Genomic DNA, 57,671 nt, shown 5'->3' on the forward strand with positions numbered 1-57,671 from the left:
GTACCTCCTTGTGATACTGGACATAGTGAAGAAGCTATAACAGTCATATTTATTGCAGGACCACGTAAATTACCATAACATTCATCTTTAGTATGCATCCAAACATTAGGTAAACCAGCTAAAATAGGATGCTCGTTACGAGTCTTAATTTGAAACTCATGTTTATTACCATGAGCTCCCCCTGGGCCTTTCGAAAAATCAGTGACTAAACCACCTTCTTCAGAGAAATAAACGTAAGGTCCACTTTTTTCATCACGACCTCCCCAGCCACCAAGGCCTGTCATTTCATTATATGCTTTCCAATTTGGGAAGCTATTATTCGCAGAATGAATTGAAACAAACCCTCCCCCATTTCGCATATATTCTTCAAATGAGCGCTGAACATTAATCGGCCAATCCGCTGCATTGTAACCAAAATTAGATATCACAACATCGTATTCGTTAAAAATGGGATTAAATGTAAAGTCCGTTTGTGGTTTAGGTAAGTGTTGATAATCATCAGGCGTATAAGGTGCTAAATAAGATTGTTCTTCTTCACCACGCCATAATAGTCTTGTGCGGTAAACATCAACAGAAAATAAATTAGAAGACTCTAAATATTGTTTTAACATCACCGTACTTTTAGGCCAAACAGTATGATGGTTTTGACCATCAACTATCAAAACTTTTATTGGTAAAGGTTGTTGAGAAGAGGAAACTATTTTATTTTTTATAGTATTTGGAGGATTAGAAACTGAGCATGCTGTTAAAAATATTATTAAGATAAAAAATAAATGAAATTTCATAAAAACCTACCAACTAAAACATTAATACAATAAAAAAAAATAGGCACATATAGTGCCTATTTTGATTGACTGAGCTTATTGCCATTTCGACATTTCAGATGCAGCTAGCAATACCGCACCAGTTCCATATAACTGAGAATCGGTCTTTTTAACCGGGTCTGGTGACTTACCAACATGTTGTACCCAATTAACTCGACCATCACCGCTAATGGCTTGTTGAATTGCCCGCCAACCATCCTCGACAATCTTTTTAGATTCAGTATCATCTAAAATTCCATTGTTTACACCCCAAGCTAAACCATAAGTAATAAAGCCAGTACCACTAATTTCAGGTGTTTTAACTTTATTAGGATCCATCAAGGAAGCTGGCCAATAGCCATCTGCTGTTTGTAATTTTAATAAAGCAGCAGCATTTTTCTTATATAATTCAATGTAACGTGGACGTGATGGATGATCATCTGGTAAATCATTAATAATTAAAGGCAGGGCAGCAAAAACCCATCCATTACCACGGCCCCAGAAAACAGGCTCACCATTGTCACTTTTCATATCAAAATAACGGCTATCACGAAAAAATAAGCCATACTTATCAGAGAATAAATAATCAGCTGCGGCCCAAAACTCTTTATCAGCATATTCAAAATATTTAGGATCGCCAGTCGCATTGGATAACTTCAACCAGGTTCTTGGTGCCATAAATAATGCATCTGCCCAACACCAGCGAAGTTGACAATTACCTTCATTATGCAATTTACCAGACCCACTTGCGGTACTATCAAGCATTTCCAACCCAACATTAGGCTGGTTAGCTAAAATCCAGTCAAAATGTTCTTGGGTCGGACCATATGCTGCTTTATTTCCGGTTTGCTCAGTTAACCAGAGATAAGTTTGGCCAATGGTATGGTCATCTGCGTGATAAGGGCGATCTGTTAATAAACCGTACTCTTCTTCTGCAGCCATTTTTTCAAGGTGAGCTAAGAATTCAGGATTTTTAGATATGCCCGTCCACTCAGTTAAACCGATATAAAAAGCCGCTTGGATCCAAAATTTGGCATTTTCAGATTTAGCACGATGTGACTCAGGTATATAATTTAAATTACCTAACTGTTCAATTTGCCAGGCTCCTGCACGCGTTGCAATATCATAAGCAGAATTCCGAATTTCTTCTGCAGATATCGCTTGACTGTAAGATTGCGTAGCTACTTCTTTTACATCAGCCACGGCTGATGTAGATTGTGTATTTACTTCATCGTTACCTGAACAACCAGTTAAGGCGATACTTAATGCCAATGCAGAAAGACTAAAGCCTCTTTTCTTTTTATACATGATACTTCCTCTGATAATTTTTAAATAAGCTATTTGATTTTAGACACGAACACAGAACTATCTTTTTCGAGCGTTGCATCTTGTAATAATCGTCCAAGCGGACCATTGTCACCCACAAGGTAAATTTTTCTATGTGGTGTTAACCTAGAACGTTCTGCTACGATTAAGCGGGCATCTGGATGAGAGTTTTCAATCAACGATGAAACTGCAAAGGTTGAACTAGGTCGTCTTAATAATTCATCTTTTTTAGAGAAGGATTTACCACCATTATCACTTACCCAACGTGTAATTGTAGCGTCCGTACCATCATTATCTGAAAGTATAAATTCAATATTTGAGGAAGAACTCACAGTAAAGTCCCCACGAGACTCCCCTGATATTTTTCCATTAACTGTTGTTGGTTGCGACCAATCACTGCCATTCCATCGTAGGTGGTGAGTTAATTTTGGCCCACCTGTTTTTTTACCAAGATCGACACCATAATTAGTAGCAATATGAGGATGACCCTCAGAATCTAGTTTAACAGACCCGTTAAATGTCCACATATCGCCAGTACTTGCAGCTAACGTTTTCTGCTCTGCCTCTTCTCGATTCAATGGCATATTTAATAAATCACCTTGAACGTTTGTCCACTCACCTGTTTGTGTATTAAATGACATAAAGTGCGCATCATGACGTTCTGTCGTATGACCTCGACCACTAGGTTCCGCTCTTCCATCCCAACATAAATGATAATCAAAACCAACAATTATATTATTACCCTCACCTTTCACAGCCCAGGCATACCAGCTATCAACAGCATCTAAATCCGTACGTCTTTTATGCTTTAAGAAAGAGACAGGGGCATCATAAGTTCTGCCATTATCGGTTGATTTTTGATAAACCCAGTCACTTCTATGCGCACCGTGACGATAGAATAGATAAATATCACCATTATCCATCTTAATAGCTTGATTATATGTACCGAATACTGAAATATTATCTACTTCATCCCATTCAGTAATATCTAATGGACGTTTAGATATTGAATTTTTATTAGCGCCATGATGAATGTTACCTAAAGTATTAGTCCCATGATGCTTATCACCACCATGACCACCGTAATAAACATGAATATAACCTTCGTCATCGATTAATAATGTTGGTTTACCATGATTATCAAATTTTGTTCTACCCTCACGACGACCCAACTCACTCGTGCCAGCACGGAAAGGTCCTAACCACTCACCCGTCTTATGGTTATAAGATGCAATATATGGGTCTTCAAATGGACCTTGATAAGATACATAGGTAATTCCTTTATGGTAAATACCAGCAGGATTTTGAACAATTGCTAATGAATTTCCTGTACCGTTATCAGCAAAATAATCAACGTTTGCAGTTTGAATACCTGTGCAAGCAGAAATAGTGTATAACAAAGTAAGTGAAGTAATTATTGTTATAATTTTTTTATTTGACTGACATAACTTTTTAATACCACTCATATTTAATAGAGTCCTATTGAGAATTAAATTAAGGAGCCCTTGGACATTGATAAGCATGACAAACCTAACAATGCCAAGGGTTAAACACACTCTTATTTTTATTTATATGTTTCAAACATATCTAAAAATTCTTTAGCTATTTTCTTTTCTTTCAATACCAAATTATTTGACTCATTTGGGTCATTAGAAATATTATAAAGCTCTAAATCAGCATCAAATCCATAACGAACAGCTTTCCAATCACCCCTGCGTGCTGCTTGAAAAGTATCACCTATAATACCTGAATTTGGATCACCAACCTGTTTCGAAAACTCCCAATACAATGTACGCTCAGGCATTTCAATAGGGCTATCATTTAAGATTGATTTAATTGATACACCATTAGTGCGAACACGTGGTACCAAATCTAAATTTACACCTGCAATGTCCGCAAGGGTTGGTAAGACATCTGCAAACGTCCAAGGAGTTTGATCGACACGACCTTGTTTAATTTGGTCAGGCCAATGCAGGATCATTGGTACGTGAATACCACCATCATATAAATCACGCTTTTGTCCTTTGTAAGGTGCTGCAGCATCAAAGAACTCAGGATCCGCACCGCCCTCGTCGTGAGGACCATTATCAGATGTGAAAATAATAATAGTATTGTCTAATTGACCCGTTTTTTTAAGAGTATCTATTAATTGACCAACATAATCGTCTAATGCCGTAACCATACCTGCAAGCACCGCATTAGGACGTTCAATTGGCTCTGGGTAATACCATGCGTACTTATCTGTTGGTTTCCCATTTTGCATACCTAAATAAGGGGTTTCAGGGAAATCATACATGTCGCTGTACTGTTTAGGGACCGCTAAATCAGCATGCGGAGATGTATAAGCTAGCATCACAAAGAATGGGTTTTCACGGTCCTGTTTAATGAAATCAATGGTTTCATTAGTAAAGATCTCAGACGCATATGCACCTTGTCGACCACCTTCATTAGCTTTAATACGTTCTTTAACACCATCACGCCATAAGATTTGTGGGTATTGACGATGACCTTCTAAGATAGAGTACATGCCGTACCAAGTGTCAAAACCCATGGCGAGTGGATCAGTCACACCCATTTTGGAACCAATAGAATACTTACCAAATAACGCCGTATCATAATCTGCGTGTTTTAAAACATGAGCCATTGTAATATCAATTTCTTCAAGCTGAACTGTGTTTGAATTATTTGACATATATCGGCCATCACGACCTGTAAATAGTGAAACGCGAGATGGTGAACACACAGTATTACCTGAATATGCTTGCTCAAAACGAACACCGTTCGCAGCCATCTCATCTAAATTAGGGGTTTTAATCTTAGTCGAGCTATAAGCGCCTACCTGATTAAAACCAAGATCATCAGTTAATATAAATAAAACATTAGGCTTATCTGCGGCCACTGATACATAAGACATTAAAGTTAATGCAACAGAACCAAGCATAATCGGTAGTGATCTAATACGTTGAATTTTCATTTGAAGGTTTACCTTATTTAACAGCATTATCATCAGATTAACGTTTAGTTTACAACAAACTTTGATGGACAAAAAGACTTAATTTGAATTAATTTGACTAAAAATGACTGCTTTAGTGAGGTATTAATTATACGTCAGTTCTCATGATGAGAACTGACGGACAAGGTTACCCAGTGTCTCTTTAGCATCACCAAAGATCATTCGGGTATTTTGTTTAAAAAATAATGGATTTTCAATACCAGCAAAGCCCGCAGCCATACCACGCTTAAGAACAAATACATTTTTGGCTAAATCGGCATTAATAACTGGCATACCATATATAGGACTACCTGGTAGTTCTCTTGCTGCTGGATTGACTACATCGTTTGCGCCAATGACGATGGCAACATCAAATGTATCGATGCGTGCATTGATTTCATCCATTTCGAATAATTGCTCATATGAAACATCCGCTTCTGCAAGCAAGACATTCATATGTCCAGGCATTCTGCCAGCTACTGGGTGTATAGCATAGGCCATTTCTGCACCGTTTTTCTCAAGTAACTCTTGCAGCTCTTTCATCACGTGTTGCGCTTGCGCTACTGCCATCCCATAACCAGGAATTACTAGCACAGATTGCGCAGCTTCTAGAACATAAAATGCATCCTCAGGTGTTAATGGTTTGATCTCACCTTCAATTTTGACATCGCTGGTTATTACCGCTTGGAAACCTGATGTTAATACATTAATCAGTGAACGATTCATTGCTTTACACATTATGTTAGTCAAAATGATACCGCTTGCCCCTACTAAAGAGCCCGCCACAATCAATAGATTATTTTCTAGCGCAAAACCTGCAGCACAGGCCGCCAAACCAGAGTAACTATTCAATAATGAAATCACTACTGGCATATCCGCGCCACCAATCGGTAACACAAACATCACGCCCATCAGCAATGCCAATGCAATCAGAACAATATGCCACGTCGCAACGCTTGGCTGTATAACGACAAGTACGCTAAGAGCAACAATAGCAACGATTAATGCGGCGTTAAACACTACTTGTCCTTTAAACACAATCGGACGTCCAATCATACGCTCGCTTAATTTGGCCCATGCGATAACACTGCCTGAGAAGGTAATCGCTCCGATTAATAAGGCCAACACACTGACGGTTAAGATAAACACATTAATTTGTTCAGCAGACACAATCGTTGCATAGGCAACCGCCAAGCTAGCAAGTCCACCGATGCCGTTGAAAAGTGATACTAGTTCCGGCATAGCCGTCATTTCTATCTTTTTAGCAGTAAACACACCAATAGCTGAACCAACGACAATACCTGCTAAAATAAGCTCAAATGATAAAATGTTTTTATCCAATAGAGTCACAATCACTGCAACAAACATACCCAGTGCGGATAATAGGTTTCCTTTTCTAGCAGTCGCTGGATGGCTTAATAACTTCAAACCAAAAATAAATAAAACTGCCGAAACGACATAAACAAAATTAATTAATACATTATAGTCTTGCACAATATGCTCCTATCGCTTCTTAAACATAGCTAACATGCGATCAGTCACCAAATAACCACCGACCACGTTAATTGTTGCCAGAGCAACAGCAGCAAATCCAAGCCAAGTGGCGAATTGTGAGTGTTCACCGCCGGATAGACTTAATGCACCAATCAAAGTGATGCCAGAAATAGCATTAGAACCTGACATCAATGGAGTGTGTAAGGTAGAAGGCACTTTACGAATGAGTTCGAAGCCAACAACAATGGCCAATATCAAAATAAACAGTAAATAAATAGCAATCATTATGCTTCCTTAAGTGAGTTTTGCACCATCTGGTTGGTAACGGACCCGTTATGTGTAATCACAGCAAGAATTTGAATTTCATCTTCCAAATCGATACTGAAAGTCTGTTCGTCCGAATCAGTAAATTCAGAAACCAAATTTTGCAAGTTGTTCGCATACATTTGCGAAGCATTGTAAGCAACCATATTTGGCCAATTACCCGTACCCACAATTGTCACCTTGTGCTTTACAATGACCTCACCAGGAACAGTACCTTCAACATTGCCACCATCTAGTGCTGCCATATCAACGATAACTGCTCCAGGTTTCATCTGGGCTATAGTTTCATCTTTAATTAACACTGGGGGTTTTCTACCAAACAGTTGTGCGGTCGTAATGACAATATCCGAATCACAGATACACTTAGCTTGTTCGGCTTGTTGAATTGCTAATTGTTCGGTGCTGAGTGCTTGAGCATAACCTTGCTCGGTTTGCTTTGTCTCACCCAAATCAATCTCTAAAAACTTTGCACCTAGAGAGCGTACTTGGTCTGCCACAACTGTTCGTGTATCAAAAGCAGTCACAGTCGCACCTAATCTTTTGGCAGTTGCAATTGCTTGGAGACCAGCCACTCCAGCACCAATAACAAACACTTTAGCCGGTTTAATAGTGCCTGCAGCAGTCATCATCATTGGCATTATAGATCTGTAATTATTAAGTGCTTGGATAACCATTGCATACCCTGCCAAACTAGCCTGAGAACTCAGGGCATCCATTTTTTGACAACGTGTAGAACGTGGGATCATTTCCATGCTAAAACTGGTAATACGGTAAGTAGTTAGGGCATCAAGATAGGCATCTTCATTAAATGCGTCTAAAAAACTGATTAGAATTTTGCCTTGAACTTGTGATAATTCAGATTGTGGTATTTTTCGCACGCTCAAAATCAAATCCGCACGTTTAAATAAATCCTCTCTCGAGTCAGCAACAACAGCACCTGCATCATTATAGTCAGAATCCTCAATATTTAGCTGGAATCCCAAACCAGATTCTATTAATACTGAATAACCCATTAATGTGTACGATTTAATATTATTGGGCAATAGTGCACAACGTGCTTCTTGGGAATCCAATTCACACGGAAAAGCAATCACTTTCATAACATATCCTAATAGTTATAAATAAACTCAATACCTTTTTAATTAATGCGCAAAACATCGCACCTTAAAATGTAAGGTACGACATTACGGAAGAACTATACTATTCTAGGTATTATTCGTAGATGTTGGCTTAACGTGCCATCCATCCTCCATCGACTAACATTACATGTCCATTCATGTAGTTAGATGCGGAACTTGCTAGGAAAACAGTAGCACCAGCTAGGTCTTCAGGTTTTCCCCATTCACCACAAGGTATGCGGGCAGTGATACTTTCGTAACGGTCTTTATCGTTACGGATATTGGTAGTATTGTCTGTTTCAAAATATCCAGGTGCAATTGCATTCACTTGAATACCTGAGCTCGCCCACTCGTTAGCTAGTGCTTTGGTTATTTGGGCAACACCACCTTTACTCGCTGCATATGCAGGAACGGTAATCCCACCTGAAAAACTGAGTAAAGAAGCAATATTAATGATCTTTCCAGAACCTTGCTTGAGCATATGATTTCCAGCCTCACGGCAAAACTTAAAAACACCATTTAAATTCACATTAATAACTTCATTCCAGTCATCATCTGAAAATTCATGCGCAGGTGCACGCCTTATTGTGCCTGCATTATTAACAAGAATATCAATACGACCATACTTTGCTACAACAGCGTCAATGACAGCAATAATTTGTTCGCCTTTAGATTGATCACATGCCAACGCTAAAAAATCATTATTTTTAGCTTTCAATAATGAAGACGTTTGTTCTAAATTTTCAATACGAGAACCAACCACAACAACAGTTGCTCCCGCATCGCTCATAGCCAGTGCCATTGCTTGACCTAATCCTCTTGTAGCACCAGTTACTACTGCAATTTTATCTTTTAACCCAAATTGATTTTCTAAATATGAAGGCATAAATATTGTCCTAATTATTACGATAATAATGAGGTTAACAATAAATCAAGTGATTGTAAATGATTAGATTTAATCGATATTGATTGCTATCGCTTGCTTAATATCTATATTTTTATTTACTTATATAAATTTACACCTAATGTAAAGAAAATTATCCATTTACGTCATAACTTTTCTTTTACAATCACCTGTGACTGAAGTACTATATTATATTAGCTTCAATAACTTAAATGTAGTTTATGTATAATAAAAATAATGACAATTCAACTGAACATGGTGGTAACCCTATGTTAGAAAAACATAGACAACAACTAATAAAAGATATTTTAGACCAGCAACAGTTTGCAAGTGTAAGAAGTCTTACTGAAAAGCTAAATTCGTCTGAGGCCACTATTAGACGTGACATTACTAAAATGGCTAAACGCAATGAAATAAAAAAGATTCGAGGTGGTGCTGAATCTATTCATGGTGAACCAATTAAAAAACATATTGCAAGTAGTGTTTTTAGAGTAGATAAAGCGAAACGCTCTGAAACCAAAAAACGCATTGCAAAACGCGCCGTTGAGTTATGTTCAGATGGTGATTCAATCATTATCAATGGTGGAAGTTCAACCTTTATGATGGGCGAATTCCTACCACAGGTTTCTGTGAATGTTTTCACAAATTCATTTGTACTTGCAAATCATATAACTGAAAATAGCGATAACCAGGTAAGCCTTCCAGGTGGTGAGATATATCGAGAACAGGGCATTATTTTAAGCTCTTATGAAAACGATTGCACACCTTACTACCATGGAAAAATGATGTTTATGGGATCACCTGGTGTGAGTAGATTCGGTGTAATGGAATCAGATCCTTTACTTATTCGTTCTGAACAAAAGTTGAAAAAACAAGCTGAGAAACTAGTTATTCTTGCCGATAGCAGTAAGATTGGCAAAAAAAGCAGCCTAGTACTCTGCCCTCTTTCAGAGGTCGATATTATTATTACGGATTCAAAAGTTGATCCAAAAGAAGTGAAGTTTCTTGAAGAAAATGGGATTGAAGTTCTAATTGTTGAAGCTGTAGATGATTAATCTACAGCTTCATTAGATTTAGTAAGTTCTCTCCATTTTTGTTTAAATTCATCTAACCCTTCAAGTTGAATTACTGTTGCAGGACTAACAGTAAGAATGGGTTTCTCTGTATCCCACTGAGTAAGATATGCAGCACCTAATACAGTGCCAGTACTATCTTCAGACAACATGACTTCTTGATTTAATCTGAGTGAGTTAACAATAGAACATAACAAAGGGTTTTTAAGGAAAGCACCCTCGATATAAACATCGCCATGAGCACCTAACATATCAAGCTGGTAATCAATCATAAGTGCACAATACAACGTAGCAATAGCGATTCCACTAACTTCATTTACAGGGCCAATGAGTTTAGATTGGGCACCGCCAAATGGACCCGAGCCATCACTAAAATCAGGCAATGCAAATACTTCATTATTAATTACATTCTGAATATCATTTTGATTAAATTGTTCACCTAACCAAGAACCAGCCTGTTCACAAATAGCTTCAAATTCTCTTCCACCCATAAATCTTGCACATGCTATTGGTGAACCAAATGCATCGATATTAGCAAGCATATCTTTATCACTTTTAAGATTAGAAAGTGAAACCTGAGATGCCATTAATATGGTCCAAGTGCCAGTAGAAATAACTGTAAAAGGCTTATTTTCTTGAGCAATACGGTAACGTAAAAAACTTGCATTACTATCATGTAAACCACTGAAGAACTCACAACCTTTAGGTAAACCCAATTGATGGCATAAATCGTCTTTAATATCACCAACCTTGTGCCACGCTGGTTTGAGTTTAGGAAATAAATCGATACAATCTAATTGTTTGACAAGTTCAGAATATGTGTTGTCTTTAATTGACCACAAATCGGTGTGACAACCTAAAGAAGTAATTTCCGAAACACTCTCTCCGGTAAACCGCCACGCCCAATACTGAGGGTACATGAGAATATCCGTGGTATTAGCAAATGCCTCTGGGAATGACTCTTTCAGCCAATACAGCTGACGTCCTAGATTCAGCCCCCCAGGTAAGCTCGGAGAGAAAGTATCTACGAAATCAGGACGGTCCGTTTCATAACTAATAGAATCATCGAAAGGTTTAGTACATTCATAATCAAGAATCGGTAAAACTAAACCGTCAGGCGAAGCATTGTGTTTATCAATTAACGCAGCTGTCGCCCCATGTGTTGTAATCGTCATCTTAGTGATCGAGTATTTAGGTGTTATAGTTGTAATAGATGAACATAGCCACTTCCAAATGGCAGAAACATCTGCGCATGGGTAGATATCTGAAAGCACTGGCGTATTGCTCATTTGGGTTGAATGGACCGCTTCATAGCAACTATTCAACACCAACAACTTAACGTGTGTTTTACCAATATCAATAATTAATGTATGAGATAACTCTGCAACAGACATCATTAATCCCTAGTTCTTGTCTTGCTGCAACATGGCATAAGTTGCAGTAACAAAGTAAATTAACGTTGGTAATAGGAGCCAAGTTGTTGCAAGGTCAATATTTTCTGTTGCATACGACATAACACCTAAATAAGCGCAACTTATTAGGGCTAGGTAGGAAGCGTATTTTGCAACTAACACTTGCGTAGTGACTTTTTTCTTTGGATTTGCTTGTGTTTCAGCTAAATCATTCGCTAAATACGCACGCTCTGCTTCTTTTCGTTGGAATTCAGCAGCTTCATGTTCTGCGGCTTGTGAATAGGTTTCTTTAGCACCCATTACAGAAGCCAACCCAATGTAAAGCACTGTTGCAAAAATCCACAGTGGAATAAGGATGAAAAATAAGTGCAATAAACCAGTTTGTTCTACTGTAATACCTGCGACGACGGAAATAATCCAGGTAGCAAGCGCAGCTATGTTTGTAGTGTTACCCTTATATTTTGACCAGTAACGCGTCAAGCCTAACTTGGCAAATAACCAGTGCTCGGTAACGATGATTGCACCCACAGGGGCTAGTAACATGCCCATATAGCCAACAAAACCAAGTAACTTAGAAAATACAAACGGCGAACACGCAATAATCGTGGTAATAATACCGACCACAATGGTCACGCGTGTTCTACCCCACGCATGGTTTAGTGAACTAAACGCAAGACCCGCACGATAAATAGTTGGGTTAGATGTAGTCCACCCGGCGATAATAACGGCTAAGATACCAGATGCACCTAAAGCAGAGAACGCAACTGTACCTGGGTCGATAGCAGTAATGCTGGTATTAAGTAAGATAGCAGCTCCTGCGCCCATGATACCTGCACACACCCAAGCAATATAGTGACCAATGAACATACCTAAAGCTGAAAAGTATCCATATTTAGATTTCTTTGCAAAACGCAATAGAGTCATATCGCCTAAGCTACCGTGCATGGCTAAGTTCGCAATCCACGCAAAGGCAGCAACGTGCCAGATACCAATATCACTATCGTTATCTATCCAAATTGAATCATTTGCTACTTTAAGAAAATCACTAAAGCTGCTGATACCATCAACGCCTGCTGTTGCAAGAACTGTAGTTGGCAACATTACTAGTGCACCGACAATAAACATGAGTATCATCCAAGGTGCGCACACTTCAGCAAAAGCTGCTAATTTTTTAAAACCCTTAACCGCCATATAAACTACGACAGCACCAACACCAAGGACAACCAATACAAAGCGCATATCCGTTGGGAAATACCCTATTTGGTCATCTATACCAAATAAAATTCTTACAGCGGACGCAGAAACGGTGATCATGGCGCCTGCTAGCACACAGAACAAAACGCCGTTCACAACACTGTAAAATTTAATGGTACCAGGACCGGCAATTTTCTCTAAATACGCATACAAAGTAAGTCTGGTATCGGTAGCAATCGGTGCAGTAATCAATCCCCAGGTTAATACAGCTAGTAAATTACCAAACAGCAAACCGACTAAAATGTCACCAGCACCAACACCCCAAGACACAAATAATGCACCTATAACAAATTCAGTACCTGCCACATGCTCACCAGAGTAACTGGCGGCAAATGGTTTAGGGCCTTGTAATTTATCGGGCGAGACCGGTTGGGTTTCAAATTCTTCTGCACTTGACATAACTACTCCATGACAGCTTACTTTGCTGCATTTTTTTTATTATTAAGTTGCCATTAACAGGCATACATCATTTTATATTTAAACAATACCTGAGCCGTTGCCGCCACTATTAGGACGTACTTTAGCTACTGCACTTCTATAACCAGATGCACGGTATGTAGCAATCGGATCAATTGCTCCGCCCTTGCGTAAGCGTGCCATCTCTAAGATTGGAGATACGTCGGTTGTGAACGCTTTTTTCAAAGTGTTGCTTGCCATTAGTGCATCATTGTCAGCTTGATATTGAGTTAATGCATTGCGGTCAACCAATAAGGCTGCTATGTAAGAGCGCTGCACGCTAGCCGCTGAATTCATCAAGCTTTCAATTGGATCTGTCACATTGTGAGACTGATCGAGCATATAGTTTGGATTAAATTCTGCTTGGTTGCGATGTTCTGCATCAACTAACTCGTTAAAAATCAAGAACTGCTGATATGGATGTAGACTACCGCTATCCAAGTCGTCATCGCCATATTTAGAATCGTTAAAGTGGAAACCACCTAACTTCTTAAACTGAATCAAGCGTGACACGATCATTTCAATGTTTACGTTAGGTGCATGGTGTCCCAAATCAACTAACGATTTGGCTTGTGGACCTAGTTCCATTGCCGCGAGTATATTACTTCCCCAATCCTGAATAATTGTTGAATAAAAAGCAGGTTCGAACATTTTGTGCTCGATATGCATTTCCCAATCACTTGGTAGTCCAGCATAAATTTCTTTCATACTTTCTAAATAACGTTCGAACGCATGCTGAAAATGTTGTTGACCGGGATGATTAGAACCGTCTCCAACCCATACAGTCAATGTCTTAGAACCCAACATTTGACCCCACTCAATACACTCTAGATTATGAGCGATGGCTAAATCACGACTATCTTTACTTGTGTTACTCAAGCTACCGTATTTAAAGCTGTGTTCTTGTCCTGGCTGATCTTGGAACGTGTTTGAATTGATTGAATCCCATTTTAAATTTAGTGCGTCAGATGCGTCTTTTAACTCACTAAAATCATCTACTTTATCCCAAGGGAAGTGCGGAGAAACACGCTCTGTCGCTTGAGTTAAATCATTGATAACGGCACTATCTTCAAGTTTTTCAAAAATATTACGTGGCTCACCTTCACCCGGGAAGCGCGCGAAACGCGTACCACCAGTACCTGTACCCCAAGAAGGTACAGCAATTTGGAACTTTTCAGCGGCCGATGTAATTTCATCAATATTAATGTTGTCACGCGCTAGTTTGTTACCTAGCGCTTGATAATCTTCTTGCAAATTTGCTTCTAGTTTTGCGTTTTGTTCAGCTATAATTGCTTTATCGATACGTTGTTGCTGCATATATTTTCACCTATAAATTCGTTGTAGTTACATTGTTATACGTTGTTATTTAACGCAAAAATGCTTCATGTAATCCGCCATCAACACTGATGATTTGGCCCGTTGTTTTACTGAGTTGACCAGACACCATTAGGTATGCTGCTTCGGCTTGATCTGCGGGAGTAATTGGCTGTTTGGTTAATGTACGCTGGGCATAAAAAATCGCTAACTTATCACGTAATTCATCATCACTGTCATTTTCAGAATAATCAACATGATATTTACTTAAAGATGCTATAACCCGGTCACGTGGGAACATTGTGCTTCCTTTGACGACTGTAGCAGGAGCTAAACCATTTACGTTTACTAATGGAGAGAGTTCGACAGCTAGCTCACGGACCAAGTGGTTTGCTGCAGCTTTAGATGTGTCGTAAGCCAATGATCCTTTTTTCGATACCACTGCATTTACACTGGTGGTTAATACCATAGCGCCCGGTAAGTTTTGTGCTTGCCAAAGTTTATTGGCTTCAGTACCAACAATGTATCCACCTTTGACGTTTACAGCAAAACTTACATCAAACATTTCATCATTGCCCATACCTGCTTGACCTGGTGCTAAGAAAACACCAGCAGTTACGATAACTTTATCGATTCCGCCGTAAGCTAGTGTCACCTGCTTGAACATCTCTGATACAGACTGACGGTCAGTAATATTTACTGCTAAAGCAATTGCTGGACCGCAACCAGAAATACCAGTTCCTGCAACACCAATACCTTGACCATAAATAGCGGTTAGTTCATCTGCTGTTGCTTGTGCAGCATCTAAGCGCAGGTCAGCACATACCACGTGTGCACCCTCTTTAGCAACGCGGAAAGCTGTTTCTTTACCGATACCGTCGCCAGCTCCTATAACCACTACAATATCACGTGCTAATGTGGCTTCTTTTGGCATACGTTGAAGTTTTGCTTCTTCTAATGCCCAGTATTCTATATCGAATGCTTCTTGTTGCGGTAAAGCAGTATACTCACTTATAGCTTCAGCTCCACGCATGACTTCAATTGCACAATTATAGAATTCAGTTGTAACTCTTGACTCTGATTTATTTTTGCCCCACCCAATAATACCTACACCAGGAATTAATATAACGGTTGGACTTGGATCACGCATCGCTGGTGAATCATCACGCTTACAATTATTATAATATGCTTCGTAATCTTTGCGATATTGAACAATACCAGTGTTTAGTTTAGTTACTAAAGTATCAAAATCATCTACAGCAGGGTCAAAATCAACATATAGCGGCTGTATTTTAGTTCTTAAAAAGTGATCTGGGCATGATGTGCCTAACTTAGCTAAACGTGGCGCATCAACACTGTTAACAAATCTTAATGCTGTTTCATCTGATTGCACCGTGGCGACAAATTTAACTTTATTTGATAAAACACCTCGAGCTACAGGTAAAAATTTAGTAAGCAGCTCGGTCCGTTCATTATCAGACAAACTTTTAACTTTAGCACCACCAAAAGTCATTTCACCTTTATCATGTTTTTCAATATAACGGGCTGCTGTTTCAATAACCCACAATGAAGTTTCATAACAACTTTTACTTTCAGATTCCCAGTTCGTATGACCATGTTGGCCAAGTAATATACCTACACTATCTGGTTTTGCAGCATATGCATCTTCGCAGACTTTGGCAGCTTCCCAACCTGGGCGCATCCAAGGAACATATGCCATTTTCCCACCCCAAACAACTTCTGTGAGGGCTTCTTGGTCTTTACATGAGGCGATAGCAATAACCGCATTTGGGTGTAAATGATCTACATGTTTATCAGCAATCATAGAATGAAGAGGTGTATCTATTGACGATGCGCGAGGATTTAAACAAAAATTACAGTGCTTATACATGCCGATCATGGCATCTTCACCTGCGGATTTATAACCTTTATCGTCTCTAGCTTGATATGTATCATCAAGGCTGGTTAACTTACCTTGATAAAGTGATGAAAAGTTTTCTAATTTGGCAGTACGTAAATCGCCACCAGAACCTTTTACCCATAACACTTCTACGTCTTCACCAGTGAGAGGATCTTTTTCGATTAACTTTGCAGATGTATTTCCACCACCGGTATTAGTTATACGCTGATCTGCACCAAGTATATTAGAACGGTAAACTAAGCTTTCAACTTCACTTAGCCCTGCAGCATGTGCATCGTCCCAGCTATAATTTACATGTTTGAATTCTTCTTTTTTATTCGACATAGATAATGTCTCTCCCAGTGTTCTTTAATGGAAACTAAATTAACGATATCTTTACAATTCTACCCCTGATATAAACATAGTCAAGCAATTTTAATCAAATTCAATCACAATGGTTTTGTTTACGCATAATATGATTAAATTTGATTAGTACAAACGATATCTGTAAAAATAAGAATAGATAAAATATAACTATGAGTATAAATATGTCTGAAATAGTGATTGGGCAACTACTAGGTGGTTTCAGCTTTGCTCTTGCCATACTAGCTTATTATCAAACCAATGATCGCACTTTAAAAATGCTACTCACTCTTTTGTATGTCGTACATGGCTTACACTTTTACTTCTTAGATGCTCACGTTCCAGCTTTGATATGTGGATTAAGCCTTATCAGGACTGTCATATCGATATATAGTTCGTCTTTAATAGTAGCATGCATTTTTATATTGATAACGCTTATTATAGGCACAATAAATTACCAATCCGTAACGGACATTTTCGCAATTGTAGCCAGTATCATCGGAATATATTCGTTGTTTTGTTTATCCGGCACCAAAATGCGCATCGGTATCATTTTGGGCGCCTCGTGTTGGTTAATCAATAACCTTTACATTGGTACTATCGGTGGTGCTTTGATGGAGGTATTTGTGATATCAACTAACCTTATGACGATTTATCGTCTACAAAGCGATGGTAAATAAGCGCTGGATCATTCGTTTCGTTCATTTTTTCAATAATAACCTTGTCAAATGTTACCTTTATTTTTTGGATATCTGCTTCTGTACTATTAATAATATTGAACTTTTCTTCGGGATCATTTTTCAAATCATACATTTCATCACGCTGTGAATTATTAAAATCTTTTATCAATTTAAAACGCCCATCACTATAGCTGCGCATTTGGGTAACTGACTGGTGTAATGACGAGTAAGCAGCATAATAATCGCTGGACAATATTTGCTCAGGATCTAAAAACAACGGCAAATAACTCTGTCCACGTACAATGTTATCCTTACTCACTTTTCCTCGCGCTATAGCAACGAGCGTTGGAAACCAATCGAGATTTGACATAGTTGAATCGTTAATAGATGCCTTGGGTATTACTCCTGGCCAACGTACGATGGTTGGTACTTTTAAACTGTTGTCATACATATTGGGACGCTGGCCGCGCGGTACATTAGGAGTCCCCAGTGGAGGCTCATACAGTAACCAATAACCATTGCCTTTATGCCACATACCGTTATGAGCGATGTTGTATCCGTGATCCGATGTAAATATAACCACGGTATTTTGTGACAGTCCCAACTGCTCAAGTGTTTGCATCAATAAACCCACATTGCGATCGATACCTGTCACACTAGACATATATTCACGCATCAGTTTTCGTGCTCGCTCAGTATTTAATCCAGGATAATCTGGATGAGGCAAAGCAATCTCTACATCTTCATAAGGGGCGGCATCTTCTGGCGCAACAGGCAAAAAGCGATAATGTGGAGCCCGGTAGTGCAACGAGAGCGCAAATTTATCGTCCTTATGTCTGTTTAAAAACGCAATGGCGTGGTTGGTTAAGACTTCGACCGTTAGTCCAAGTTCATTTGTTTCAACACCGTTCACTTCCAAACGTGGATCCTCTGGCGTAGTGCCTCCAGCTAGGAAACCAATAAACTCATCGTATCCGTGCTGCGTTGGATGATGTTCCGGTTGATATCCCAAATGCCACTTACCAATCAGACCTGTTTTGTAGCCAACCTTTTGTAAAATTTCAGGCCACGTTTCATATGACTGCTCAATGCCTAACAAGGGTTGATGCGCGGTGAGAGTTTTGGCTTTTACGTTGATCCAATCATCTATTCCTAGCTCAAAACCGTATTGTGATGTAAGTAGACCAGCTCGAGCAGGACTGCATACCGGTGTGGTTGTATAGGAGTTCGGTAAATAAAGACCTTGTTCAGCTAAGTCATCCAAATTAGGGGTGTAAATCTGAGTATTTCCCGAATATCCAAGTGCCCAAGGCGCTTGGTCATCAGTGTAGATAAATAAAATATTAGGTGTCTGAGCTTCTTGTTTAACAGCGCATCCTAGTAAACTAGAAATAATGATTAAGAGCAGAAGATGTTTCATAATCGTTTAATAAATGAAATTATTTGATTTAATTTGCACCAAATAGACGGGCAATGCAAGTTAATGCTAACATTAATGATACAAATATCTGACTTGGTCTCGTGATGAAATTATTTTCTTTTGTTTTGGTATTGGCAACTATGTTCACAATTACTGCATGTACAAATACAACATCCAGTACTACTCCACTGCTATCAGTCCAACTTCACTCGTTACGCGATGCTGTTGCAGATGACTTTAAGGGCACGCTCACTGCCATCGCAGAGATGGGATTTGACGGTGTAGAGTTTGCTGGACGATACGGTGAGTTTGCCTCGGATCCAGAAGGACTAAAAACATTTTTAGCGGACTTGGGGCTAAAAGTCAGCGGTATGCATGTCAGTTTACCACAACTGACAGGAGAAGAAGGGGAACGTAACATTGCGTTCTTTAAAACACTTGGAGCAAGAATTATCATCATTCCTCATGATAAACGCATCAATAATCCTGCTGAAATAGATGAATTAATACAAGAGTTCAACATCCTAACAAAGCGCTTAGCAGAGCATAACTTGCAGCTTGGATTCCACAATCATGCAAAAGAATTTGAGTCGTACCAAGAGGGTACTTTTTGGGATTACTTAGCACAAAATACCGCACGTAACTTTGTCCTACAATTGGATGTTGGCTGGGCATTATTTGCAGGACAAGATCCTAATCAGCTTGTGAAACAATACGCGAATCGAACGATTACAACTCACATCAAACGTCGTACCTATCAAGGTAAACCAGGTACTGTACCCGCAGATTCGCAAGTGATTTTAGGTGGTGATGATTTTGATTGGGCTAACTATGTCTCTAATACCACTGCGTACGGTGGCACGCAGTGGTTAGTAATAGAGCAAGAAGAATACCCCGAAGGATTAAGCCCGCTGCAAGCGGTTGAGGCATCCTTTAAGGGACTCAAACAAGCGTTGAGTCGTTAATTTGATATTGCATTGTTACTGACGAAATCATACATTTGTGAGCCTGCTAATAAGAAAGCACCAACACCGTATAACTGTGAGTCGTCATAGGCCACCACATCAGGTTTATCGTTAACACCTTGAACCCAACCAAACTTACCATCAGGATGCACAGCATTATTCAGCACTGTCCAAGCGTTTAGAATTTGCGGCAAATATTCTTCTTCAGATAGTAAACCTTGATTAATGCCCCATAACAAACCATAGGTAAAGAAAGCAGTACCGCTTGACTCTGGATATTTATCTTTTTCACCAGCCAATAACGACATAGGCCAAGAACCATCTTTCTTTTGTAGTTTGATGATTGACTGAGTTAAATTCATGTACAGATTCTCATAATATGGACGGTACTGATGTCCTTCAGGTAAATGAGTAAGCGAATTCACTATCCCCGCGTATACCCAACCAACACCTCGTGCCCAAAAAATTTGCTCATCGAATTTGCCCTTGCGGTCAAAATAACGGGAATCACGGAACATCAATCCTGTTTTAGGATCTAGCAAAAAATCTACCGTAGCCTGAAATTCTTTATGCGCATATTCGATGTACTTTTGATCGCCAGTTGCATTTGATAACGCAATCAGCGTTGGAGGCGCCATAAACAAAGCATCAGCCCAACACCAACGCCACTGACAGTTATGCAATCGGTCTGCGTTACGACCGGCAATAAAAGTTAAATCGTTAGTAGGGTTTTGTTCTATCAGCCAATCAAAGACTTCTTTCACAGGTAGTAGTGCCGCTTGGTTATTATGTCGATTGTAATACCACAAGTTCATTTGGCCAATGACATGATCATCTGCAAAGTATTTCACCTTACCCATGCGCCAGTTATGAGCGGCACCAACATAACCTATCCATGTCTCGTAAAACGGGTTTGGCGAGCGTTCGGCTAAATGGGTTAAGCCTACATAAAAAGCTCCTTGAATCCAACGTCCATAAGATTCTGAGCCAAGTTGAGCACGCCCTACATGCGGCATATATTGGGTTCGCGCTACCTGCCAGTTTGCGACTTTTTCGATAGTCTGCATAACAGTCTCAGCATCCGGTAATGTCTGGGTTTTCTGCGTTACTGCTACAGGAGTACCCTGCGTTATCTCACATGCGGTTATAGTCACCAACAGCACACTGCCAAGCAGCAAACGAGATAAATATTTTAAATTCATCTTATAGTCTCCTTTTTTATTACTCTTTTGAGTTTATAATTTGCCAAAAGTATCCGTATTTCCATCATGTTTTACTTTAAGTCAAACACCTGCAAATACAAAGTACGAGTATCACCTGTCCCTGCAGCTTCTTTTAAAAAGTAGTAGACTTTACCGTTTGCAACATACGAAACTCCCTTATCAAAAATAGAACCATGTTGATGTTGATAGACAACCTCAAAATCACTTGTTCCACCTGGAGCTTTTGCAATAGTCACGCGGCCAGCTTTCAAACCAATGAGGTATATATTATTGTCGAAGGTGTAAAGCTGACCATTTAAGTTGTATGGTACCGTTTTAAATTCATCAGTACCCGCTTTGCGATAAGTATGTAAGTTTATTACCTCATTAAACTCCAAATCTTTTACCTGACTGATAAAATGCTCATCTCCTCTGTCAGTTACAATGAAGTCGAAGCCATGACTAATAGAAACTTGATCTTTTTTGATAGTTTTTGCCCAATCTCCAGGCTCAGCAATTTTAATCAATTCAGCATCGGTAAGAGGAAGTTCAAAAGCCTGATTATTGGCGCCTCGCCATTGCGAAATTCCCATCGGATCATTTGAAAAGGCGTAGTAAATACCGTCTTGATACAAAAACTTATCGTTAAGATTTTTTAAACGGCGTTGAAAGGCAATACGAAACTTATTTCCTACATATTTAAAGTCACCATAAAGTCCCCAATCATACTCACTTCCATGTTGTGAGGCCAAAACACGATTGAAGTCATAGTAACCGTGCCATTGCTGACCATCATAGCGTGTAAAAAGCATTTTTCCGTTACGTGAAAAACCATAGCGCATCTTCATAAAAAGTTCGCCATTTTCACCCGTAAAGAAGGCGGGATAAGTTAACAACTTTGTAGTTTCAATATCATCGATGCCATGAAATTGTAAATGTTTATAATGACCCGCTTCGGAATTAACAAACAATGCTAGGGTAAAGTCTTCATCACTCACACTAGCGGCACCTTCTAATGAATATGAATAACGTAAATAGTCGTGGGCGAAGTTCGGGTAGCGGCCATTGCGATGCATATCGTATAAAAGGTGTATCGTGTCGTTTTTTGGGCTTATACCTACAGCAATTGTGTTATGCGTTTCACCAAGCCACCATTTACCTCTAAAGCCGGTATGTCGGTGTGGGAATTGAATGGTTTTGGTTACCCCTGTTTTCGTATTGAACCGAGAAAGCATAACATGACGGTTTTCTTTGCCACCTTGATACCATGTCATAAACACGAAATGTTTGAAGACTTTAATACAATCTCCATGTGGCGACAGCGCATTACCAAAAATATAGTCATAACCGTCCGGGTTATTCCCAGTATGTTTATTATTTACTTTATCACCATTAAAAAACATCGCTTTATTTGTAATTTTCACTTCTGACATTAAAGCAGCGTTAGCTTTAAAAATAAAACCGAAAACTATAGCAATCCACAACAAACTATATTTTTTTAGTACACCTATTTTATGTCTATTCATAATGAACAAAACTAATCCTGTTTTAATATACTTGTTCTTATCGCTTCGCTAGACTTAAACCCGAGTCGATGGGCAATCGCTGAAAGCTGATAGCCTTGTTCAAGTTGAAATGGGCCTTGATATAATTGCCACTCGCTGTGATGTTCGGTCTTATACCCAATAATAGCGCCTTGTGTAGGTGTGCTGATAGATATTGTATCTCCAACAAGTTCAATCTCTGGCGGTTCAGTAACCGGTTGCGTCTCAGCACTATTCCAAAGCTGGTTAATCAAATCCGCTTCAGCCATTGATGGATCATCTCCAGTACGCTCAAGCCATTGGGCTAATTCAGCTCGAAAACGTTTAAGCTCCGGTGCATATTTAGGATTTAATGCTAAATTGTTAAGTTCATGCGGATCATTTAAAGTATCAAATAACTCTTCTTTCGGTTTGTCCTGCCGAAACCACTGAGCTTGATGTTCATTAAGCTTGTTTTGTTCATATAATGTTAGCAATGATTGCATTGTGGGAATTTTTTCACGGTAAGCAACGGGCAAATAATACCCCTGCTCTGGACGATAATTTCGAATATATTTAAAACGTTTATCTTTTACTGCCCTAATAGTATCGGTAAAACCATCAAAGCGATCAGCCGCAGCAAATACATATTCCCTTGCTTGCTTTTTAGTTAAGCCACTCCCGTCAGCAAAAGGTAAGCCATGCATATTATCAGGCACTGATTTTGAAGCCATCGCCAGGGTTGTCGGCGCAAAATCAACAAAACTAATCAAACGGTCATCACGCTTACCGGCATGTTTAGCGTTGGGGAAGCGGATAATTAAGGGTACTTTGAGCCCTGAATCATAAATTAAGCGTTTTTGTCTAGGCAACGGGCCGCCGTGGTCGGCATAAAATACAATGATGGTTTCATCATATAACCCGTCATCTTTTAGCTGTTGTAACACCGCACCAATCTGTTTATCCGTTTCTACTAGATTATTGTACATTTTCCATAAATCTCGTCTTATTTCTGTGGTATTAGGTAAGTATGGTGGGATCGGGAAGTCTATATCTTGGCCAATATGTACCGGAGTTTTATCAGCGGAAGTTTTGATAGAATGATGCTGAGGCAATACTTCAATTTTTTCACGGTCGCCGGCAAAATAATGACGAAATTCTATTTCACGGATACCGTAGGGCTCAAATAATCCCGATTCATGTGTGGTAGTGAAATTAAACACAGAGTAAAAAGGTCTATTAACTGGCCGATTGCGCCAATGAGCACTGACGCTGTTTTCATGCCAAATCGCTTGGGGTGGTTTAAACTGATAATCTGTTTTGTAGTTGTTGGTCGTGTAGTACCCAGCTTCTTGCATGTGATGACTCAGGATTTTGGCATCACTTGGAGGGATTGCTTCGTACTTAGGTAGACCTGTTTCTTTGGTATTGGAGCCAGTTCTCATATGGTTTGCACCAAATGATGTTGGGTACATTCCCATAGCGAGTGCCGCTCGACTCGGCGCACATACGCCTGAAGTAGAGTAAACGTTCGTGAATACGATACCTTCATTTGCCAATGAACTGATATTCGGTGTTGCTACTGTATTATCACCATAAGGTGCAATAATCGGCGACATATCCTCAACCACTAACCATAAAATATTTGGCGATTTTTGCTCGGCTTGTAACGGCATTAAACTAGTTACGAAGTAAAAACAAAATATTGCATAAAATTTCATGAGTAGTGGTTTCATCGAACGCCGCCTTCTTATATACACTTCAAAAAACGCTAGCTACTAAATAAGTGATTTAACGTAATCAGCGATGATTTCATTTTTGCAATGAGTGAAGAATGTTGACTGAAACTGCTGACTGCCAACCGCTTGTTTGACCAGCTCCTGATCAAGACTTTGGAACGATTGTAATAAACTATCTTTGGCAACTGCTGCTTTTACTTGCGTTAATATACCCGCATTACGCTGTTGAGGTTCGGCACGTTCAATAGGATAACCTTGACCACGCTCACCTGTAGTAAATGCTTTTTCAAACATGTAACGTATGTTTAATTCAGCGCCCCAGCCGAACCCTTTTGCAAATGCTAATGCTAGCGCGTTACCATTATTGACTTGGTTGAACAAAAACGCATCCGTTGGGTCAATACAATATCCACAAATTACGCCTGGATGAGCATTTAAAGACATCATCGCACCTTGTCCTGTTCCACAACCGGTAATGACAAAATCCACTGCCCCCGTGTTGAGCAGTAAACTCGCTTGAATACCTAAATGAATATATGTTAAGTGGTGATCGTTTTCGTCCACCATACCGACGTTATGCACTTCGTAACCAAGTGGATTAACAACCCCTTCTAATTCTTTTAACACAACTGCGTTTTTGCCAGCTTGGCTATTTTCTAAAGTGAGTGCTATTTTCATTGGCTTTTCTCCAGTAACGATTAATATTTATGAATAAATATGATTTAAATTGATTTTTTATGATTAAAACTGTAACAATATACAATAATTTAACAACTTCGGATAGTACCTATGTACATAAAGCTCGGTTTCTTTTCTTCTATTTTTATTGGTAATTTGCTATTTATCAGTGGCTGCACAACCCCAACTAATACTCCTCAAGATAAAGATTTGCAAAGTATGCTGAACATCGAAAGAAGTATATTTATTCAAAAATATGCCAAGGAAGATCCTGTATTGACAACGCTTGCAGGACAAGCAACCCCGAAAGATAAACAAAGTATAGATTATTGGAATTGGCGTAGCGACCAGTATCTATACGGACAATATCCAGAATACCAAGCGATTTATGATGCACAAACTACAAATAAAACATTCCACCAAATCTATGACATGCCGATAGAAGCTCTTGGACCAACACCGGCTCCAATCAACTCTCTAAGTGCACTTCCTGAAGGGTATTTCACTGAAAATTTACCTGGAAATCCACATACCGGATGGAGCATAGTATCGGGTGATACTTTATACATTACTTATCAAGGGAATCTAACTGACCCATATATCGCAACTTACAATCTGGCAACGCATCAGTGGAACGGTGCATATAAAGCTGGTGAAAGTACACTGTCAAAAGGGATGCGCAAAATCGATAGTCATGGTCGCCCTATTATTGAAAAAGACAGTAAGGGTCATTTACATCTCGTCTATGGTGGACATGGTGGTGAACGTGAAGATGGATTAAACCCTAATTCGATTGATACACCTCATGCAGGTGGTCGTATGCTACATGTCATGTCTAAACGTCCTAATGACATCAGTGAGTTTGTTTATGTAAATGATATTTCACCTTTTGCTTCATACACTAAAAGCTATACCATGGGGAATGGTGACATTTATCTATTCACACGATTAGGCACACATAAATCTCCTTGGGTGTATTATAAAATGCCTCATGGCAAACAAAACTTTGAAGATCCCGTCACGATTACACTACCCACAGTACAGAAAAACAACCCTTTAAATGTAGATACGTTTTATATTAATCCAATAAAAATTAGCGATACAGAAATTGCCATTAGCTACCTATGGCATGAATGTAATTTTTTGGAATATCATGATAAAACGCATTACAGCCGAATTAACGCTTATTATGTAAGTTTAGATACACGTAGCGATACTTTTTTCAATGTACAAGGTGAGCAGATTGCTTTACCGATTACACTTAACGTTGCAAATGAGAAGATGCTTGCATTTGATTCAACGAATCGAGAAGAAACACCTTTTAGCACTAGACCATTACTACTTGATAGTAATACCCCAGCTCTGGCATATCAGGCGTCAACGCCGAACTATCGAGAATGGCGAATGACTGCATTTAAAGATGGACAATGGACTCATAGCTTACCCATGCCAGGTACTGCAAAACGTACCTTAGTTGATCTAAATAATCAGAACATCGAAAACATTATTGCCCTTGAGGTCATTAAGATGTCTAAAGAAACTAAGCAAAATGCACTTGTGGTATACAAAGATTCTCTAGGCAAAAATGTTCTTGCACAAGCAGTTAGTGATAATGGTAACAACTGGCACGTAACACAAATCGAAATTGCAATGCGCAACACACGTATTCAAATCGAACCAATCAAAAATGAAACGCAAGATACCATCGCTATGGTTGTTGCACTGAAAAAAGGAAAAGCACAACGCCTTTACCTCTGGCATGCAGGACAATTTAGAGGTAACTCAAAGAACATACCAATCATTTCCGAGTCTTTTGAAAATGGCGGTTGGAACGCATCGCATCCACGTGGATTTACACCCGGTATAAATAGCAATTTAGCGGCCAATTTTTTGTTTAACCAACATCAGGGCGATCATGCTTTTGTACTAGAAAACAAGATTGTACGTGACGGTCAGTACTCTGCAAAATTAGTGTGGCACCACACTAATCCAGCTACATACAATGGCAATCCCAACAAAATAGATAATGTCGACCGCAAAGCCATGTTCCACGGACATAAAACTCCGACAGTTAAAGGGGCGCATGCATGGTATGGTTTTAGTGTGTATTTTCCCAAAGAAGGCACACAAGAGGAAGAGAACCCTTGGCTATTCTTCCAAATACATGGCAGTGCTGATAAACACCTCAAAGAGCATTCTCGGAATCCTCCGTTTAGTCTTACTTTAACTGAGAATGGTCTTACAGGAAGCTGGAAATGGGATAGTAATGAGTTAAGTCCTACCCGCACGGGTGAAGGCACTGAGAGATTTAATATTCCGGGAGATAAAGACCAATATTTGGACCGTTGGGTTGATTTTGTTGTACATGCCAAGGTTGACTATTCTGAAACTAAAACCGGCATTCTAGAACTATGGGTTGACGGCAATAAAGTGCTAAACGAACATAATATTCAGTTTGGGTACAATGACAAAAACGGCATTTATCCCTCTTGGGGGATGTATTTTAACGGTGATTTAAGTTTAATGCAGCACGATCACTATTTGTACCTTGATACTATCAAAACGAGTTCGGATAAGCGCGCCGTCTATACTGACGTCACGCCTTAGTCACCAATTAATCTCTACGAACCACGGGGCCGTTATCTCCGACTAAATACATACGGCGATAATCGGTCCCATCAGCTTTCTCAGCAATGATTATCCGCGCATCAGGATGCGCATTACGAATAAACGAACTTGATGCAGAGCCAGGGCTATCTAAGTTACTGAGAGATTTTGGACGCAAACTATCAGCATTAGAAGTTCTGTCATCCCAATCGTCTTTAAACTGTAATAGTTCATGTCCTTGAGTAAACGTTTCACCGGCATCATTACTCTCCCACCAACGCACCGAAGTTCGCTTGGTTTGTGAGTCTATGCCACTTAACAAAAAACTAACGTTATCACCTGAGGATAAAAAATCACCTCGACCGATGGGAAGACCATTATTTAAATTGCCATTCCAACGTGAACCATCCCAACGGAAATAACGTGCATTTTTGGGACCGCCAATTTGCCAACCGATATCCTCTCCTATATAAGCAGAAATATGCGGATTGCCTTTTGCATCGACCTTAGTCGTTCCATTAAACGTCCAATTTTTCCCAGTATCAAACGCTAAGGCTTTGGCATCTGCTTCTTCTTTGGTTAAAGGAATTGAAAGTAACTGTCCATCAACACTATGCCATTCATTAGTATCGGTATTAAACGTCATGTAATACAGATTTTTACGTTCAGTCGAGTGGCCGCCTCGATTATTACGTGGTGCGTTGCGGTTCCAACAAAAATGATAATCAAAACCAACTACGATCTGATTCCCTACTCCTTTTGAGACATAGGGATACCAACTATCAGTACCTAACCCATCTGCACGAGCTTTGTATTTTAGGAACGAGACTGGAGATTCAAAAGTTCGACCATTATCGGTAGATTTTTGATATACCCAATCACTACGGTGAGCCCCGTGGCGGTTGAATAAATATAAATCACCATTCTCCATTTTTATGGCTTGGTTATAAGTACCAAACGGTGAGACGTTATCTAAATCAACCCATTCACTGATATCATAAGGGCGAGCGGAAACTGCGTGTTTATTTTCGCCAGAATGATAGTCACCTAATGCATTCTTACCGTGTAAATCAAGAACCCCACCATGGCTGCCATAAAATATATGGATATACCCAGCATGATCAATAATCAACGTCGGTTTTCCGTGGCTGTCAATTTTACCACGCGGGTTTTTACCCAAAATGCTTACCCCTGCTTTATAGGGGCCTTTCCACTCACCTGTAGCATGATTGTATGCTGCGACATAAGGATCTTCTTTAGGGCCTTGATAGGCCAAATAGGTCACGCCATTTTTATATTCTCCAGCTGGGTGTTGCACTACAGCCACGCCTTCACCAAAACCATTCTCAGCAAAGTAATCTCGTTGAAGATTTGTATTTTTATGGATTTGTGGCAGATTTGCGCACCCAATGACAAGACACAAAGTCATAACAATGACTACGGAACTGAAAGCTTGTTTATTCATTATGACTTCCTTTAAGATTGTTCTGGGATACTGAGAAAACATTTACCGGTCCCAAAAGACCAGAACTTTGTAATTTGCGTCGATTAGAACGTTCAAAAAAGTTAAACCCCGTAAACGTGACTCTCTCGCTCTTCGGTGGCGGTTCGTTATTATTTAACCATGCTACGGTATCTCCCACCATGCTATAACCGCTCGTATCAGGTAAAGCTTCATCGCCAATTAGGCGATTCACCCATGTATTAGTCACTGCAACTGTCAATTGGTTTTCTCCAAGTTCAACTACATCAGTGATATCAAGAACAAAAGGAGGCTTCCACAAAGTTGGCATCGACTTGCCATTAATTTTGACTTCAGCTATTTGTTGCACCTCTCCTAAATCCAGGTATATACGATTTTTTTCTGAACGATTCAGTGTATTTAGCGAGAATGAATTTTCATACTTTGCTGTACCCGAAAAATACTTAACACGGTCGTCATTACTATCAATCCAATTAACTAACTGATCGAATTCCACCTGTTCAGGACCACCTAATGCGGTGTCAAACCTTACAGACCATGGGCCATTAAGGGTGTTGATGATGCGACCTTGGTCTTTATTAAGATAAGTGTCTTCTATCAACCGAGTGTATGTGCCTTCGTACTTTGGTGCGTCTTCATCACGTCTTATAAGTACAAAACGTCCACCATAAGGTTCTAAAGCAAGCTTAGTCTTTAGGCGATTTCCACTACGAGTATAGTTGAGAATGGGTTCTACAGAGCCATCATCGACATTCCAAATTTCGGGTTGACCATCCCCGTCCTTAAAGTCGATATTAATATGTTTAAACACCGGCTCATCATTATGAAAATAATATAAAGTATTCTTGCCAATTCGACGTTTTGCGAAATACTTTACTGGTTGTTCATCAATTATAAGATCGGCAGCTAAGCCCAGTTTACTGATGCTCTCTTCTAAGCTAAAACTCGAAACCGTACCTAATTTGAAGCGATTAAGCCCCTCTTTCGAGTCTCCCCATAACTTATCAACAATACTCGTAAATTCTGCTTGTTTAGGCAACTCACTAAAACCAATAACAGATTCGGGTTTCTTGCCTATCACTGTTGCTCCCTGCGCAACGAGTTCTTGAATTCTCTTAATAGTGTGAAAGTTTAAAAAATCGGTCCTATTAAGTACTATCGCTCGGTAGCGTGTTCCCTCAGGAAGCACAATAAGCCCATTTTCTACTTTTGCTCGGTTAATCAACACATCTGTATTCACATGATCAAATTTAAATCCTTCGGGAACTTGCAGGCGCTTTGTTACACGAAGCGGAGCTACATCACCAATATGCACTAAAAAATCAGCATCCGGGACTCCTTGTTGTAATAAGTAAGAACCACGGGCAAGGTATTCAAACCACTTAGACCCGCCGTTAAGCCACCATGTCTGAGTTCGGTCGATATGAGAACCGATTGAATCCATTGTCATTCCGGGTCGAATGTGGTTATTAGGTTGATGTGCAAAGCGATGAAACATAGTTTCATTGATACCACGTGCCCACATGTGATCACCATGATGTTTGTAATAATAAGGGTGGCCATACCAGTTAGTTTGTGTCGAAGTAAACGACTCTGCAGAGACTATATTACGCCCATAAGTATGTGCTGATGAAATGGCGGCCTCGACCCGGCTATGATAGCGTTGTTCTTCGCCATAAGGGGCTTTGACCCAAAACTCTCCCATCAATCTATCAGCTTTACCGCCGGCCGCGAGTTCATCAAATGGCCCCCAACCATAAGGTTCTATGTAAGATTCCATACCATACTCGTTGGCAATACGAGTAAATTCCCCAAAATAGTTATCGACCATCAAATTCGATAAGTGCTGACGATATTCTTGTAACACTGCGCCAGTGTGCCGAGGAGATTCAATCACGCGTCCGGTCATCGCTGGCAGCCAAGGTATAAAATCATAACCAAATTTAGCACTAAAACTTTTATCTATATTGCTGGTCCAGTTTTGCCCCCCCACTCCATAACTATCAATCTCAGTGGTTTTTAATGAGTTAATATTCTTAGCTTTGAGTTGCTTGGCAAATTTACCCACATACTGGTCAAAGTGAAAACGCAATGCTTGCGCATCGAACTTATCTACTTCTAAACCTTTGCCTTCAGTAGAAGATGGGACATTTTTAGCTCCTGTACTAGTGTAGCCAAATCGCAGCACGCGCCATTGTCCATCAGGTACATTGATACCCTGCTCAGGAATCTCTCCCCGATGTAAAACGACAACGTCATCTAAGGCTGTAATGGCATGACTAGAAATCTGAGGAGCTAAACTTAATCGACCTCGTTCCATGGAATTCATTGAGTACCAATCGTCAATGCGGGGTACCGACCATAAATCAAAACGAGTCAGTGTAATAGGTTTGTCAAATACGATCCGAAAATACTTAGCGGTATAACCATCTTGGTCTTTCGTAACTAATTGGGGGCTAAATGCCCACAAACGAGCCCCAGGGCGTGGACGTCTTAATTTTTTATCAACGGTAATAAATTTTTTGCCATCTTGAGAAATTTGCAAAGACGCATCACCATGACGATTAGGTGTCTCAATATGAAGACTTCGAAGAGTAGCAGGTTTGTCGAGTGTTACTTGTACCCAATAATCATCGTCATCATTTTTATTAAATGTGAATGTTGTATCCCAATCTTTGTCCTGTAACACATTTGTATTCAATGATAGGTCAGACGAGGAAAGCCTTGCATTAGCAAATTGATTGCTTTGATTGTATTTATTTTCTGGCAAGGCGATAATTGCAATATCACGATAAAGGCCTTCATAATAACCAGGCTGTGCGGGAGTCATTTTTTGAGGACCGGAAACATTTGTCTCTGACCACGTAATTCTTTTCATGGATTGTTCTGGAGATACCCATGGCCCTCCGCTAGAAGTCCACCCATCAGCATTGTGGATGCCAAATTCAATATCGTGTTTATCGGCTTGTGCTGCTGCATGAACCAAATGTTCAAAGAACTCATCTGTACCAAAGCGCACGGGACCTCTAGAAGAATATGGCCGATCTTTGCGATGCACATGAAAAAATATAGCTCCGCCAATACCCGCATCACTCAATGCTTGAAAATCGCCGGTAAACCCTGGCTTACTCAAATTGCCATTCATGGCGTGCATCCAAGTTTTTGGTAAATACTCAGCAGTGGGTTTCGCAAAGTACTCGGCATTGAGTTGTCCTGCAAACACATTAGGTGTTAAGAAAAAACTCAACACACCACTACACAATAATTTCTTCCACATTGACACTTCTCTCTTATTTTTATAACTATTAACGTTAAATATAAAATAAAACCCAACTGTGTTTTCACTCAGTTGGGTTTCTAAGGATTATAATCCTGCTAACAACGTCTTGTTAGAATGTATAGCTTACGCCTACGCGATACGTGCGACCTGCAAAGCGGATACGGTTTACTGCATCCTCGTTGCCGCCGATGTATTCATAGCCTTGGTCTTCGGTCAAGTTAAAGGCGCGCAAATCAAATCGTAACTTATCGCTGTAGCGATAAGATGCTGCCATATCAAGGCGACCACGATCTGTTTCGAAACGTGCATCTGTACCTAAGAAAGCTGAGTTGGTGCCATCTAAAATAATGTTTTGAGATAGCTGCTGCGCTTCACGCCAATTATAGGTTAAACGGATACTATATTTTTCGTTTTCCCAGTAACCAACGACATTATATGACTCAGGAGATACGCGTAATAGCGTTGTACCGTCGTCTGATTCGTCAGTATTGATCTTGGTATAGTTAAATACGCCACCAAAACCGTTCCACGGGTAAGGTAAAAAGTCGAGTTTCTGCTGAACGGCAAGCTCATAACCAGAGACTTTAATAGATCCTGGTGTATTAATAGCTTGGTTAACCGTAATGCGACGACCCAAATCATTGGTTGTACCGTCAGAACTAGTAAATGGCTCAAGTTCGCGGCACTCTAAACCACCAGTACCGCCACCCTCTACTAGCCCAGTAGGACCGAATAGTCCGTCACTGACATCTGTTGGAATATCATCTCCACAAGCTGGAGCGCTGCCAAATAGCCCGGTAATCTCTTTTTCAAAGAAACCAACTGAAATAGCACTACCCTCGCGGTTATACCATTCGAGCGAAATGTCAAAGTTATCTGCTGTATATGGTTCTACATCTGACGCTGGTAGGTCCACGCGAACGCTAGTGATATCACCATCGTCATTTTCGTTAGCTGTGACAATTGTTGTAGGGTTTTGACTACGTAAATTTGGTCGCACAATTCCTTCATAACTCGCCAAGCGTAAAATAACATCGTCAGTTAATTCAAATTTAACGTTAAACGAAGGCAGAGTATGCGTATAGCTGTTGCCAGTAGTACGTGTTTGCAAAACACCATCTGCGTCAAGGAATGCACCAGTGAATTCATTATCGGTTTCGATTCTTCTAAAACCTAAATTACCAGCATAAAAGACTGAACCAAGTTCACCACTAAAGTTACCCATAATGTATGCCGCAGTAATATCTTGAACGGTACTGAAATTACGTGCGTAAAATTGGTTGCGGCCACCCGCTAATCTAACTCCCCATCCTGTGGGGTCAGCGAGCGCAGAACCCTCAGGTAAACGGTCTAAAATCCCTTGTTGTAGCAATGGACGAATATTTACAGAATCGATTGTGCTCCAACCTGTTCCCGGACCAAATGCACCTGGGAAGTTTCCTTTGAAAAATGGCCCTTGAGTTTCGACAAACAATCGCGCATCACCAAAAATATTTTCAGTTGTTAGCGCCTCAGCATTCAGCCCGCCAGCACCGACCCGCAAATCATTATTTACTAATTCTTCAGTTTGATAACGATAACCGCCCTTTACTGACTCTAAACGAAAAGTATCACCAAAACCGAGGTCGGTATAACGAGAAACATTGAACTCGCCAGAGTCCAGTTCACGTATTGGATTATCTACACGGCCATTGACATAAAATTGAACTCGGCGACCGTCATTTACTGAGTCGGGCAACGTACTGTTAAATCCAGAAGCATTCGGTGTGCTCCAATCTCCGTCATAGATAAACGAACTCAACACTGAAGGATCTTGCACTTGGACGAAGGCCTGAGCTAAATTGCCGTTGCCTGTGTTAATTTCAACATCTATCCCAGTTGGCGCCCAACGTTGGCGACTGCCATCCACCTGATGACGTAAGTCTATGCCTTCGTTAATAAAGAAATTTTCTGATTCTGAACGTGAAAACTTGGCATCTACTACCCAATCATCTTTTGCATAATCAGCGTATACAAATAAGCCGTCAGCATCTTCAGTAAATTGAAATAATCGGTTGGCTGGCAACCAGTTTAAATTAGTCCAACTCGCATGTCCGACTGTGTAAGTCTGAGGTTCGCCAGGGCCTGCAAAACCCGAAGAAGAGGGTGCGCCAATTAATGTGACTTGTTGCTGTGAGTTATCGGCTTGACGACGTGCTAAAAATTGAGAGTCTTCTAAATTGCTACGGTCAAGAGTACGCTTGGTGTAAATATAATCTAAACCAAGTTTAAAATGTTCAGTCGCTTTAAATTCAAGATTGATCGCACCGGAATGGCGATCACCATTACTAACCTCGGCGGCCTGCCCTGCACGGGAGATAACACGGATTTGTGAATTATCAGGAAGGCCATGCAAAGCACGATATTCATCAATTGCCTCGGCACTTATAATCGGTCTAACACCCGTCTGCTCACCTGTCTCCTGGTTAAAATTGACAAGGTTAGTGTATTGCGTAAAGTTAACTGTGTCGCGACGGTAGTTTTGTTCTGAACCAGCAACTTTAAAAGCAACGCCAAGGCGACCATCCATAAAATGCTTAACACCTTGGAAGCGATATGTTGTATTAAATTCTTCTGATAAATCCTCATAGCGAGAACCTAAATCCACCTTCATCAGACCGTCACGCTTGCTTAATGCACGTTGAAATTTAAGATCAACGATACCAGCAACGCCACCGGCTTGAAGATCGGCCGTCGGACTTTTTACAACAGTAACACCATCAAATATACCAGCTTCGAATGCACCAAATGGATTAGAGGCACCTGCCGCGCCTGCACTTCGGCTTGGCGTAGCAATTGATTGTCCTCCGGCAGTGGTTCTAACAAATCCTCCCGGTAAACCACGCAAGCTGATTTCAGAATCACGTTGACCGCCATCGCGGTTCAACTGAATTCCAGGCAGTGCCTGTAAGGCTTCACCTAAATCAAGTGCTGGTAAATCATCAATGTCGTTTGCTGAGATTGCGTCAACAACAGAACTAGCGTCGCGCTTAACTAACAAAGCTGCCTCTAGCGCGTCGCGTACGCCAGTTACCTTGATAACTTCAACAGATTCCTCTTGTTTAGATAACGCCTCGTTAACTTCTTGTGCAATAACGGTTGGCGTGCTTACAGCAAGCAATAATGCTGCCGTGCCTGTTTTGAATGTGTGCTTAGTTGTTTTCATATGTCTTCCTAATATTAAGAGCAAAATCCATAAAAAAGAGTAAAGACTTAAATATTTATCATAAACTCAACATTAAATTAACATATACAAAAAATCAAATCAAATCATTAACAATCAAAAAAATAATAAAAAAATCATTTATAGTCATTGCATTTCAACTTGAATGTTTTTAAATACCGCCCTGCTTTATACTTCCCACTATATTGTGTATATGGTCCAGCTAAATCCAAAAGCGCCGAAGTATTACTTGGGACCGTAAAACGCCAAATAATAGTATCCACCTGACGTTCCCATTGGCTATCAATCGTGCTGTATCCTATTGAAATATTAAAGGCAGTATCGCCATAACCATAATCACTCAATGCAAGATATAAATAGGTCTGAGCTAGTGCACCAACTGAGGCATGTCCATTCCATGTACTGATAACATCGTTATTGATGGCTTGAGCTACCTTTGCTCGCACTTCTTTGGGTGCAATATCAACTGAATCCTTTTTATTACAAATCTGCTGTATGCAGCCACTTTATTTCATACTTTTGCACGCTAAACGATGGGATTACACGGTTTATCTTGATCTTTGATCCACTCTGTTTATTTGGCAAAGTCTCTGCGTCTACCCATTCACTCCATACGAGCTGGTTTTTACGCTCAAACCCAGAGCGAAACACATTAAATTGTTTTAACCCTTGCGAGTTTAGGCGTTTATTTAATGCCGCAGTAGGATGGGTATTGGGCAACAACCAGCCACCGGCACTAACCGGAATGGTGGCTTTTGGTGACTCCGCAGTGAATACTTGTTCAATATTAGATGCACGATCAAGTTGCGCAACGCGATACTGATAGCTGGTACCTACCGCTTGCTTTACATTGAGAGATAATGACAGTGATTCTGGAGACTGATACGTCAAGTTTTTGTTATTAAAATTGTATGCCAGCACATCAATCGCATGGTTGTCTGGGTGCTGAGTCACGATTGCATCAATATTATTATCCAAGATCAATGGGGAACCTGTCACCGTATTAGTATAAATACGACTGCCCAACATACCATGTAGAGCAAACTGCGTCATTGCTTCTCCATTGTAATACCCCCCATGAGCATTACCCCACTGAAATATCTGTCGAATATTTTTTTGTAACGCCATTTTCGAGAGCATGGCGAAAAATGCAGAATTATGTGATGTTCCGACACTTACAAAACCAGCACGCTCCATCTTGACAATGAATTTAAATTCATGAATCTCAAAACTGGCATTTTGATTATAGTCAGGGTGCTCCACAATTGGAGCTATTTGTTGAGTATAGACATTCTCCATATCCATCTCATGAGGATGCGTAATATGCGGATAATAGGATATAGCTAAAAAATCATAAGGGACATTATGTTTTTTGGCCCAATTTACAAAAGATGGCGCATAAGCATCTTCACTCTGACCAGTATAGTCTATGTATTTGCTTTTATGAGACGCCTCACGAAAATGTGCTCCAACGACGGCATCAGGTAACACGCTTTTAACTGCCTCGACAGTATTCTGATAATGGGCAAAAAACTCTTCACGCGTACCCGCCCAATGCTGTGGCCGCGTATCAATTTCCGAACCGATACGAAAGCGCCATTGCAATACAGTTTCTTTACTATATGTTGATACTAGATGTTGTATAAATGCTGCAATATACTGCGACCACGCTTTCGCATCATTTGGGGGGATTCCATTGCCATATACACCAACCCGATCTTTACTTAAGTAATTGTTACCATCAGGCTTATCCACAAAGTTAATCCCTCGCTGAAATGCCCATGGCGGATTATCAAGGACAATCTGAAAGATATCCCAATCATTTGCCAACCAGCGGTCGATACGCTGAGTTGCTACCTTAAAATTATAGACATATTGCTCGCCATCCCATTGATATGTATCACCGGAAATATCTTGATTATACCAACCACCTAACATACGCACAGTCGTCACTTTGGGTGTACGACCATAAGTTGCAGGTTTTGATTTTGGGTTACCACGCTCGGTTCTGACCGCGACATCGAAAAAATCAAACATTTCGCCTGCATGAGCATCTTGGTCTCGAAGATCGGCATTGATTGTTACCGTATTATTAATGACGTTACGCGGTGCATAAAATGAGGGCCCATCTAAAGGATACTGCTGTTGTAACATGTCCCGAAGACGCGTTTCTACTTCTGCATATTGTGGTTGTTTAGCCACATTTTCAGTTGCGACCTGACTGTCACGATGATCATACAACTCTTTAAATTTGATGGCATGCGAATTTGCGTCACGCCATTCGGTATAACGCCATAATCCATCGGTAACAGATACTCCCATTAGAGGCCCGCGATTAAATATACTAAACGCTGCCTGCTTGAGTTGAATTTGAGGCTGTTCGAGCAGAGGTTTTAAGCTAACGCCATCGAGAACAGGTAGTGGCAGACCTGCCGTTTCCGCAATCGTCGGGAAAATATCGACATATTCTACTAACGCATCGCTCGTAACACCTGATTTTCGCTTCGGCTCTTCAAGTGCCTGACTGATAATCAAAGGTACGCGTGTATCCAGCTCCATATTAGTATGCTTATTCCACGCGCCATACTCACCAAGTTTATATCCATGATCACTCATAAAAATAACCGTGGTATTTTCACGTAGTCCTAGTTCGTCCAGTGTGTTTAAGACTTTTCCTACCTGCGCATCCATATAGCTCACCGTCGCGTAATAGGCATGAATCAAGGTTTTAGTGAGTTCGTCGTCTGTATAACCCTCCTTTGGTATACCACCGTACATGCGTAACTCATTCCATTTAGTCAAAGCGAGCCTAAACATATTGTCTGGTGTCTTTCTACTTGGCACGGTGAATTGATCGCGTTGATACATATCCCAGTATTTTTTAGGTGCATTAAAGGGTAAATGTGGTTTGCTAAATCCAACAAACATTAAAAATGGATCGTTTTGGTGTTCACGTAATGCAATATCTGCATCACGAGCAACCTTCCCATCTTTATAAAAATCGTCCTCTACGTTTCCAGCTTCATAAGCATATCTAACCGCCTGCTTTTCTGGATCGACATAAAAATTAGGTAATTTTTTAATATGTGTCGACCAGTTCTCTTGATCATCTGTAGTGCTGTGGTAGACCTTGCCAATACTAATAGTTTTATAACCGTTCGCCTTAAATAACTGGGGTAGAGATACAACATTGGGTTGGTTTGGGCGCAATCGACCATCTCGACGAATAGTATACAACCCAGTAGTTTCCGGTCTTAGGCCAGTCATAATACTCACTCTTGATGGACCACAAATAGCTTGCTGAGCATAAGCTCGATTAAAACTCACACCTTGATTAGCTAGTTTATCAATATTAGGAGTAATTGCATGAGCATGTCCATAGCTACCCAAATCAGGACGCAAATCATCAATCATGAACACAAGAATATTGGGTTTAGAGTTTTTATCATCAGCATTTTTGTCCTGTTCAAGTGCATGACTTGAAAACATGATAAATATGAGGAAACAATACATAAACATACTGATATTTCTTGGATTATGAAGGCGATGGAATTGAACTTTATTCATTTAAAGGACCTTATTTTCCATTGACCTGGTGCGATTTTGAAGTTGATGAAATCTTTATCTTGACCAATAAATTCAATACCCAGCATTTGCTCTTGCATACGCCCTGCCTGCCAAATAGATTCATCATTAAATACAATAGAGGAAATATTGAAATAACGTTTAGGAATGCCTAAAATTGCAGTTGTATCTGATGGCGATACAAGTGTTATATCAATCTGCGTGTCGCTACGCTCAATCATAAAATCAATATCACCTTTCACGCTTGGAACGAGTTGATTTACACGTTTCATATGTGCCATATTCGGCTTAATTTCATATTCTTCCCATGCTACGGATGTGGGAGCAATACCAGCAATAAACTGACTTAACACAGTACTCGGTGCATTCCATGCGTGGTTTTCAGTTCCACCAGATGGAAGGTATTCTGCCAATGTCGATAAAGCAGGGTTATTAACTTGTTTTGCGTAACGAGTTTTCATCCGCACAAGCGCATCACGATGACGACCCGCTATTGCCATCGCGTTATATACCATCCACTCAAAATGCGGACTTGAATAGTGATTGGGGATGAGAACATTATCAACGATTTGTTGGTATTGTGAAGGCTCAGCAAGACCGAATAGAATTGCGATAGCATTGGCGCGATCATCTTTATATTTATCCGGCTGACTGCTAAAAAATCCATCTTGCCAGTATTGCTGTTGATAGGCGCGCTTGATTGAGGAAATACGAGAATCATAAAAGCTTAAGTGAGTTTCATCACCCAATGCTAATGCCATATTTTTAGCTGCTTTTAACGCACTGTAATACAAAGCATTCTGAATAACGTCATAGTCAATCGTGTCTTGCGGCCCCCAATCCGTCCATTTCCAAGCACCGCTTCTAAAAGTAGCTAGACCGTTTTCACGCAAACCCCATAGTGTTAAATATCGATGCACATAAGGATAAGCAAATTTAAGTGTTTCAATATCACCAGTATTAAAATAATAGTGCCAAATGCCTTGATCAATAAACTGTAAGCTTTGCGCGGGTAATTCTCGAAATCTACCTGGTGCAAGGCCTGCAAAAATACCCGTTTCAGTATCGCTGAAGGCCAAGGTAACTTTAATTGCCTTCTTTAATAAATCTCGACCAGGTTGATCCATTGAATAAAATAAATAACTCGCCTGATCTGCAACGTCACCAATCCACAACCCTCGCTCTCTATCAGGAGTATCCATAAAATTATCACGTGCACAAATATAAAGCGTATTTTCAGCCATTTGCCAGATTCTATTCAGCCATGGGTCATCTGAAGAAAAATGACCTGGTGTTTGACCAACTCCGGTCCATCGATATTTTAGCCCGTGGACGATCACTCCTTTTGGAATCTTAAAATTAATAATTCGACCATTTGACCAAGAGTATGATTCAAACTGCTGACGCCCTTGCCGAGTGGTATATGTAGTCTCAATAGTATTTAAACGCATATTGCTATTGATATGTATGACCTCATTCGCGTTAGCCTCAATATCAAAATAAGGCGTAAAATTTTTATTAAAATCTAGCTTACAACGTATCGTCTTACCATCACTAACGAATGGGAATTGGTCTTGTGTATAATTACTACAATTGCTCAAACCATAATCATGCAATATTGGAATTTCACTGGGAAATAGCTTATAAAAAGGTGCTCTGGGAGGAATAAGATGACCATGAGCAGATTGCCATGTTGAATCATCAAATACTTGTTGAACCCAGCCTTGCTCAGTCCAATCTCCCATTGCCAAACGTGCATCATAGTCGACATTCCATGCAGCAATGCGGTAAGGTGATTTTTTAGTAACCTTTTTGGCGAAGGCTGGATGAGTCTTAACTTTCCAAGTATTATTAGTTAATATTTTGATACCACCAACATCAGCTTGAAAAATAAAACCGCCTTTATTAGATGATATATGCGTTCCTTTTTGTCCATTATCTCCGTAATACCAAACCAGCGCAGCAATCGTATTTTTGCCTTCTTGCAAATAATCACTGATATCAACTTCATCGTAATATTTGTTAGAAGCAATAGGAAAATAGTCCACACGTGGGGAGGCTTTAACAGGGCTTGGTCCTCCCGTATAACTCCCTTCAAAGACGACTAACTCGCCGTTAATCCATAGCCAATATTTTGTATCTGCACTGATGTATGCTTTCGTATTAGCTGGCACGTGGTCTAGAGATACATTCTTTCGGAAGGCAACCCAAGTGTTAGGGTCGGTAAAACGGGTCTTCTCCCAGATCCAATTAGCCTCCCACTCTACAGCTTGAGAAGATAAAGAAGCCAGCATAATCATACAACCGAAAACTGAATTTTTTAAAAAAAGATGCATAGTACGTTCTCCACTTATAACCTAATTAATACTATAAAGCCTGACGTTCATTCATTCGATACTGATCATCTAACTCACGTGCTACACGCACAGCCAACCCATGCGTGACCATCCGACAATATTAGTACAATATAAATACCGACTACATAGCTCTTGCAATGGAGTGATTTCCAATCTCACCAATTGACTTAGCTCCTGTCAGCGTCATCGCTACGCGTATTTCATTTTGATAAAGACTCAACAAATGCTCTACGCCTTGTTGCCCTCTCGCGGCTAATGCATAAATATACGAGCGTCCTAACATAGTACAATCAGCACCAAGTGCCAGCATCCGTACTACATCTAATCCACTGCGAATACCCGAATCCACAAACAGCTTAATATCACCTTTCACCGCATCAGCAATCAGAGGCAATGCTTTTGCTGAGGACATAACCCCATCGAGTTGGCGTCCACCATGATTAGAAACAACAATTCCGTCTGCACCAAAGCGCACTGCATCTTTAGCATCTTCAACATCCAATATACCTTTGATAATTAATGGACCATCCCAAAACTCGCGGATCCATTCCAAATCCTGCCACGAAATCGACGTGTCAAAATTATCACCTAGCCATCCTATATAATCACCTAACTTGGTCGTTTTATTACGATATGCAGAAATATTGCCCAAATCATGAGGTTTGCCTAATAAACCAACATCCATCGCCCAAGAGGGATGAGCAACTGCTTGCATTACCCGACGAAATTCTGCGTATGGCCCACTCATACCTGAGTGCATGTCACGATAACGAGCACCAGGCGTTGGCATATCTACAGTAAAGACTAACGTTGTAACGCCTGCAGCCTTAGCGCGTTCCAGCACGTTTTTCATAAACTCACGGTCTTTTAACACGTACAGTTGAAACCACATTGGGCGTTTAATCGCTGGTGTGACTTCTTCAATAGGACACACAGAGACCGTCGACATAGTAAAAGGGATCCCCATCTTTTCAGCTGCTTTTGCCGCCTGAACCTCACCGCGGCGAGCATACATTCCAGTTAGCCCAACGGGAGAAAGTACCACTGGCATTGATAATTTTTCACCAAATACATCGTGCTCAAGGCTCAATTCTGACATATCATTTAAGACTTTTTGCTTCAAAGCGATGTCTTGTAAATCGCTAACATTATTTTTTAATGTCGTTTCAGTATAAGAACCACCATCAATATAATGAAATAAAAAAGGCGGTAGTTTAGCTTGCGCAGCTGCGCGGTAATCGGTTGTCGCGGATATAACCATGATTAAAATATTTCCCTTATAAAATTAGTATACTTACTGAGTGCTTGATGCATTCTCTGTCAATGCTTTAAAGTACGGGTTACCAGTATAATTTGACACTTGGGACCATGGAGCATTGTCTGTGGGCAAATGCCTAATTAATTCTTGTTGTATCTGATAGTAACGAGGATCACCAGCAACGTTATGCCATTCATTAACATCATATTCGTGATCATATAATTCTTCACTACCATCGGCATATTTTATATAACGATAACGCGACGTTTTTACCGCGTGATTGTTCGGACCATAGGTTGTGACTGCAGCGTGCTGCCATGGCAAATCAGGCTGGCGCATTAACGGACTAATATCTACCCCTTGGTTTTGTGTGTTTTCTGGTAAACCACAGATCTTAATAAGTGTTGGATACAAATCTAATAAGCTAACTGGTTGGTTGACAACATTATTCGCATCACCACTCACTTTATTTTTTGGCGGCGTTATGATTAACGGAGTACGCGTGGCACGCTCCCATAATGACATCTTCGCAAATTTACTTTTTTCACCAAGGGAGTAGCCGTGATCACCCCATAACACAACGGCTGTATTATCAGCGTATGGGCTATTTTCTAACGCATCCAAAACAATGCCCACACACGAATCAACAAATGAAACACTGGCTAAATATCCCTGTACAATATTTTTCCATTCATTGTTCTCAAGTGCCCATTCTGTCGTTGGCATCATTGGATGTGCACTGACGGCTTTGGCGATATCGGGCACGTCATCCAAATCATTAGGTAAGAAAGGGGGCAAAACAATGTCTTCCAAAGGATGTATATCAAACCATTTTTGCGGAACATACCACGGAGCATGAGGTCTCAAAAAACCACCAGCCATAAAAAACGGTTTGTTATGATTACGTCCAAGCTGTTTAGCTAACCATTGCGCAGCATCATAGTCAGGCATTTGCTCATCATCATCAGGAAACGCCCCCCAATCGGTATTGGTGCGCTTATCATGCCATTTAAAACGCTCATCAGGTGATGGTCCAAAACCCTTGTATCGACCACCAAACTCGTCAAAACTGTTGGGAGCAATACCTTGATGAAATACTTTGCCAACTGCGGCGGTATAGTAGCCGTGCTTACGAAAATATTCACTTAAGAATACGGATTCTGCGGCTTTGGGGTTTGCACGCTTAATATCAATATCTTTGACATGTCCGTATATACCGGTTGTGGCTGGAGCTAATCCAGTCATCACACTAGCTCGAGAGGGTCCACACAGCGGCGCCGGTGCATGAGCGTTCGAAAATACCGTTCCTTGCCTAGCCAAACGGTCAATATTGGGAGTTTTGGTATTCGGATGGCCACCAAGTGGACCAATCCAATCATTAAGATCATCGACGATCAGCATCAACACATTGGGGTATTGTTTCTTGAGTTGATTGAACACTTCAAACTGACAACCTGACAGTGCAACTGCACTGCCAATAGTACCCAATAAAAAATTCCGCCTATCCATATCATCCTCCTACTTAGCAATACCAAGATCAATGACTTGTAGATGCAATGGCATTGAATCGCCTGAAGTTTTTTCCATCAAATAATAATATACCTTCCCATCTTTAACATATACGACGCCGTGGTCAAAACGCACACCGCCACTTTGCTCATAAATCCGCTCAAAATTATTGGTACCGCCAACACCTTTTTCGATAAACGGCAGTCCATTGTTTAATCCAATAATAAAAATATCATCGCCTGAGGTATATAGCTTACTCGCACCAGGGAAATCGGTGGTGGTTATAAACTCCTCTGCACCGGCAGGCTTATATGTGTGCAAATGCACTTGTTCAAAATCAGGACGTTTAGTATTAGTTGAGCGCAACGAGCTAATAAAGTGCACGTCACCGCGCTCAGTAACAGTCCAATCAAACCCATGAACAATATGCACCGAGTTTGATTCACTATGCGAAATATAATCACCTGGTTCGACAATTTTGATCTCATCAGAATTCACTAACGGCCATGTCATTTCCTCGCCTTTGTGGTTTTTCCAATCACCAAAACCTTGCGGATGATCAGAGTATGCGTAGTAAATTCCGTTTTGATAGACGTACTTGTCATCTTTTATGTTAGCGCGTTGTTGAAAACCAACGCGTAATTTACCGTTGAGATACTTCATGTTGCCATAAAGTCCCCAATTATAATCATTACCTTTACTACGTTGGTTATTTTCATTAAATTTAGTAAAACGTGACCAATTTTGCGTGTCGGCATCATAGCGATTAAATACATAAGCACCGTTATTGTTTCCGCCCAAACGCATATAGAGCAGAATCGTACCGTCAGTAGTGGTGAAGAACTTTGGATAGGTTAGGCGAGAGAAATTGGATTTATCAGCAAGATCACCTGTCATTGTCAAGTGTTTGTAATCATCAGGCCCTTGAGACACCTCACTGGTGTCCTTAACAAAACGGTCTAAAGTAAACTCTTCATCAGGTACGTTAGCAGTATTAGGAATACTGTATGAATAGCGGAAAAAATCATCTTTAAATTTACCGCCAAAATTATCGTCCGAATAAGCATGTAGATCATAGACCATGTGTATAGTGCCATTAAGCGGACTGACGGCTATACCGATAGAATTGTGGGACTCACCAATATTAGGGTCCCCACGAAAACCGGTATGTCGATGCGGGAACTCAATCGTAGCAACTGTGCCAGTCTTTTTATTATAGCGCGATAACATTACGTGACGATCGGTTTTACCACCGCGATACCACGTCATAAACACATAATCGCCATACACTTTGATGGCATCACCATGCGCAGAAATATTACGACCAAAAAAGAAATCAAACTGGTCAAGCTGGGTGCTTGCAGTATTTAGGGTTTTATGGGAAACCTTTTTACCATTAAAATGCAAACCTTGTTCGGTGATTTTTACTTGGCTTTCTAATACAACATTAGATGATGGACTCGACGTTGCAGAACAACCATTTAAAAAAGCAAATAACAGCAAAGAAGAAGCAATAACGGATGGTGCTTTGCGTGATGGCGCAATCGAACTTAATGTCATGTGTAACCTCGAAGTCAATATAAAACAAACCTGACTGATTATGACACAATATGAATAGATATGACTACTTTATAATCCGTTTTTTTTTTACATTTAATTAACGAGGGAGTCGCTTTACTTTAAGGACATAAAATAACGATATTGCTGTCTATTTTGTTGTTTTTGAGCAAGATACAGTCCCAAATCCACCAGCTGTGGATTATTATTGTAACGTTTAAGACTGGTGCGTAAGTTGAGTAACGCTTGAGCTGTGCTATTTTTCTTATCAAGTGCTAAAAAATAAAGGTAGGCATATTGCGGGTTAGTTGGTGCCTGTTTGATTGCTAGTGATGCTTGTTCTATAGCATTATCTACATCATTTTGACGAATATAAAACAGTGCATAGCTATATAACAATAAATCAGCCTTAGGGTTGTGTTTCAGGCCCTTTGCAAACATTGCTTTTTCTGCAGCAGTGTCTCCTGTCATTTTATAAATATTACTTAGATTAACATAAGAAGGTACAAAATAAGGATCCACCTTAATGCTGTGTTTTAAACTTTCAATGCCTGGTGTTATTTCGTTTTGCTGTATGTGTATCATGCTTTTATTCAAACCACCCTCGCCGCGCCACATACCCTGTTCTCTGGCAGCCATTAGTTCTGCAAACGCTTGATTGAATACTTCGGGTTCAACAAATGACATTCCAACAAGATGCACTGCCGCCTCTACTCGTACTGAGCGCAGTTCGTCAGAGAGCAAGTTAACAAAGCCTTTTCGTTTATCAACGTCACTTAACATAGAGCCTATTTTTGCAGTAGCTAAACGGACCAAGGGATCATCAGAAACTAACCAATCTTTCACTGTGTTGTGTGTAACTGTCTGTGTACTATTAGGTAGTAATGCAATAGCACTGGCACGATATATCTCGTTCATATTTTTATCATTGGCTAATGCAAGTTGTTGACTAAGCGGTAAGCCCCCTTGATCTAATAAACGAATAAACAATTTCTCCGAATCTGTAAGCGGGCGATTATTAGGATAATTCATCTTTATTTGTTGAGCAGCCCAGTCCGACCCTTTATCTACATGACAACTATTACAGGCATTTGGGATATCAAATGCTGAAGTTAATTCAGGACGGGGGATCTTAAAACTATGATCACGACGAGCATCGACCCCCATATATGTTGTAGTTGGCATGTGACAACTCACACATTGTGCAGGTTCAGTTCCAGACTTATGCATTAAATGTTGAGAGTTTTCATATGCCTGTGGTTGATGACACTGTAAGCATAGACCGTTGGTTTGAGTTTTGACTTTCATAGTGTGCGGATTATGACAATCTACACAATTGACTCCAGCGCTATACATTTTACTCTGCAAAAAAGAACCATACACATACACTTCTTCTTTGATTTGCCCATCGGCGTGATACATCGTGTTATCAAGTAAAGCGACCGAGAACTGATCTAAAAACGGGGTATCTGCTGAAAACCCATCAGTGATAGGAGCACGCAATGAGTGACAAGCATAACAGGTTTCCATAAAACGATTATCACGCTTTTCTCCTTGCCAACTAGCAATATTGTTGTCTTCGGTAAAAGCCCATTTACTCACCTTTTTAGCGGTGTCTTTCAAGTATTCTAAACCTGTTTGGTCTAATGTATTCATCAAAGTAGACGCATGTCCAGACATATCAGTATGACATGACTTACAGCCCACATTAATGTTATCCCAATTAGTAGAAAAACTGTCAGTATGAGTATCATAATTACGCTTTAACCCATCAGAGTGACAGTCGGCACACATACCATTCCAGTTTTGTAAAGGCTGCTGCCAATGTAGTCTATCATTTCCCTGAATATCTTCTTCAGGATACATAACATACCAACGTTGCCCGCCTTCAACTTTAGGTCGACTATCCCAAGCAAACGGAAAGACCTGTAAGCGCCCATTATCGGCTTTAATGAGATACTGCTGTAATGGATCATGACCAAAAGTATACTCAACACGATATTCCGTGGTTGTATCACCCTCAGTAAATGACATCCAATAAGCATCATCTTTGCTATAAAAGGTTACTTTTTGGGAAAAGTGTGAAACCACAACCCCAGAAAAATCACCCAACACATATTTCGCAGTCGGCGGGTTCATCGCTTTGAAGTGGTCGGATTGTTGCCACAAGCTTACTTGTTCACTATGACAGTCGATGCAATTTTTATAGCCTGTTGCGGCATCACTAGGACTGGCTAATACAGCACAAGAGATACAGCAAAATAAAGCTATGAAAAATCGCATCATAAGAGTGTGTTATCTATTTAAAGTTATCTAGATCAATCGGATCCATATCATCAAAAGCTTGGTTTTCACCCGCCATTGCCCAAATAAAACCATAGTTACTTGTACCTGCACCACTGTGAATAGACCAGCTAGGCGATAACACGGCTTGATGATTTTTCACCATCAGGTGACGTGTTTCTTCTGGCTCACCCATCAGGTGCATGACTCGTGCATCATCGGCTAAATCAAAGTAAAAGTAAACTTCCATGCGGCGGTCATGTGTATGTGCTGGAAACGTGTTCCACACACTTCCGGTTTCTAGGATCGTCAAGCCCATCACCAATTGTGAGCTGCGTACGCCTTTTTCATGGATGTATTGATAGATAGTGCGCTTGTTACTAGTAGAAAGATCACCAAGGTGAATTGGATTCGCATCAGATTGCATACTTTTTACCGTCGGGTATTCTGCATGCGCAGGCGTAGATACTAAATAAAATAACGCAGGGTTATTAGCATCATCGCTAGAAAACACTGGATCAGGTTGTCCGCGACCGACGTACAAGCACTCCAGTCTACCTAAACTATATTCGGTATCTCCTACTGTTACTACACCGTCACCGCCGACATTAATTATGCCTAGTTCGCGACGTTGTAAGAACGATGTTGCGCGCAATGCATCGCCCGCTGCCAGTGTCAATGATGTGGTAACAGGTACTGCACCGCCTGTAATCACGCGATCAATCTGTGAATACACTAAGTTAAGTTGGTCTTGCTCCATTAACGATTCAATCAAATACTCGTCTCTTAAACGTTGAGTATCATAGTGTTTAGCATCTTTTGGGTTGGTTGAGTGTCTAATTTGCATGGTAAATTTCTCGTTCGCTTACGGTTGAGCGATACTGCAATAAAATGATTGATATTGCAATACGTAACCATTTTGTTAATTGTGTTTTGTTTCTACAAAAAAAAACGCCGCTGTTTAACCGGCGGCGTTTTTAGTCAGTTATGTGACTTATTCTAAATTTTCAATATCAACAGCTGTTGCCGTTGAGTTTCCACTCGTATTTGAACTTTGATAATCTAAACTAACATTAGTATCTTCGGTTTGATTATTAAAATTATCAGACAATATATTTGTCCAGCCATTCACATCAGAATAGACTTTGAAATCATCAATAATAAAGTTATTACCACCTTTAGTTTGGATTTCAAAAAACGCTGGACCAGTCGCTTGTAAACCTGTCGCAGCAGCTGTTGCTAAAGAGTCAAACGTACCGTTTTCATAAAATGTAATATCATCCGCAGAAATAAAGGTACCATTTATCTTAAGTGATAAAATTGCAAGGCGACCTGAAGATGCATCCCAAGTTAATTCAACTGGGACAGGTTGCCCCTTCACTACAGTATCATTAAGCGTGAAATATTTTCCATTGCCAGTACTGTTATTTAACCTTAATTCTCCATTTGCTCTAACGGTTAGTGCAAGTAAAGTTCTATGGAGTTCTGTTGGTTTATATTTACTTCCATGAAAAACAAGTTTCACATCTTTAGCAGAATCATTTGGGAAAAGCATTGTAAATGAAGCCTTACCTACAGTAGATGTAGTGTCTGGCATGTCGATAACCCATTTACCATCTTTACCATTGTTATCACCAACTTTTAAAGCTAAATTCGTTGGGAATACAACACCCGTACTCGTTGAATTACTACTCGTATTTGAACTCTGATAATCAAGCGATATCGAACTACTTTCAAAAATATCATCACCATCAAATTTCTCAATTAATAATTCATTATAGCCATCATTGAATTCATAAACCTTTAAATCGTCAATATCAAAGCTATTACCGCCTTTGGTTTGGATTTCAAAAAAGGCTGGACCAGCCGCTTGTAAACCTGTCGCAGCAGCTGTTGCCAATGAAACAAACGTACCGTCTTCCTCTACAGTGATATCATCTGAAGAAATAAAAGTATCATTTATTTTTAATGATAAATTAGCTAGACGCCCAGAAGAAGCATCCCATGTCAATTCAACAGGAACAGGTTGCCCCTTCACTACAGTATCATTAAGCGTGAAATATTTTCCATTGCCAGTACTGTTATTTAACCTTAATTCTCCATTTGCTCTAACGGTTAGTGCAAGTAAAGTTCTATGGAGTTCTGTTGGTTTATATTTACTTCCATGAAATACAAGTTTTACATCTTTAGCTGAATCTTCTGGGAAACGCATCGTAAATGTAGCCTTACCTACAGTAGATGTAGTGTCTGGCATGTCGATAACCCATTTACCATCTTTACCATTGCTATCACCAGCCCTTAAACCAAAATTTCCAGGTTCTAGCGCGACAATAGAAACACTTACCATCTGTGTTGTACCATCAAATGATGAGACTGAAATTTCTTCATTAAAAGGTAACGTTAAAGAGTTACTTTGAAGCGCAGCAATACTGCTATCGTTAAGCGTATATGTCCAATCCCCACCCTCTATAATCGTTAATGCACCATAAATACCATCTATCGTTTCAGGCATAAAGCTTGATTGTCCAAAATTAGTATCATCTATTAATAGCTTACCAGTTACAGATGCCACATTAGCATTTACCGCTGAAGATGAAACACCTTCATCATCTAATGTTGGGAAACCAGAAATTACTGCTGGCACTAACTCTGCACCCTGTAAGGTTACTGAAACAAAGGCTTGGGTGCCATCAACAGATGTTAGGGCAAATGAATCAGTCGCACTTGGCGGTGCATCATTTGCTCCAGCGTAGTATAAATCATTAATGCCATCTTTTGTGTAATCAATGCTGTAAGTCCAGATACCATTATCGTCAACCGTAACTGAACCATATGTTGTTGAAATAGCATTTTCAGCTTTCATCGCAGCTTCTTGATAATTAGGATCTTGAACTGCAATTGAGCTAGTAAAACTTTCCGCATCAACACTAAATACAGCAGAGAAATTAACATCATCAATAATTGTTAAATTAGAAAATGGTTCAAAAGAAGCAGGTATTGGCTCAGAACCTAAAACAAGCACAGTCACAACTTGCTCGGTTCCATCAAGAGATTTAATTGTAAATACATCTTCTAAAGATTCGTCTGGAGCAAGAGCGATAACGGCTTCATTTTCTTCATCTAAATCATAAGTCCATGCGCCAGTTGTAGAATCAAAGGTAGTTGCTCCATACAAGGTTACGATAGGCGCTTCAAGTTCAGCAAAAAAAGCTTCTTCTGGGTTTGCATCTGAAACAGTTATAGTGCCTTCAACAGACCCTTTACCTGTATCTCTTTGGACGATTCGGTTAGCGATGTCACCTTTAAAAGTTGCGGGTACATCAATACCTCTTACAGTCAAAGTAATAACTTGTTGGGTTGAATCAGCGGTAGTCACTGTAAAACTTTCTTTCAAATCAGGTAAACCTGCTTTAACTAAAGCAGTAATATCTGGATGCTCGGCAGAGCCAGTGTAAAGTGTGTACTCCCATTCACCAGCAGCATTAATTTCAAAACTGCCATAAGTCCCTTCAAATGATTCTGGGTAAACAAGTGATTCACCTGGGTTTAAATCAAAAACTTTCATAGTGCCTGCGGCGTTTGCTGCTTTTGTTGCTACACCCGATAAATCGCCAGAAATAGACGGTGCTTCGGCCGGATTTAAAATATTATCGTCACTACCACAAGCTGTTAAAGCAGTAATTATGGATAGAGTTAAAAGTTGTCTTTTCATTATAAGATTCCTTAATACATAGTTACTCCATAAAAATGACACTCATTTAATATGGAGTAATTTTTATTTTTTATTACAAAGTACGAACAACTTTGATGTTATCAGTAGTGGTATTTTGATAGCGCGGATTACCTGAGGCTTTTATAGGATCACCATCAGAATTATTTTTAAAACCTTCTTCAAAATCAGGTGTATCAAACTTAACATCGGCATTAATATCAGTATAAAACTTTATATCATCAATTAATAAAGCACCTTCACCACCATTATCGACATTTTTTCTTACCCAAAAACGTGCCTCATCTAGGCATTTGTAGAGTCTTGAACCTGCCACAGTTTGTGCAACTATTTTTTGTGTCGGATTTGTAGGAATAGCACCATGCGATGATGAAACAGGAGTATCATCAATAGATAACGTTATATATGTTAGGCTATTACCTGAATTGAATTCCCATGACATAACAAAATCAACCCACTCATCCGTAACAAACATTTGATCAAAAATTACTTTATCTGTTATGTATTGATTGTTTTCGTTTTTGGCAAATCAATTGCACCATTAGAGAAACTGCCTCCTGGTTTCAATTCAGCAGACCACATCTCAATAGTCCCTTCTGGTTGCATATAAAGTTGAGCGACACGGCGATTATCGCCACTCCATCATTATTTCCATTCCATTGATCACAAGTAAAACCAATATTGCCGGCAACTAAATTATCAGCTGACATCTTTGCTTTGAAGGCAATTTTTCCATCACTAACATCAGCTTGAGTAATACCTTCGTGTAAGAAATCTATAGCAAATACACTGGTTAAATCTGTTTCACTTGGAATTTGTGCAGCGAAATTAATCGGTGCACCCGTAATATTGACAGTAAATGTGACTTCACTTCCATCAGCAGAATAAATCGTAAATGATTCTTGAGTTGCATCTTCTGGGTTCACAATATTATCAAGACCAGGATTTCTTTTATCTAAATTATACTGCCACTTTCCGTCAGCTTCGATGGTGAAAACACCATATTGTGCTTGAACTTCATAACCTTCTTCATTCGCCAATTTAAACTCAGATTGATTAAAGTTTTCGTCATACACTTCGGCTCTACCAAAACCCAAAGTTTCGGACTTGGAGACATTTGCGACAAGCGCCCCACGAAACTGTGCTGGGCTGTCAGCTGGAGTGCCGTTAATAACAATACTAAGTACAGTAGTAGTACCATCCAATGAGGTAATTGTTAGAGTTTCAGTTAAAGATGCGCCAGGATTCCCTTGAAGTGTTAACACCTCAGAGTTGGTTTCATCTAAATCGTATGACCATGCACCATTACCGCTAGCATCCATCGTAAAGGTGCCATATTGAGCCTCAGGTATAAGATTGAAATCAGGATCCGCTTCACCATAATTCACATCCGTCACACCTATGAACCCATTTGCTGAACCATGACCAAAGGTCACAACCACTTCCATTCCTTCGCCAGAAGTGCCGTCAAAACCAAGTTCAGTAGTAAACTCATTATTAAAGTTAGCCGGTACTTTCTTTGCTTCGCTGTTATCAATGTCACAACCAGTAAGGCCAGCCATAATAGACAAAACTAATAGTGTTTTTTTCATTTTAATTGTCCTATAAATATTCTTTTCGTCTTTACTTAAAAATTATAAGTAATGCTTGCTGTATAAATACGGCCTGCATAACGTATTCTGCTGATCGCTTTTTCATTGCCACCAATATATTCGTATTCTTGACGATTATTAAGATTAAATGCTCTAAGATTAGCTCTCCATCCTTTCGCGAAACGATAAGATGCGGACATATCTAAACGGCCACCTGCAGTTTGTGTACGTGCATCGCTTCCTAGGAAATTTGTGACTCCACCTGCGCTTAATAACTTCTCATCTTGCCAGTTATAAGCAAAACGAATGTTAAAACCATCATTTTCATAATAGCCGATTAAGTTTCCTGAATACGGAGCTATTCTGGTCATTGGCGCACCTTCACCTTCATCAAGGTCAACCTTTGTAAAGTTGAATACACCACCAAACCCATTCCAAGGATAAGGTAAGAAATCTAGTTTTTGTTGAACCGCTAATTCATATCCTGTAACCGTAATCGGAATATCACTATTAAACGTTTCATTTATAATAACTCTTCGATTGGACACAACATCACCATCTGATGTTTCAAAGTCACCTATTTCTTGACACAAACCTAAAGAAGAACCATCGTCAATTAATTCTAATGGACCTACTTCCCAGCGAGCTTCATCGCCTACAGGGCAGATTCTATTGGTTTGGATCTTACCTTTTATGTCTTTTACAAACATACCAATAGACACTGCAGATCCTTCACGGTTGTACCATGCTAAAGCCAAGTCATAATTTTGCGACGTATAAGGAAGCACTTCCGCTTTTGCATTTTCAAGTCTTACGGTTGCTCGGCCATTATCATTTCTTGGACTGGGTGATTGAGAAAGTAGGTTTGGTCTTACCAGCGCCTTTGAATATGCAGTTCTTAATACAACATCGTCTGTTAATTCAAAAGCAGCATTAAATGATGGTAAAGTATTATCATAATCAGTTTCGACTAGTACTGCGATACCTTTACCTTCATCATCAAAACCTTGTCCGATTACATCATTGGTGGTTTCAACATAACGCACACCCGCATTACCAGTAAATGAGACATCACCAATTTCACCTTCAAATTTACCCATTAGATAAATAGCATTAATAGCTTGATCCGCAGAAAAATTGTTACGGTAAAATTGATTCAAACCAAAAGCAGGTGAAGATGTTGCATTTTCTAATTTCACAGGGAAACCAGTAGGATCAGCCATGTCATACTCTTCTACTGGGAGACCTGTAGCTGGGTCTAATGGATTCAGACCTTCTTGAATTACTGGTGCTAGATTTTTGGAATCTAAAACAGCCCATCCGGTACTAGAACCATAATGGCCTGGGTAATCACCATTAAAATAGACAGTTTGATCATCAGATGACAATCTATCCTTAAATATATTTTCTCGATTGAAGTTTGATAAATTCACACCTCCACCGCCAACACGTAAATCATCAACAGATAAAGTCTCTCGTGAATGACGACCACCGAATTTAACAGTAGTGAACCTTAATTTGTCATTACCTAATTCAATAAACCGTTGAAAGTTTAACTCTGCAGATTCATATTCTCGAATTGGGCGATTAACACGACCATTAACATAGAAATCAAGAGCTTTACCACCAAATCTAGAAAGTGCTTCAGCCCTAGCTGCTGCCTGTTCAGCACGTTCTGCAAGCTGCTCTGGAGATAAGGCTGCTAGTTCTGCTTCGGTAAGCATTTCAGGTGCTTCTGGGAGATAACCTACTGGAAAATCATTAACGTCAAGCGGGTTAATTTTGGGGTCAAGTCTACTACTGAAACTCGTCAAAGGAATACTTGACCAACCACTGTTGAAACGTTTCCAAGAGTTATCGCCTAAATCATAAAGAGGCTCTCCGGTATCAGGGTCCGTTTGACTTAAAACACCATTCACATCACTATAAAAATAATCGTCATAACCATTTATCGTAGCAAATGCCTTACTTAAATCACCATTTCCTGTGTTAATAACTCCGTTTATTCCAGTCGGCGCATAATTCAAACGCTCACCACTATCTAAATCGGTATAGTATTGGTTATTACGTTTAGCAGCATGACGCACATCTAAACCAGTTAAAATACCTTCACTGTCTGCCTTTGATTTACTTAACATACCATCAATTTGCCAGTCATCAGTGACATAATCTGCATATAAAAAGATGCCTTTTGCTTCTTCTTTACTTGATGATAAACGATTTGAAGGAGACCAACTAACGTTGCTGATCTCTGCGTGAGTAATAGCATAAACAGGTATAGTAGCTAAATCAGGGCTATGTATAGCTGAATTATACTCTGGATTAGCATTCGCACTTAATTGAATTGGCGCGCCCAATGGAGTTACTCTTTGAATGTCAAAGTTACTATCATTACTATTCATGAAAAACTGAACATCTTCCATGTTGCTTTCGCCTAAATCGCGTTTTGTAAATAGAAAGTTAGCACCGAGTTTCAATGCATCAGTTGCTTGATATTCAATATTACCAGTTGCAGATACACGATCACCACGAGAGTTTTCTGTGACTTGTCCAGCCTTACCGATTACTTTCATAATCGAGAGAGGCTCTGTTATTCCATATTGCGCTTTATAATCATTCAAATCTTCCGCACTAATAAAAGAAGTGTTTTTAATTGAATTATTATCAATGGTGTTAAGTGATGTATATTGAGTGAAATTAGCTGTATCACGACGGAAATTTTGTTCAGATGCAGCTACTTTAAAAGCGACTGCTAACTTATCTTTGATAAGATGCTTTGAACCAGAAGCACTAATAGAATTATCAATATTATCTGCAAGCTCTTCGTACCGATTCCCAAGGCTGATAGAGTATCTACCATCTTTTTTACCTAATGCACGTTGTAATTTTTTATCTACAATACCACCAATACCGCCTTCCTGAAGATCTGCAGTTGGTGCCTTTATTACTGTTACACCGTCAAACACACCACCTTCAAATGCACCAAATGGATTCGAATTACCTACCACACCACTACTTCGACTTGGCGTTGAAAAGGACTGACCTTCGGCTGTCACTTTCGCATAACCACCAGGTAAACCTCGTAAATTAATCTCAGCATTACGAGAACCATCTTCAGTATTTAGCTGGATACCTGGGATAGCTTGAAGAGCCTCACCAAGATTAAGAGCTGGTAAACTGTCAATATCTTTAGCAGAAATCGCATCAACGATTGAATCAGCATCTCGCTTTACATTCAATGCAGTTTCAAGTGAGCTTCGAATTCCCGTTACTTCTATTTGCTCAATATCATCGGCCTTGTTATCTGATTCAATAGCGGCTTGTACTTGAGCTGCTATTAGTGAAGGCGTGAACAACGTAAGTAAAATACCAGTTGAACATCCAAATATTTTTGATGCTTTCTTATAATTAGTATTACTTTTTCTCATATTTCCCATGAAGATCTCGCTTATGCTTATAAATGTAATGTAAATTATGATTTTGTTAATGATAAGTTAAACTATTAATCATTAGATTGCAACACCGCTCAACATCAATCATTAAAATATTAATAATATTTACAAAAAATATTAAATATATTGGATTATTTACATTTAATTCATAAATATCACACCGCAATGATTATCAATGATTGATATTGAGTGTTTTTTTTGGCAGGATAACTCGAAGTTAAATAATTATAAAACCAATGTTATTTATTCGTTGTATTGCGGATGTATTTACACTAATAAGGTATTGATAAATGAATATTCTAGTAAGCGATAGAAATTACTCCCAAAATTTACTATCTAAAAGGTGCTTTTTCTTTGGCTCAGTTCTATCTTTTGTGAGGCTATGCCCGAAAATAAAATTTATGGCGATGTTGTTTATATTTTCATTCACAAGTTACGTCAGTGCCGATATTTCTGCCCAATCACCACTTAAAATTGCAGACAACGGTCTCTACTTTGATGGTAAAGATTTAGATTATGGTACTGTTTCTCAAGCAGACACTGGTGATAAATATGATTTTTTCTTTGGTCGCAGTATATCTGCCCACGGAGATGCGGTTAAAACTTACAAGCATTTTGTATTTATGACATGGTATCGGGGTGGTAAAAATGACAGACATGTCATGTTAACTCGTCTAAACACCCTAACAGGTAAAACCGTAGACATAGAATTTCCACACCAACATACAGGTTTTAGAGGTAACCCACTGATAGGTGAATCACACAACACGATTGGAATCGCGGTAAGTCCGATTAATGGCACCATACATATGGTT

At 39.8% G+C, this 57,671-nt stretch carries 37 protein-coding genes (1 of these 37 running past the window's edge); 5 read left to right on the forward strand and 32 right to left on the reverse strand.

The features are described 5' to 3' along the window. The 8 genes from G2999_RS11570 to kduD all read right to left on the reverse strand — a co-directional run. Positions 1–785, reverse strand: a 785-nt coding sequence (locus G2999_RS11570) for a ThuA domain-containing protein (RefSeq protein ID WP_010178056.1), incomplete at its 3' end; no start/stop codon positions are given. Positions 786–860: 75 nt separating this feature from the next. Then, on the reverse strand, positions 861–2,111 hold the full coding sequence (locus G2999_RS01580) for a glycoside hydrolase family 105 protein (RefSeq protein WP_010178058.1): 1,251 nt from the start codon (positions 2,109–2,111) through the stop codon (positions 861–863). 29 nt (positions 2,112–2,140) lie between these two features. Further along, on the reverse strand, positions 2,141–3,595 hold the full coding sequence (locus G2999_RS01585; protein ID WP_010178060.1) for a BNR-4 repeat-containing protein: 1,455 nt from the start codon (positions 3,593–3,595) through the stop codon (positions 2,141–2,143). Positions 3,596–3,693: 98 nt separating this feature from the next. After that, positions 3,694–5,103, reverse strand: a complete 1,410-nt coding sequence (locus tag G2999_RS01590; RefSeq protein WP_010178062.1) for a sulfatase-like hydrolase/transferase — start codon at positions 5,101–5,103, stop codon at positions 3,694–3,696. A 141-nt stretch (positions 5,104–5,244) separates the two neighbouring features. After that, positions 5,245–6,618, reverse strand: coding sequence for an NAD(P)(+) transhydrogenase (Re/Si-specific) subunit beta (locus G2999_RS01595; RefSeq protein ID WP_029257321.1), 1,374 nt, complete (start codon positions 6,616–6,618; stop codon positions 5,245–5,247). 6 nt (positions 6,619–6,624) lie between these two features. Further along, positions 6,625–6,900, reverse strand: a complete 276-nt coding sequence (locus tag G2999_RS01600) for an NAD(P) transhydrogenase subunit alpha (protein WP_010178066.1) — start codon at positions 6,898–6,900, stop codon at positions 6,625–6,627. After that, positions 6,900–8,039, reverse strand: coding sequence for an NAD(P) transhydrogenase subunit alpha (locus G2999_RS01605; protein WP_010178068.1), 1,140 nt, complete (start codon positions 8,037–8,039; stop codon positions 6,900–6,902). Before G2999_RS01605 ends, G2999_RS01600 begins: the two co-directional genes overlap by 1 nt. Positions 8,040–8,169: 130 nt before the next feature. Next, positions 8,170–8,943 (reverse strand): 2-dehydro-3-deoxy-D-gluconate 5-dehydrogenase KduD, encoded by a 774-nt coding sequence (gene kduD / locus G2999_RS01610; protein ID WP_010178070.1) that lies wholly within the window; start codon positions 8,941–8,943, stop codon positions 8,170–8,172. A 239-nt stretch (positions 8,944–9,182) separates the two neighbouring features. Between kduD and G2999_RS01615 the strand changes: the two genes are divergently transcribed. Then, positions 9,183–10,016, forward strand: coding sequence for a DeoR/GlpR family DNA-binding transcription regulator (locus G2999_RS01615; RefSeq protein WP_010178072.1), 834 nt, complete (start codon positions 9,183–9,185; stop codon positions 10,014–10,016). Here G2999_RS01615 and G2999_RS01620 read toward each other — a convergent pair. The 4 genes from G2999_RS01620 to G2999_RS01635 all read right to left on the reverse strand — a co-directional run bounded on the left by G2999_RS01620 (position 10,013) and on the right by G2999_RS01635 (position 16,715). Further along, the gene (locus G2999_RS01620; RefSeq protein WP_010178074.1) at positions 10,013–11,428 is read right to left on the reverse strand and encodes an FGGY-family carbohydrate kinase; all 1,416 of its coding nucleotides are present in this window, start codon (positions 11,426–11,428) and stop codon (positions 10,013–10,015) included. The genes G2999_RS01615 and G2999_RS01620 overlap by 4 nt on opposite strands. A gap of 9 nt (positions 11,429–11,437) precedes the next feature. Further along, positions 11,438–13,099 carry a nucleoside transporter gene (locus G2999_RS01625; RefSeq protein ID WP_010178076.1) on the reverse strand — a complete coding sequence of 554 codons (1,662 nt, stop codon included), beginning with the start codon at positions 13,097–13,099 and terminating at the stop codon, positions 11,438–11,440. 78 nt (positions 13,100–13,177) lie between these two features. Beyond that, on the reverse strand, positions 13,178–14,473 hold the full coding sequence (gene rhaI / locus G2999_RS01630) for an L-rhamnose catabolism isomerase (RefSeq protein WP_010178078.1): 1,296 nt from the start codon (positions 14,471–14,473) through the stop codon (positions 13,178–13,180). A 49-nt stretch (positions 14,474–14,522) separates the two neighbouring features. Then, positions 14,523–16,715: a bifunctional rhamnulose-1-phosphate aldolase/short-chain dehydrogenase gene (locus tag G2999_RS01635; RefSeq protein ID WP_010178079.1), complete on the reverse strand. Its 2,193-nt coding sequence runs from the start codon at positions 16,713–16,715 to the stop codon at positions 14,523–14,525. 203 nt (positions 16,716–16,918) lie between these two features. Between G2999_RS01635 and G2999_RS13805 the strand changes: the two genes are divergently transcribed. After that, positions 16,919–17,413 (forward strand): YgjV family protein, encoded by a 495-nt coding sequence (locus tag G2999_RS13805; protein ID WP_029257323.1) that lies wholly within the window; start codon positions 16,919–16,921, stop codon positions 17,411–17,413. On the opposite strand, the gene G2999_RS01645 is transcribed toward G2999_RS13805, so the two are convergent. Next, positions 17,376–18,833, reverse strand: coding sequence for a sulfatase-like hydrolase/transferase (locus tag G2999_RS01645; protein ID WP_010178084.1), 1,458 nt, complete (start codon positions 18,831–18,833; stop codon positions 17,376–17,378). The genes G2999_RS13805 and G2999_RS01645 overlap by 38 nt on opposite strands. Before the next feature lie 104 nt (positions 18,834–18,937). Between G2999_RS01645 and G2999_RS01650 the strand changes: the two genes are divergently transcribed. Beyond that, the gene (locus tag G2999_RS01650) at positions 18,938–19,798 is read left to right on the forward strand and encodes a sugar phosphate isomerase/epimerase (RefSeq protein WP_010178087.1); all 861 of its coding nucleotides are present in this window, start codon (positions 18,938–18,940) and stop codon (positions 19,796–19,798) included. Here G2999_RS01650 and G2999_RS01655 read toward each other — a convergent pair. From G2999_RS01655 to G2999_RS01670, 4 genes are all read right to left on the reverse strand, one after another. Continuing rightward, positions 19,795–21,000 carry a glycoside hydrolase family 105 protein gene (locus tag G2999_RS01655; RefSeq protein WP_010178089.1) on the reverse strand — a complete coding sequence of 402 codons (1,206 nt, stop codon included), beginning with the start codon at positions 20,998–21,000 and terminating at the stop codon, positions 19,795–19,797. The genes G2999_RS01650 and G2999_RS01655 overlap by 4 nt on opposite strands. Before the next feature lie 71 nt (positions 21,001–21,071). Continuing rightward, positions 21,072–22,526 (reverse strand): BNR-4 repeat-containing protein, encoded by a 1,455-nt coding sequence (locus tag G2999_RS11575; protein ID WP_010178090.1) that lies wholly within the window; start codon positions 22,524–22,526, stop codon positions 21,072–21,074. Between the two features lie 11 nt (positions 22,527–22,537). Then, positions 22,538–24,259 carry a sulfatase-like hydrolase/transferase gene (locus G2999_RS01665; RefSeq protein WP_010178092.1) on the reverse strand — a complete coding sequence of 574 codons (1,722 nt, stop codon included), beginning with the start codon at positions 24,257–24,259 and terminating at the stop codon, positions 22,538–22,540. Between the two features lie 42 nt (positions 24,260–24,301). Further along, complete coding sequence (locus G2999_RS01670) at positions 24,302–24,940, reverse strand: RpiB/LacA/LacB family sugar-phosphate isomerase (RefSeq protein ID WP_010178095.1); 639 nt, start codon at positions 24,938–24,940, stop codon at positions 24,302–24,304. A 111-nt stretch (positions 24,941–25,051) separates the two neighbouring features. On the opposite strand from G2999_RS01670, the gene G2999_RS01675 reads away from it, so the two are divergent. Beyond that, a complete protein-coding gene (locus tag G2999_RS01675; protein WP_010178097.1) occupies positions 25,052–27,547 on the forward strand; it encodes a heparin lyase I family protein in 2,496 nt (831 codons plus the stop codon). Positions 27,548–27,554: 7 nt separating this feature from the next. On the opposite strand, the gene G2999_RS01680 is transcribed toward G2999_RS01675, so the two are convergent. The 15 genes from G2999_RS01680 to G2999_RS01750 all read right to left on the reverse strand — a co-directional run bounded on the left by G2999_RS01680 (position 27,555) and on the right by G2999_RS01750 (position 56,832). Beyond that, positions 27,555–29,012, reverse strand: a complete 1,458-nt coding sequence (locus tag G2999_RS01680; RefSeq protein WP_010178099.1) for a BNR-4 repeat-containing protein — start codon at positions 29,010–29,012, stop codon at positions 27,555–27,557. Beyond that, the gene (locus G2999_RS01685; protein WP_010178100.1) at positions 29,005–32,307 is read right to left on the reverse strand and encodes a glycosyl hydrolase; all 3,303 of its coding nucleotides are present in this window, start codon (positions 32,305–32,307) and stop codon (positions 29,005–29,007) included. The genes G2999_RS01680 and G2999_RS01685 overlap by 8 nt, the downstream gene beginning before the upstream one ends. A gap of 112 nt (positions 32,308–32,419) precedes the next feature. Next, entirely contained in the window at positions 32,420–35,515 is a 3,096-nt protein-coding gene (locus tag G2999_RS01690; RefSeq protein ID WP_010178102.1) for a TonB-dependent receptor, read from the reverse strand. A gap of 134 nt (positions 35,516–35,649) precedes the next feature. Further along, entirely contained in the window at positions 35,650–35,979 is a 330-nt protein-coding gene (locus tag G2999_RS01695; RefSeq protein WP_010178104.1) for an alpha-L-rhamnosidase C-terminal domain-containing protein, read from the reverse strand. A 34-nt stretch (positions 35,980–36,013) separates the two neighbouring features. Further along, positions 36,014–39,100 (reverse strand): sulfatase-like hydrolase/transferase, encoded by a 3,087-nt coding sequence (locus G2999_RS12760; protein WP_010178106.1) that lies wholly within the window; start codon positions 39,098–39,100, stop codon positions 36,014–36,016. Then, positions 39,097–41,412 carry an alpha-L-rhamnosidase N-terminal domain-containing protein gene (locus tag G2999_RS01705; protein ID WP_232222389.1) on the reverse strand — a complete coding sequence of 772 codons (2,316 nt, stop codon included), beginning with the start codon at positions 41,410–41,412 and terminating at the stop codon, positions 39,097–39,099. Before G2999_RS01705 ends, G2999_RS12760 begins: the two co-directional genes overlap by 4 nt. Before the next feature lie 184 nt (positions 41,413–41,596). Then, the gene (gene lldD / locus G2999_RS01710) at positions 41,597–42,736 is read right to left on the reverse strand and encodes an FMN-dependent L-lactate dehydrogenase LldD (RefSeq protein WP_010178110.1); all 1,140 of its coding nucleotides are present in this window, start codon (positions 42,734–42,736) and stop codon (positions 41,597–41,599) included. Positions 42,737–42,769: 33 nt separating this feature from the next. Then, positions 42,770–44,242: a sulfatase gene (locus G2999_RS01715; RefSeq protein ID WP_010178112.1), complete on the reverse strand. Its 1,473-nt coding sequence runs from the start codon at positions 44,240–44,242 to the stop codon at positions 42,770–42,772. A 9-nt stretch (positions 44,243–44,251) separates the two neighbouring features. Beyond that, a complete protein-coding gene (locus G2999_RS01720; RefSeq protein WP_010178114.1) occupies positions 44,252–45,802 on the reverse strand; it encodes a BNR-4 repeat-containing protein in 1,551 nt (516 codons plus the stop codon). Positions 45,803–45,916: 114 nt separating this feature from the next. Next, the gene (locus G2999_RS01725; protein WP_010178116.1) at positions 45,917–48,085 is read right to left on the reverse strand and encodes a multiheme c-type cytochrome; all 2,169 of its coding nucleotides are present in this window, start codon (positions 48,083–48,085) and stop codon (positions 45,917–45,919) included. 13 nt (positions 48,086–48,098) lie between these two features. Further along, positions 48,099–48,929: a 5-dehydro-4-deoxy-D-glucuronate isomerase gene (gene kduI / locus G2999_RS01730; protein WP_010178118.1), complete on the reverse strand. Its 831-nt coding sequence runs from the start codon at positions 48,927–48,929 to the stop codon at positions 48,099–48,101. Positions 48,930–49,076: 147 nt separating this feature from the next. Further along, positions 49,077–51,794: a VCBS domain-containing protein gene (locus tag G2999_RS01735; protein ID WP_010178119.1), complete on the reverse strand. Its 2,718-nt coding sequence runs from the start codon at positions 51,792–51,794 to the stop codon at positions 49,077–49,079. A gap of 73 nt (positions 51,795–51,867) precedes the next feature. Continuing rightward, on the reverse strand, positions 51,868–52,287 hold the full coding sequence (locus G2999_RS13660) for a hypothetical protein (RefSeq protein WP_010178120.1): 420 nt from the start codon (positions 52,285–52,287) through the stop codon (positions 51,868–51,870). Positions 52,288–52,375: 88 nt separating this feature from the next. Further along, on the reverse strand, positions 52,376–53,404 hold the full coding sequence (locus tag G2999_RS01745) for a VCBS domain-containing protein (RefSeq protein WP_010178121.1): 1,029 nt from the start codon (positions 53,402–53,404) through the stop codon (positions 52,376–52,378). Positions 53,405–53,439: 35 nt separating this feature from the next. Next, positions 53,440–56,832 carry a TonB-dependent receptor domain-containing protein gene (locus G2999_RS01750; RefSeq protein ID WP_232222400.1) on the reverse strand — a complete coding sequence of 1,131 codons (3,393 nt, stop codon included), beginning with the start codon at positions 56,830–56,832 and terminating at the stop codon, positions 53,440–53,442. Positions 56,833–57,257: 425 nt separating this feature from the next. Here G2999_RS01750 and G2999_RS11580 point away from each other — a divergent pair, with 425 nt between their 5' ends. Continuing rightward, positions 57,258–57,671: the start of an Ig-like domain-containing protein gene (locus G2999_RS11580; protein WP_010178125.1), read on the forward strand. 2,397 nt of this gene lie beyond the right edge of the window; 414 of the gene's 2,811 nt are visible here — the first part of the coding sequence; the start codon lies at positions 57,258–57,260; its stop codon lies beyond the right edge, outside the window.

The organism is Glaciecola sp. HTCC2999, from assembly GCF_000155775.1.
Lineage (GTDB): Bacteria > Pseudomonadota > Gammaproteobacteria > Enterobacterales > Alteromonadaceae > Opacimonas.

Bases quoted from the DNA above. Each gene is read 5' to 3' on its own strand.
- G2999_RS01580 (WP_010178058.1), bottom strand. From the start codon at position 2,111: ATGTATAAAAAGAAAAGAGGCTTTAGTCTTTCTGCATTGGCATTAAGT.
- G2999_RS01585 (WP_010178060.1), bottom strand. From the start codon at position 3,595: ATGAGTGGTATTAAAAAGTTATGTCAGTCAAATAAAAAAATTATAACA.
- G2999_RS01590 (WP_010178062.1), bottom strand. From the start codon at position 5,103: ATGAAAATTCAACGTATTAGATCACTACCGATTATGCTTGGTTCTGTT.
- G2999_RS01600 (WP_010178066.1), bottom strand. From the start codon at position 6,900: ATGATTGCTATTTATTTACTGTTTATTTTGATATTGGCCATTGTTGTT.
- G2999_RS01605 (WP_010178068.1), bottom strand. From the start codon at position 8,039: ATGAAAGTGATTGCTTTTCCGTGTGAATTGGATTCCCAAGAAGCACGT.
- kduD (WP_010178070.1), bottom strand. From the start codon at position 8,943: ATGCCTTCATATTTAGAAAATCAATTTGGGTTAAAAGATAAAATTGCA.
- G2999_RS01615 (WP_010178072.1), top strand. From the start codon at position 9,183: ATGTATAATAAAAATAATGACAATTCAACTGAACATGGTGGTAACCCT.
- G2999_RS01620 (WP_010178074.1), bottom strand. From the start codon at position 11,428: ATGTCTGTTGCAGAGTTATCTCATACATTAATTATTGATATTGGTAAA.
- G2999_RS01625 (WP_010178076.1), bottom strand. From the start codon at position 13,099: ATGTCAAGTGCAGAAGAATTTGAAACCCAACCGGTCTCGCCCGATAAA.
- rhaI (WP_010178078.1), bottom strand. From the start codon at position 14,473: ATGCAGCAACAACGTATCGATAAAGCAATTATAGCTGAACAAAACGCA.
- G2999_RS01635 (WP_010178079.1), bottom strand. From the start codon at position 16,715: ATGTCGAATAAAAAAGAAGAATTCAAACATGTAAATTATAGCTGGGAC.
- G2999_RS13805 (WP_029257323.1), top strand. From the start codon at position 16,919: ATGTCTGAAATAGTGATTGGGCAACTACTAGGTGGTTTCAGCTTTGCT.
- G2999_RS01645 (WP_010178084.1), bottom strand. From the start codon at position 18,833: ATGAAACATCTTCTGCTCTTAATCATTATTTCTAGTTTACTAGGATGC.
- G2999_RS01650 (WP_010178087.1), top strand. From the start codon at position 18,938: ATGAAATTATTTTCTTTTGTTTTGGTATTGGCAACTATGTTCACAATT.
- G2999_RS01655 (WP_010178089.1), bottom strand. From the start codon at position 21,000: ATGAATTTAAAATATTTATCTCGTTTGCTGCTTGGCAGTGTGCTGTTG.
- G2999_RS11575 (WP_010178090.1), bottom strand. From the start codon at position 22,526: ATGAATAGACATAAAATAGGTGTACTAAAAAAATATAGTTTGTTGTGG.
- G2999_RS01665 (WP_010178092.1), bottom strand. From the start codon at position 24,259: ATGAAACCACTACTCATGAAATTTTATGCAATATTTTGTTTTTACTTC.
- G2999_RS01670 (WP_010178095.1), bottom strand. From the start codon at position 24,940: ATGAAAATAGCACTCACTTTAGAAAATAGCCAAGCTGGCAAAAACGCA.
- G2999_RS01675 (WP_010178097.1), top strand. From the start codon at position 25,052: ATGTACATAAAGCTCGGTTTCTTTTCTTCTATTTTTATTGGTAATTTG.
- G2999_RS01680 (WP_010178099.1), bottom strand. From the start codon at position 29,012: ATGAATAAACAAGCTTTCAGTTCCGTAGTCATTGTTATGACTTTGTGT.
- G2999_RS01685 (WP_010178100.1), bottom strand. From the start codon at position 32,307: ATGTGGAAGAAATTATTGTGTAGTGGTGTGTTGAGTTTTTTCTTAACA.
- G2999_RS01690 (WP_010178102.1), bottom strand. From the start codon at position 35,515: ATGAAAACAACTAAGCACACATTCAAAACAGGCACGGCAGCATTATTG.
- G2999_RS12760 (WP_010178106.1), bottom strand. From the start codon at position 39,100: ATGAATAAAGTTCAATTCCATCGCCTTCATAATCCAAGAAATATCAGT.
- G2999_RS01705 (WP_232222389.1), bottom strand. From the start codon at position 41,412: ATGCTGGCTTCTTTATCTTCTCAAGCTGTAGAGTGGGAGGCTAATTGG.
- lldD (WP_010178110.1), bottom strand. From the start codon at position 42,736: ATGGTTATATCCGCGACAACCGATTACCGCGCAGCTGCGCAAGCTAAA.
- G2999_RS01715 (WP_010178112.1), bottom strand. From the start codon at position 44,242: ATGGATAGGCGGAATTTTTTATTGGGTACTATTGGCAGTGCAGTTGCA.
- G2999_RS01720 (WP_010178114.1), bottom strand. From the start codon at position 45,802: ATGACATTAAGTTCGATTGCGCCATCACGCAAAGCACCATCCGTTATT.
- G2999_RS01725 (WP_010178116.1), bottom strand. From the start codon at position 48,085: ATGATGCGATTTTTCATAGCTTTATTTTGCTGTATCTCTTGTGCTGTA.
- kduI (WP_010178118.1), bottom strand. From the start codon at position 48,929: ATGCAAATTAGACACTCAACCAACCCAAAAGATGCTAAACACTATGAT.
- G2999_RS01735 (WP_010178119.1), bottom strand. From the start codon at position 51,794: ATGAAAAGACAACTTTTAACTCTATCCATAATTACTGCTTTAACAGCT.
- G2999_RS13660 (WP_010178120.1), bottom strand. From the start codon at position 52,287: ATGTTTGTTACGGATGAGTGGGTTGATTTTGTTATGTCATGGGAATTC.
- G2999_RS01745 (WP_010178121.1), bottom strand. From the start codon at position 53,404: ATGAAAAAAACACTATTAGTTTTGTCTATTATGGCTGGCCTTACTGGT.
- G2999_RS01750 (WP_232222400.1), bottom strand. From the start codon at position 56,832: ATGAGAAAAAGTAATACTAATTATAAGAAAGCATCAAAAATATTTGGA.